Below are 57,399 nucleotides of genomic sequence, written 5' to 3' on the forward strand. Positions count from 1 at the left end.
CAGCGACGAAATCAAAGCCGCGAGGAACGCAAGTTTCTCGCGGTTTTTTTTGTGGCTGACCGACGGGTTCAAAACAATGAGAAAGCGCACACGCGCCCCCAAGACGGATCAAATCCGCGAACGATTTCGATGTCTTGGAGAGGAAGTGGTGAGCCGTATAGGATTCGAACCTATGACCCACTGATTAAAAGTCAGTTGCTCTACCAACTGAGCTAACGGCCCACTTCGCTGTGCGTGAGGGGGCTTCTAAGAACAACGGCGGGGGGGGTCAAGCCATAAACGCACAAAAAATTACAGTGACTGGAATTAGTTGGCGCGCGGCTTTATATGCCCCCAGCGCGAGTCTAGGATGGGACGATGATCCAGTTTGAGAAAATGCACGGTTTGGGCAATGATTTCGTTGTCATAGACGCTCGGGAGCGGCCAGATGGGCTGTCTGAGGCCTTGGTGAAAGCCATCGCGCATCGCCATATGGGTGTCGGCTTTGACCAGCTCGCAGTGATCGAAAAGGGGTCCGAGGACGCGCATCTGGTGTTTTATAACGCGGACGGCTCGACCTCGGCGGCCTGCGGCAACGCGACTCGCTGTATTGCCCGCAAGTTGATGACGGAATCGGGGCGAGACGCGCTGACGCTTACCACCGAACGCGGCACGCTTTACGCCAAAGACGCAGGCGACGGGCTGACCTCCATCAACATGGGCCATCCGCAACTGCACTGGCATGAGGTTCCGCTCGCTCAAGAGATGGACACGCTGGAACTCCCGATTGACGGAGGCCCGACGGCCACGGGTATGGGCAATCCGCATTGCACCTTCTTTGTGGAGGACGCCGAGGCGGTTGATCTGGAAAAACTCGGATCTGGGTTCGAGCACCACCCGCTCTATCCTGAACGCACCAATGTTCAATTCGCGTCTGTGATCGGAGAGAACCACCTCCGCATGCGCGTCTGGGAGCGAGGCGTGGGCGTGACGCTCGCGTCGGGCAGCTCGTCCTGCGCAACCGCAGTGGCTGCCGCGCGTCGCGGACTGACAGGGCGTCAGGTTCAGATAGACCTTGACGGCGGCACCATCTGGATCGACTGGCGCGAGGATGGCGTTTGGATGACCGGGCCGACGATGACCGTCTTCCAAGGAGCTTTCACGGATGATTTCCTAGAGGCCTCCAAGTGAGCACGCCTCCCAAGTTCACGACGCTCGGCTGCCGGCTCAACGCCTATGAAACCGAAGCGATGAAAGAGCTCAGCCAAGAGGCTGGGATCAGCAATGCTGTGATCGTGAACACATGCGCCGTGACCGCCGAGGCCGTCCGCAAAGCGCGGCAGGAAATCCGCAAGCTTCGGCGTGAAAACCCTGTGGCGACATTGATCGTCACGGGCTGTGCTGCGCAAACCGAACCCGAGACCTTCGCTAAAATGGGCGAGGTCGACCGTGTCATCGGCAACACCGAGAAAATGCAGTCCGAGACCTGGAAAAACATGGCGGCAGATTTCGTGGGTGAGACGGAAAAGGTCCAGGTCGACGATATCATGTCCATCACGGAAACCGCGGGCCATCTGATCGACGGTTTCGGCACCCGTAGCCGCGCCTATGTGCAGGTTCAAAACGGCTGTGACCACCGTTGCACCTTCTGCATCATTCCCTACGGTCGCGGCAATTCCCGTTCTGTGCCTGCAGGCGTTGTGGTTGATCAGATCAAACGCCTTGTTGACAAAGGCTTTAACGAAGTCGTTCTGACTGGCGTCGATCTCACCTCATGGGGCGCAGACCTTCCCGCCCAGCCAAAACTCGGCGATCTGGTCATGCGGATCTTAAAGCTGGTCCCCGATCTGCCACGCCTAAGGATTTCCTCAGTCGACTCAATCGAGGTGGACGAGAACCTCATGGCCGCCATCGCCACCGAGCCGCGCCTGATGCCGCATCTGCATCTGTCGCTGCAGCACGGAGACGACCTGATCCTCAAACGCATGGCTCGCCGGCACCTGCGCGACGACGCGATCCGCTTTTGCGAGGACGCCAAGAAGCTGCGCCCGGATATGACCTTCGGTGCGGATATTATCGCAGGCTTTCCAACCGAGACGGACGCGCATTTCGAGAACTCTCTGAAGCTTGTGGAGGACTGCGATCTAACGTGGCTTCACGTCTTTCCCTATTCCAAACGCGAAGGCACCCCGGCGGCCAAGATCCCTAGTCAGGTGTCTGGCCCAACGATCAAAGCCCGCGCCGCCCAATTGCGCGCGGCAGGCGACGCCCAAGTCGCGAAACATCTGGCGGCTCAGATCGGCAAAACCCACAGCATCCTCATGGAAAACCCGCATATGGGGCGCACCGAGCAATTCACTGAAGTGCACTTCGCAACGCCCCAAGTTGAGGGCAGCATCGTCAAAGCCACCATCACCGGTCAGGCGGCAAATCAGCTGACTGTGTGACGCGGCGCGCGCGCCTCTTGCAAGACTGCAATGAGGCCTGCCACAACGATCACTACCATGCCAAGGAACGCCAGCGTTCCGGGCACAACAGCAAAGACCACCGCATCTATGCCGAGCGCAAAGATCAGGCCAAAATAATCAAACGGCGCAAGTGTCGAGACTTTGGTCCGTTTCACCGCTTCGACCGATAGAATATGGCCAAATGCTCCCAAAAGCCCTGCGCAGACCAACAGAAATAACGACGTCGAGGTCAGGCCGTTCCACCCAAATGGCCATGTGACAAGGCCCATTGCCATAGACGCAAGGGCAAAACTCAGGGAAATCGACGCTGCGCTCTCATGAGAGGACATACGCTTAACGTGAATGCGCACCATCGCCCATGTCAGCGCAAATCCCAATCCCGCGCCCATGCCAATCAGGCTGCCGCGCGAAAAGTCGGGACGTTCCAACTCGGCCCAAAGCATCAGCCCAATACCAAGCAGACCCAACATGGCGGCAACCACGAGCCAGCGGGTCATGCGCTCGCCTAACAACCATGCGGCCAATGGCAAAGATATCAGCGGGGCGAGATATCCGAGCGCCGATGCATTCGCGACCGGCAAATAAGCCAGAGACGTAAAGGAGAAGGCCATAGCGAGACCTCCGAGCAGGCCACGGATCGCATGGTTGCCGAGGTGTTTAGGCGCCAGACTCTGCGCGCCTCCAAACCGCAGGGCAAAGGTCACAATCACAATGGTCGCAACGCCCGAGCGCCAGGCCATGATTTGCCCGACCGGCAAGGTCTTTGCCAGTTGGTGAATGATCGCTGACATGGCGGTGATGAGCGCAATAGCGGCCAATCGCAGAAGAATACCCTGCATAAAGAGAGTGCCTTAAATTTGGGAGAGCACTATAGTCTCAGTTCCAACGCAGCCTATCTGGATCGCTATGACAACGCAAACTGACCTGCCCATCCTCTATAGTTTCCGCCGCTGCCCCTATGCCATGCGCGCGCGGCTGGCGATTGCGTCGTCGAAAACGCCCGTTGAACTGCGCGAAATCCTTCTGCGCGACAAAGCGCAGGCGTTTTTGGAAGCCAGCCCCTCAGCAACGGTGCCGTGCCTGAAGACTGAGGATCAGGTTCTGGATGAATCGCTCGACGTCATGCTCTGGGCGCTTGAGCAGTCTGATCCAGAGGGATGGCTTGAAATGCCACCTGAAGGTCGTGATCTCATTGCCGAGGCAGATGGCCCATTTAAGGCAGCACTTGATCGCACCAAATACCACACGCGCTATGGTTCTGACCCCGAAGAAGAACGCGCCAAAGCGAGTGTGTTTTTGAAGAAACTCGACACCCAAATCGGCGCCAAAGCGTTTCTGTTCAAAGATACCCCAAGCCTTGCGGATATGGCGATCCTGCCTTTCGTGCGCCAGTTCGCCTTTGTGGACAAAGCCAGGTTTGACGCAGAGCCCTTGGGCAACCTGAAACGCTGGCTGGAAAGCTTTTTGGTTTCAGATCTCTTCACGCATATTATGCCGAAATACCCCGTCTGGTCGCCTCAGGATGCGCCGACTATATTCCCTTCGCGCGACATCTTGTTGCAAATAGAGAATCCGCGTCGCAACCTGACCACAGATTGATTTAACAAGGACCTCAGAATGAAACTTATTGGCTCGCCGACCTCTCCTTTTGTGCGCAAATGTTTGGTTGCTTTGAAAGAGCTTGGCCTTGATGAGCAAATCGAGGTTCTTTCAGTTGCAACAACACCGCTCGCTTCAGCACCCGAAGTCCTTGCGGCCAATCCCTTAGGCAAAATCCCAGCGCTCATCAGTGATGAAGGCCCGGCGATCTATGACAGTCGCGTCATCACGCAATTCCTCAACGCGCATGCCGAGGGCGACCTTTATCCCGAAACTGCGAAATGGGAACTCCTCACGCTCGAAGCGACTGCCGATGCGATTATGGAGGCTGCGGTTCTGATGGCCTATGAAGCTCGTGTCCGCCAAGACGGCGAACGCAGCGAAGCATGGGTCGAGGCCCAATGGGGCAAAGCCACACGCGCTTTGGATGCGGTGCAGGCGCGCTGGATGAGCCACCTTAGTGGCCCGCTCAATATCACACAGATCGGGATCGCTTGTGCGCTGGGCTATATCGACTTCCGCCACGATGCGCGCCAGTGGCGCGACGGGCGCGAGACCTTGGCGGATTGGTTCGCCACCTTTAGCCAGCGCGAGTCTTTTCAGACAACCACGCCTTCCTGATTTTATCTTGCCAAAAATACTCTGGACGCAGCCCATAAAAAAGGCGGTGTGCACAGCACGCCGCCTTTCGCAGTTTCAGACCAAGGGTCCGGACCATTAATACCGGTAAGTGATACCGATGTTCAGCGCATTGGTTATCAGGTTGGTTTCCAAGGTGCCGCCCGTGTCCAGATCAAAGGAATTGCTGGAATAGGTAAACTGGTACTCCGCATAGGCATCCCAGCGTTCATTCAATTCCATAGACACACCGGCTCCAATCCGCGCCGCCGGCCCGGTTACTTGATAGCCATATGTGCGCGCCAGACCTGTTGGCTGTGCATCCACATGCGGAATCGCCAAACCGAGACCTCCAGTCACAAATGGAGACAATCGCCCATCCCACCAGCGACCATCCCAACGGCGGCTGATGTTTGCTGTCAGGATATTGTGGCCGTCGGTAAATTCCAGACGGTTCAGACCAAGCGCGGTGAGATCTGCATCAGACATATAGGCCTTGGCATGGGTCATTTCGACACCAAAACCCCAACCGCTATCGCGCCAGTACATAGCTTTGACACCATAGTATGGCGGCGTTTCAAAGCTTTTGCCTTCCCAGGTGATCAGGCGATTCACATTCGTGGTGCCACCACCGTTGTTGAACGAGCCTGTTAGCCGGCTATGCGGGGAGGTCTGCGCTCCAAGGTAAAAGCTGAGTTCGATATCCGCGGAGGCGGGGCCTGCGAGAATCACGGCCACGGCCGCCAAAACGTTGCGCAATTTTTTCATGTGACTGCCCTCAATGCCCAAAATGAAGATTTTCTTGACTACATAGGAACAAATTCTAGCGCCCTCAAGCGCGACAGATCAACGCTCTAGCCCACTTATGGCGAATGTGCGCTGGACGCACCACAAACGCTTCGCTAATAAGCACCGAAGGAGAAGCTGCAGGAGACTGCGGCTGAGTCCCATATTGGCCGAATTCGGCCGCGAAAATTGGAGTAAACCACGTGTCCCACGTAGATGATCACGAAGGCACCCGGAGGGATTTCCTCTATTATGCGACCGCAGGCGCAGGTGCAGTGACCGCAGGCGCGGCCGTTTGGCCCCTCGTCAATCAGATGAACCCCTCCGCAGACGTCAAGGCTCTGGCCTCGATTCGCGTAGACACCTCTGGCATCGAGCCGGGCACGCAGTTGACTGTGAAATGGCTTGGTAAGCCGGTCTTTATTCGTCGTCGTACGCAAGAAGAGATCGATGAGGCGCGCGCTGTGCCTTTGGCGGACCTGAGCATCGATGCCGAGTCCCGCAACGACAACAAACCAGGCACCGACGCTGCGGATGAGAACCGTGCGATGGATGAAAACGGTGAATGGTTGGTCATGATGGGTGTTTGTACACACCTTGGCTGTGTGCCTCTGGGCGATGGCGCAGGTGACTTTGGTGGCTGGTTCTGCCCATGCCACGGCTCTCACTACGACACATCCGGCCGTATCCGCAAAGGTCCGGCCCCCGAAAACCTTCCTGTTCCTGTTGCCCGTTTCGAGGGCAGCGAACTGGTCCTCGGCTAAGGAGCGCGAAGAATGTCTGGTATTCCTCACGATCATTACGAGCCAAAGTCTAACGGCGAAAAGTGGCTGCACAGCCGCCTGCCAGTTGTTGGTCTGCTCTATGACACCCTGATGATCCCAACCCCAAAGAACCTGAACTGGTGGTGGATCTGGGGCATCGTTCTGGCGTTCTGCCTGGCGCTGCAAATCGTCACCGGTATTGTTCTGGTGATGCACTACACCCCGCATGTAGATCTGGCGTTTGCTTCCGTAGAGCACATCATGCGCAACGTGAATGGCGGCCATATGATCCGTTACATGCACATGAACGGCGCGTCGCTGTTCTTCCTTGCTGTCTATATCCATATGTTCCGCGGTCTCTTCTATGGTTCCTATAAGGCGCCTCGCGAAGTCACCTGGATCATCGGCATGATCATCTATCTTCTGATGATGGCGACTGGTTTCATGGGCTACGTTCTGCCTTGGGGTCAGATGTCCTTCTGGGGCGCGACCGTGATCACCGGCCTGTTCGGTGCGGTTCCTTTCGTTGGCGATGCGCTGCAGACCTTCCTTCTGGGCGGCCCTGCCGTTGATAACGCGACCCTGAACCGTTTCTTCTCGCTGCACTATCTGCTGCCGTTTGTGATTGCAGGCCTCGTGATCGTGCACATCTGGGCCTTCCACACCACCGGCAACAACAACCCAACCGGTGTTGAAGTGCGTCGCGGTTCCAAAGAAGAAGCGGCGAAAGACACGCTGCCATTCTGGCCATACTTCGTGATCAAAGATCTCTTTGGTCTGGCAGTTGTTCTGGTGATCTTCTTCGCGGTTGTTGGCTTTATGCCGAACTACCTCGGCCACCCAGACAACTACATCGAAGCCAACCCTCTGGCGACACCAGCTCACATCGTTCCTGAATGGTACTTCCTGCCGTTCTACGCGATCCTGCGGGCCTTCACTGGCGACGTCTGGGTTGTGATGTTCGCAAGCTGGATCACCGGCGGCATCATCGATGCTAAGTTCTTTGGTGTTCTGGCGATGTTTGGTGCGATCGCGATCATGGCGCTGGCACCTTGGCTGGACACATCCCGTGTGCGCTCTGGTCAGTATCGCCCGATGTTCAAATGGTGGTATCGCCTTCTGCTTCTGGACTTCGTTGTCCTGATGTGGGCCGGCGCGATGCCAGCAGAGCCTCCATACTCCACCATCTCGCTGATCGGCGCGACCTACTGGTTCGCATACTTCCTGGTCATCCTGCCTTTGCTGGGTGTGATCGAGAAGCCTCTGCCTCAGCCAGAGACCATCGAAGACGACTTCAATGCCCATTACGGCAAACCAGCAGAACCTGCTGAATAAGAGGAAACGGGATAATGTTTAAGAAACTCGCGATCTCCGCAGTTGCCGCCCTGACCTTGACTTCGGGTGCTGCTATGGCCGCCGGTGGCGCTGGTCACGTGCACGACGTTGACTTCTCTTACGAAGGTCCTTTCGGGACCTTCGATCAGAACCAGCTTCAACGTGGTCTGAAAGTCTACACCGAAGTGTGCGCTGCCTGCCACGGCCTGCAGTATGTGCCTCTGCGTACATTGGCAGACGAGGGTGGTCCTCACTTCTCTGAAGCTGAGGTACGTCAGTATGCAGCAGATAACTTCGAAGTCTTTGACGCCGAGCTGGATGACTTCCGCGCGGCCAAGCCTGCGGACTTCTTCCCAGGATCCAACCTTGAGAACGCACCTGACCTGAGCCTCATGGCAAAGGCACGTGCTGGTTTCCACGGCCCTTACGGCTCTGGTATCAACCAGTTCTTCAAAGGCATGGGCGGCGGTGAGTACATCTACTCCATTCTGGATGGCTACACCGGCAAAGAGAAAACTCAGGCTGGCACCACCTTCTACGAAAACACCGCCTTCCCAGGTGGCTGGATCGCCATGGCGCCTCCACTGGAAGACGGTCTGGTCGACTTTGACGACGGTCACGACAATTCGCTGCACCACATGGCAGAAGATGTCTCTGCCTTCCTGATGTGGACCGCAGAGCCTAAGATGATGGCACGTAAAGAAGCAGGCTTTATCGGGGTGTTCATCCTCGCGATTCTGTCTGTTCTGCTTTACCTGACCAACAAGAAGATCTGGGCGCCGCACAAGGGCAAAAAGACTTCTGCCTAAGGTTCAGGTGAGACGAATTTGAAAGGCCCCGCTTCTGGCGGGGCTTTTTGTTTTGGGGATGTGTCTTGGGGCTCTGCCCGTTCGGCCCTCAAAAGCTTCTCAAGCTTTGGCAAGACGGGCCTCACCCCGGGGTACTTCAGGCAAGAGAAAATGGGGTTTCCCAAGTGACCTGCTTGCAGCCTACAAAGCGGCCCAATCGGTCCAGTTCGGCGTGGAGTTTGTTTTGGCGCGCCGTAGGCCATTTGACGCCTGGCTCTGGCCAGAAGTTGAAGACGGTCAGTTCTGATTTCGCGCGGGTGGCTTTGACCTCGATGCGCCCGACAAAGCGGTCACCTTCGAGGATTGGATAGACGTAATAACCCCATTTGCGTTTCGCGGCGGGAACAAACATTTCGATGCGGTAGTCAAAGCCAAAGAGGCGATCCAGGCGCGCACGGTCTCGGGTCACCGGATCAAAGGGGTTCACGATCCGAAGGCGTGATGATGGCGCGGTAAGATTCGCGAGGCGGGCCTCGATGTCTGGGGCGCCATAGGCCTGGGTGATCGTCTTGTCCGCGTTCTCGATTTCGACGGGGATGAGATTGGCTTTACATAGCCAGTCTTTGGTTTCAACCGAGGTGCTGGCATCCCAGAAACGCTGGATCTCTCCGGCAGTGCCGACGGCGATATGGTCAATCGCTTCGTTCAAGAGCCAGTCGAGCTCCGCGTCCTCGGACATCTCGCGCGTGCGCAGCTCTTCGGGAAAGACCCGTTCCGGCAGGTTGTAGAACTTGGTGAAATCCTTGCGGAAACAGGTCGCGAGCTCTCCGGTGAGCCACATGTAATCCAACGCGCGTTTGTGCGGGGGGCGTGCCCACATTTCCTTGGGGCGGTCGTTCTTAGTGTCAAAGGCGTGGGTAGATAGGGCGCCTTCTTCCGTGATGCGGGCTTTGATGTCGCGCATCAGATCGGTGCCCGCGACTTCGGTGTACCAATGGTTAGCTTTCTTCTCCATCCGCCGGAATTGGCGTCGCCAAGCGGGTAGGGCCTTCATTGGAATAACTGAGGCGTCATGAGTGAAATGCTCAAAGATCAGCCGGTCCTTGGCCAACAACGGATTAAGCATTTTCTCGCGGTAGTTCTGGTTTCGAGACCACAGGATATGATGATGCGCGCGGCTGACGGTTTGGATGGTGTCCAACTGCACGAAGCCGAGTTGCTCGATCATTCGATAGACATCGAGCGGGCCCGTAGGCGTGTCTGACAACCCCTGAGAGGCCAGCCAAAGCCAACGCGCTTGTTTGTTAGTTATCCGTGAAGCTGCCTGCATGATGCCTCCTGTCTGGGCATCAAACATGAGGCTCTAAACTCAGTCCAGCCCGATGATGTGCTGCTCGCCACGCTTGCGCGCCAGAACCATCTGTTTCTGACGTTCGCGAAAGCGCTCTTTGTCGCGTTCACTGGTTTCATCAATACAGTGATGACAGCTGACGCCCTGTTCATAGGCCGGGTTCGTGACATCTTCTGGCAGGATCGGGCGGCGGCAGGCGTGGCACAGCAAATGCGGGCCTTCTTTCAGCCCGTGGCCGACCGAGACGCGTCCGTCAAAGACGAAACACTCGCCTTCCCAGGTGCTTTCCTCTTGGGGCACTTCTTCGAGGTATTTCAGGATGCCGCCCTTGAGGTGATAGACGTCCTCGACACCTTGACCCAACAGATAGTTCGTCGATTTCTCGCAACGAATGCCGCCGGTGCAGAACATGGCGATGCGCTTGTTGTGAAACCGGTCTTTGTTCTCTTCCCACCAGGCGGGAAACTCGCGGAATGTCGCAGTCTCAGGATCCACCGCACCCTCGAAGGTCCCGATGGCGACCTCATAGTCATTGCGCGTATCAATGGTGACCACATCAGGCGACTTGATCAGCTCGTTCCAATCCTGAGGGTCCACGTAGTTTCCCACATGGGCCGTCGGATCGACATTGGGCTGGCCCAGCGTCACGATCTCTTTCTTCAGCTTCACCTTCATACGTGGAAAAGGCTTTTCGCTGGCAGTGCTTTCTTTCCATTCGAAGTTCGCGCAACCCGGCAGGGACTGAATATGCGCGATCACCGCGTCGATGCCTTTGCGCGGTCCGGCAATCGTGCCGTTGATGCCTTCATGTGCCAAGAGCAGCGTGCCCGTGATCTCATTTGCGAGACACAGGTCCAGCAAAGGCTGACGCAAAGCCTGGTGATCCTCAAAAGAGGTAAAGTGATAGAGCGCGCATACGGTATACATGCGCCGCGGCATACGCCTTGAGGCCTGTAACTTCAAGGACTAGGTTGTCGCACAAAGACCAACCGGAGGGTGGGATGCGTAACGCACTGATCGTGATTGATGTTCAAAATGATTTCTGCCCGGGTGGGGCTTTGGCTGTGCCAGAGGGCGATCAGATCGTCGCGGGAATTAATGCGTTGATGCCAGAGTTTGATGCGGTGATACTGACGCAAGACTGGCACCCATCGGGGCATAGCTCTTTTGCCAGCAGTCACGCAGGGAAGGGCCCTTATGAGACAGTAGAGATGCCTTATGGCACGCAGGTGCTTTGGCCTGATCATTGCGTGCAAGGGTCCGGCGGGGCGGACTTTCATAAAGACCTCGATACAACCCGAGCGGATATGATCATCCGTAAGGGCTATAACCCAGCCATCGACAGCTATTCCGCGTTTTTCGAAAATGACCAGACCACGCCCACGGGGCTTGAAGGATATCTCAAGACGCGCGGGATTTCGGATGTGACGATGGTGGGGCTGGCGACGGATTTCTGTGTGAATTTCTCGGCACTTGATGCCGCGAAACTTGGGCTTAAGGTTTCCGTGCGTATGGACCTCTGCCGGGCGATTGATCTGGATGGATCGCTCGCGGCCGCAACCGCTGCGATGAAAGACACAGGCGTTACGCTGATCTAACCCCGCTTGCCAGAGGCGGCCGCGCGCTGCAAACTCCTCCCAAAGCATTTCCCGGAGACCCCTATGGTCGACATAGCCACCCGCGTCTGGACCCATAAGTGGAAGATTGACCCGATTGTGAGGTCCCTGATCGACACGGATTTTTACAAGCTCTTGATGTGCCAGAGCGTGTTTCGCAATCGGCCTGACACGCAGGTGCAGTTTTCTCTGATCAACCGAACGACCTCGGTGCCCTTGGCAGATCTCATCGACGAAGGCGAGCTGCGCGAGCAACTCGATCACGTGCGCTCTCTGTCGCTTAGTCGCGGTGAAAGCACCTGGCTAAGGGGCAATACGTTTTACGGCAAACGCCAGATGTTCCGACCTGACTTTATGGAGTGGTTCGAAAACCTGCGCCTGCCGGCCTATCATCTGGAGCGGGTCGGGGATCAATATGAGCTGACCTTTGAAGGCACGTGGCCCGAGGTGATGCTCTGGGAGATCCCCGCGCTGTCGATCCTGATGGAGTTGCGGGGCAGGGCGCTGCTGCACTCGATGAAGAAGTTTGAGATTCAGGTGCTTTATGCCCGCGCCATGACCAAACTCTGGGAAAAGATCGAGGTGCTGCAGAAGGTCGACAACCTGCGGATCGCGGATTTTGGCACCCGGCGGCGTCACAGCCACCTCTGGCAGGATTGGGCGGTGCAAGCCATGTGCGAGGGATTGGGGGAAAAGTTCGTCGGCACGTCAAACTGCCTGATCGCCAAGCGCCATGATCTTGAGGCCATCGGCACCAATGCGCATGAATTGCCGATGGTCTATGCGGCTTTGGCCGAAGACGATGCGGAACTCGCGCAGGCGCCCTATCAGGTTCTGGCTGATTGGCACGAAGAGCATGACGGGAACTTGCGGATCATCCTGCCTGACACCTACGGCACCGAGGGCTTCTTGGCCAAAGCTCCGGATTGGCTTGCAGGCTGGACAGGTATTCGCATTGACAGCGGAGACCCCGCAGGCGCCGCTGAGATCGCCATCAAATGGTGGAAGGACCGCGGTGAGGATCCGTCTCAAAAGCTGGTGATTTTCTCGGACGGTTTGGACGTGGAAAAAATCGCAGAGCTGCAGACGCAGTTCCAAGACCGCGTGCGCGTGTCCTTTGGCTGGGGCACATTGCTGACCAATGATTTCCGCGGGCTGACGCCGGGCGATCAGCTCGCACCGTTTTCCTTGGTCTGCAAAGCGGTTGCCGCCAATGGTCGCCCGACGGTGAAACTTTCGGACAACCCGAACAAAGCAATGGGCCCGGCGGATCAGGTCGAACGCTACAAGCGCGTGTTTGGCGTCGGCGTGCAGGAACGCAGCGAAGTTCTGGTCTAATCTTTCTCAGGATCACCGCGCAGGCGATGGGGCGAGGTGCCAAACCGCGCGCGGAACAAGCGCGAGAAATGGCTGGCGGTATTGAACCCGCAGGCGACGCCCACAGCCGTCACGGTCATATTGGTCTGCAACAATAGCTGCTGCGCCCGCTGCAGCCGCAGGTCGGTGTAGTATTTCTTGGGTGTCGCACTCAGATACCGGCGGAACAGGCGTTCCAGCTGGCGTGTCGAGATATTCACAGTCTTGGCCAGATCCGACGGGCGTAAAGGCTCTTCAAGATTGGTTTCCATCAACGCCAGAATTTCAGAGAGCTTCGGATGGCGGAAGCCCACGCGGTCTGCGGCCTGAATACGGGCGGAATGTTGGATGACGCGAATGCTGGTGTAATTCAAAAACCCAGCGACCAGATTAGCCAGCTTTTCAGATCTCAGTTGCGAGATATGGAACAGCATCAGATCAATCGCCGAGGTGCCGCCCGATGAACAATAGGGCGACGCGCTTGAGGTGAAGGTGTACTCGGTCAAATCGACCTCGGGGAATTCTTCCATGAAGGCTTGGCGCTTTTCCCAATGAATGGTCGCGCGCTTGCCGTCCAAAAGGCCCGCCTTGGCCAGTACATATGCGCCGGTATAAAGCGCGCAAAGCGTTGCGCCGATCCTTTCCGCTTTGCGCAGAAATCCCGAGACCGCGGAAAGGTTCTGACGCTCTACATCGTCTCCGGTCACAAGCACGACAAAGTCTTCGCGTTGCGGTTCATCCAAGGGGCCATCGATGGGAAAACTGCCGCCCAGCGCATCCGTCACGGGCGTGCCGTCTTCGCTGAGCACACGGATCTCGAAAGGCGCGCCTTCGCCGTGCTTATTAGCAAGCTGCAGCACCACTAATGCATGCGTAAAGGACAGCGCGGAATATCCGGGCATCAAAATGAAAGTGAAACGAGGTGTTTTTGTCCCTGCCGTCATGTCGTTCTTTTTGGGTGGCGCCCCTGAACAGGACGCTGCCGAGTTGGTTTGACTGTTGGGATTACCCTAACGTGAGCTTTTGCAATTCCAAATGGTTAATTCAAAACAGCTGCGGGCCGCATGTGGCCGGTCGACCAGCCGTTGGCGTTCTTGATGTCCCAATTGATATAGCGCTGGGCATGCGGATGCGCCGGATCAAGCGCACCAAGTTTCACGAGGATCGCCGCGATGGCGCATTCTGCGGCGCGGGTGGAGCCATCGGTGATCTTGAGCGCGACACCCAGTTTTTGTTCTGGCAGGATTGCGATGAAAAAGGCCTCGGCCCCGGTTTTGACCGCGATCTTGTTGCCTGCAGCATTGATCAGCCGTTCACAGGCGCGCCCCTCAGCGGAAATCAGAACCGGGTATTTCGCCATCGCGCGGTGAATGCGATAGGCAGCGCGGTTGCGCGCGTCCCCTTCGGGATTGGCCCCAGCAAAGAAGCCCATAGCCCTTGCCATCCCCACAAGGCTCACCGCGTGGTTGGGCGCGGAGCAGCCGTCGATACCAAAGCCGGGGCTGGTCTCGCCCGTGACCTCCTCAAACGCACTCAGGCAGGCTTGCTGCACAGGGTGTTCGATCTCGATATATTCCGAATGCCCGCCAAGGTGTTTGTTCAACGTCAGAAAGCCTGCGTGTTTGCCCGAGCAGTTGTTGTGAAGCTGGCAAGGTGTCTCACCCGCGAGCAACATCGCGCGACGGCTTTCCTTGTGGCTGGGTTCATGGCTGCCACACCGCAGGTCGGCTTCGCTCAGGCCAAGGTCAGACAGCCAGGACGCCACGCTTTCTGTGTGGATCGGTTGCGCCCCATGCGACGCGCAGGACAGCGCGATTTGCGCCTCGGTCAGTCCAAATGCATCCGCCGCACCGCTTTCCACCAATGGCAAAGCCTGCAGCATTTTTGCAGAGCTGCGCGGCAGTACGATCTTATGGGGATCTCCCCAGGCATGAACGATTTCGCCCTGTGCATTGCAGACAACCGCATCCCCGTAATGGATGCTCTCTAGAATTGGGCCGCGTGTGATGTCGACCAAAGGCACGAATTGGGTCATGGTAACCTTCAATTTATGGCAAATTACCGCCAACGGGGCTTTATCCAGACGGTACAATCAGAGTAGTGTAGCTGCATCGAGAAGAAAATGCCTGCGCTGATAAAAGAAACAAGTGGCGGTGGGCGCGGTTGAGGATAAGCCAAGGCTTGGAGGCTGGCGATATGGGATTTGCAAAGATGCGCGGAGTGATTGGTGGGGCGTTTTTGGGCGCAGCATGTGTGTTTGGCATGCAGGCGGCGGCTCAGGAAAGTACGAACCAAGTGGCAGCCAAGACCGACTGGAGCGTGTTTGAGGATGTGAACCCAAAGGAATGCTGGGCTGTTTCTACCTTTAAAGAAAGCGTGAACACCCGCGACGGCGCGGTGGTTGCTGTGCGCCGCACGCAAACCCTGTTGATGGTATTCTACCGTCCAGAGGCGGGCGTGCGCGGGCAGGTGGGCTTTACCGGCGGCTATCCGTTTAAATCTGGCTCGACGGTTAATCTGAAAATCGACAACGACAGCTTTGATCTTTTCACCGAAGGCGAATGGGCATGGCCCTCTACTGCCGACGAAGACGCCAAGATCGTGGCCGCCATGAAGCGTGGCAAACAGGCGGTTCTGGTCGGTGTCTCGGGTCGCGGGACGCGCACCCAAGACACATTCTCTTTGTTGGGCTTCACCGCGGCTGTAGACGACGCGGGCAAGCGTTGTAGCTAAAGCTCAGGTCGTGGCCTGTACTTCATAGTGGGTCATGACCATGGTGCTTTCGTCGAGCACCTCAACCAATCCCATAAGTTCTGGAAATTTGGCCGGGTTGAAATTTTCAGCGGCCTTTTTGGCATGCGCCATGCTTTGCCATTCCACCAGATCGAGGAACTCTCCGTCCTCAGTCACAGCAATCTTGCGCGACAGAAAGCCGGGTTGGGCTGTGGCGAAGGACTGGCTGTCGTGCCACGCCGCGACGGCGGCTTCGACAGTGACACCGGGTTTCGTGCGATAGCGGACGGTTTCAAGAACGGGCATGGGGCTCTCCTGTGTATGTTGCAGTCCTGAGCCTCTCATAGCGTCCCGTCAACCAATGACAGCTGCGCAAAGCGTTGCATTTCGCTATAGTTCGTGTATCTGACGCCTCTGATTTCCCGGAGACCAAGCCATGTCCGCCAGCGCACCGATCACGCAGGATGTTATGACCATTCCTCGCAAGACCCCCGAAGGGGGCAAGATCAACCTCGTCGGGTTGACGCGGGATCAGCTGCGCGCGGTGTTGATTGAGCACGGCACAAAGGAAAAGCAGGCCAAAATGCGCGTGGGGCAGATCTGGCAATGGATCTACCAGTGGGGCGTGCGGGATTTCCACGAAATGACCAATCTGGCGAAATCCTATCGGGCCGAGCTGGATGCGAAATTCGTGATCGAGATCCCAGAGGTCGTGAGCAAACAGGTCTCAACCGATGGGACACGGAAATATCTGGTGCGGATCGCGGGCGGCCATGAGGTCGAGGTGGTCTATATCCCTGAGGATGATCGCGGCACTTTGTGTATTTCGTCTCAGGTTGGCTGCACGCTGACCTGCTCCTTCTGTCACACGGGCACGCAGAAACTCGTGCGCAACCTGACGGCGGGAGAGATCGTCGGCCAGGTCATGATGGCGCGCGATGATCTAGAGGAATGGCCTGTGCCGGGCGCACCTAAGGACGAAACGCGCTTGCTGTCCAATATCGTGCTGATGGGTATGGGCGAGCCGCTCTATAATTTCGAGAACGTGCGCGACGCGATGAAGATTGCGATGGACCCAGAAGGGATTTCCCTCAGCCGCCGTCGTATTACGCTCTCGACCTCTGGAGTGGTGCCCGAGATCGCGCGGACTGCTGAAGAGATCGGTTGTCTCTTGGCGATTTCTTTCCACGCAACCACCGATGACGTGCGCGATGTCTTAGTGCCGATCAACAAGCGTTGGAATATCGAAGAGCTGCTGGGCGCGCTGGCGGCCTATCCTAAGGTGTCAAATTCCGAGCGGATCACCTTTGAATATGTGATGCTCGATGGGGTGAATGACACGGATGAGGACGCGCATCGTCTTATCGATCATATCAAACGCCACAATATTCCGGCCAAGATCAATCTGATCCCGTTCAACGAATGGCCCGGCGCGCCCTATAAGCGGTCGTCGAATAACCGGATCCGAGCTTTTGCAAATATCGTCTATCAAGCTGGCTACGCGAGCCCGATCCGCAAGACGCGCGGTGATGACATCATGGCGGCCTGTGGTCAGTTGAAATCAGCGACCGAACGCGCGCGTAAATCTCGTAAGCAGATCGAGGCGGAAGCAGGCCTTAAGTAGCGCATCGCTCTGTTCCAAGCGCTCTTTGCACCAAAGAGAACGCGTCAGCGCCCGATGCGGGTTCACGGAAACTTAACCAAGAGTCGCTTTGCTGTGGCTATGGGAAAAGTCTCTGTCATGTTCAAATTGGATCAAACGGTGCTGGACGCGCTTGAGGCAGAGGCGCGTTCGGATCGCTCGACCATCGCCGACATCTTGCGCGACGCAATCCGGCGTGACCTGCGCCGACGAACCAAGGGCAAGTCCGCGCCGACCTATGACCCCAATGTGGTCGCAGCTATGCAGCGCCTGTTGTCGCGGGACTTTGCAATGGCCTCTGGCTGGCAGGACCTGCAGGATCGCATCCACGAAAAAGGCTATGCTTTGCGGGCCTCAGGCGGCGGGCTCGCTGTCTTTGATCCCACAACGCAGAAACGCATGGCCAAAGCCTCGCATTTCGGCACCTCGGCCCATATGCTCGCTCGCCGCTTTGGCGAGGAGTACCCCGAGATTATCGTCCCGGGATAGCGTCACGCTTGCCAGTCGCGCCCCAGTTTTCAATCGCCTCAACGGCCTCTTGCGCGGTTTCGACAAATTGGAAGAGCTCCAGATCATCCGCCGAGATCGTACCCGCATCCGACAGGGCCTCCCAATTGATGATCTTTTCCCAGAAGGCGCGGCCAAAGAGCAAGAACGGCACGCGTTCCATGCGGCCTGTCTGAATAAGGGTCAGAGCCTCAAACAGCTCGTCCATCGTGCCAAACCCGCCCGGAAACACCGTGATCGCCCGCGCGCGCATCAGGAAATGCATCTTGCGGATCGCGAAGTAGTGGAAGTTGAAACAGAGCTCGGGCGTCACATACTCATTCGGCGCTTGCTCATGCGGCAGCACGATGTTCAAGCCAATCGACTTGCCACCCGCATCCACCGCACCGCGGTTGCCTGCTTCCATCACGCCAGGCCCGCCGCCGGTGACAATCACGTTCTCATGCCCGCCGGTTTCCATGGACTTCAAGGTCATCAGCCGCGCGAATTCACGCGCCTCGTCATAGAACTCTGACAGATCCGCCAAAGTCTGCGTGCGCGCCTGATCTTTCTTGGAGGGCTCAGGAATGCGCGCGCCGCCAAACAGAACAATCGTGCTTTCGATCCCCTGTTCGTCCTGAAGCATTTCAGGTTTCAACAGTTCCAGCTGCAATCGAACCGGCCTTAGCGCGTCCTGACACAGGAAATCGTCATCCGCGAAGGCCAGACGATAGGCTGGATGCCGCGTCTGGGGCGTATCGGGCACGTGTTTGGCCGAGCTGCGGTCCGTATGGGCATCACGAAACGGGGTGCGGGGATCTGTGGTCATGAAAGGGTCCTGCAACAAAATACTCTTCTTTGTGGTCAAGCTAGCCGTTGGCCGCATCTGTGACCAGCCACAACCGCGCGATGTCGCAATTCCTGCGATAAACGCCCGATTCTGCGGGTGACGCCGCCTTTGGCTTTCGCTATCAAGGCGCAACTTTATTTGATCGGAGCGACTCTCATGTCCAATGCACAGCTCGAAACTGCCATCGAAGCCGCCTGGGAGGCGCGCGACACCATCACGCCCGCAACCACAGGCGAGACCCGTGAAGCCATCGAAGACACCCTGAACGCGCTGGACGGTGGTCAGCTGCGCGTCGCAGAAAAGCTGGATGATGGCAGCTGGCACGTGAACCAATGGGCCAAGAAAGCAGTTCTTCTGGGCTTCCGCATCAAAGACATGGAAGAGCAATCTGGCGGCCCTCAAGGCTCTGGCTGGTGGGACAAGGTCGACAGCAAGTTCAAAGGCTGGGGCGAGAACCAATGGTCTGCAGCGGGCTTCCGCGCGGTGCCGAACGCTGTTGTACGCAAATCTGCCTTTATCGCGCCTGGCGTGGTTCTGATGCCGTCTTTCGTGAACCTGGGTGCTTATGTGGATGAGGGCACCATGGTCGACACTTGGGCCACCGTTGGTTCTTGCGCGCAGATCGGGAAGAACGTGCACCTCTCTGGCGGCGTTGGCATCGGTGGTGTTCTGGAGCCCATGCAGGCCGGTCCAACCATCATTGAAGACAACTGCTTTATCGGCGCGCGCTCTGAGGTGGTCGAAGGTTGTATCGTCCGCGAAGGTTCTGTTCTGGGCATGGGCGTCTTTATCGGTCAGTCCACCAAGATCGTGGATCGTGAAACCGGCGAAGTCATGTATGGCGAAGTGCCGCCTTATTCGGTGGTCGTTGCGGGTTCCATGCCATCCAAGAATGGCATCAACCTATACTGCGCGGTGATCGTGAAGCGCGTGGACGAAAAGACTCGGTCCAAGACTGGCATCAACGAGCTTCTGCGCGACTAAGCGCTGCGCAAATCGTCAATCGGATAGGACGCGCCCCAGACCTCGGGCGCGTCTTTTTTCATTTTCGAGACCTCGCAGTGGGTAAGGTAGCTGAGCGCCGCGTCTCGATTGCCATTGTGTTTGCTGAGAGCCTTGTGCCAGAGCCTGAGGGTCGATTTCGCAGACCACGGCAGATCAGCGCTCGCCAGCCATTTGCGCAACTCGCAAGGCAAACGGTCAAACTCTGCCATAGGCTGGGCAGAGCGCCGGTTTTTTCGAAGGCTGGTGCGGAGGTTCTTGGTCATCAAACTCTGTCGTTCTACGGAGAGTGGTATATGTAATGTCATAACATACAAGCGCAAGCCCGTTTCCGGGTCGCTTGACATTTGCGCGCACCGCGCACAAAGCAGACCCATGGATAAGCCACGTAAAAAACCCTCTCGTCAGCAGGCGTTCACGCTTTTGGTTCAGGTCGGTCGCAAGGATGGCGACGGGCTGCCGGAGGGAGCGACTGGAGGCGCCTTGATGATCTATGCCTCCGGCGTGGATGAGGCTGAGGCGGTGCGTGAAACCGTTGCGATCCTCAAGCAAGCCGATCTGGCTCCTTTGGATGTGACCGGCTATGGCACATTGGCCGAGCGCGAGGCGCAGGGGCATGAGATCCACGATGACGAGCGTGCGTTGATGCAGCGCGCTTTGGATGAAAATTCTGTGGTGGTGGCCCAGATGACGCCGTTCTTTAATGGCGAAGAAAGCACTTCGGACGAGGTCGAGCACTAGGGGCGCTGCCCCTCGGGTGCAGGATCTGACAATCCTTCCCCCTCACCCCGGGATATTTTTGGCAAGAGAAAGTGCGAACGGTCTGTTTGCCCTTTTGGTCAAAGCGCGTTACCCAATGGCCAAAGCACATGAGGTCTCGCATGACACAGATTGATCCAGCCCAGCTTACAGCAGATCTTATCCGCTGCCCGTCAGTGACACCCGAAGAGGGCGGGGCCTTGGTTTTGCTCGGAGATATGCTGACCCAGGCGGGTTTCGATGTATCGCGTGCCGACCGTGGTGAGGTGAGCAATCTGGTGGCGCGTTGGGGTGCCAAAGGGCACGCAAAGACCTTTGGGTTCAACGGCCATACAGATGTGGTGCCTGTGGGGGATGAGGCCGCTTGGACGGTCGATCCTTTTGGCGCCGAAATCAAAGACGGCATCATGTACGGGCGTGGCGCGACGGATATGAAGTCCGGTGTCGCGGCCTTTGTGGCGGCTGCAATTGATCTGGTGCAAGACACGCCGCCGGATGGTGCGATTCTCATCACAGTGACAGGCGACGAAGAAGGCCCTGCCTTGCATGGGACAACAGCTATTCTGGATCATATGGCTGAGGCGGGCGAGAAGATGTCCGTCTGTCTTGTCGGGGAGCCAACCTGCCCTGAGACCATGGGCGATATGATCAAAATCGGCCGTCGCGGCTCGATGACGGCATGGTTCACTTTCCATGGCAAGCAGGGGCATTCCGCCTATCCGCATCGCGCGCGCAATCCGCTGCCCGCGATGGCAAAATTGATGGATCTGATGGCCTCGCACCAACTGGATGAAGGGACCGAGCATTTTGACGCCTCCACAGTGACCGTCGTGACCATGGACACCGGCAATGAGGCTACCAATGTGATACCGGCGGAATGTTCGTCGGCCGTCAACATTCGCTTTAACGACGCGCACACTGGGGAAAGCCTGACCAATTGGATGCAAGAGCTTGTGCAGCAGGTGACCGATGAAACCGGTATTCTGATCGAAATGGCGGTCAAGGTTTCTGGTGAGAGCTTTATTACCCCTCCGGGCGAATTATCGGAGCTGGTCAGCAAAGCTGTCGAAGCTGAAACGGGCATTGTGCCCGAGCTTTCGACAACAGGCGGCACGTCGGATGCGCGTTTTATCAAGGCGCATTGCCCCGTGGTCGAGTTTGGCCTGGTGGGCAAAACAATGCACCAGGTCGACGAAAACGTGCCCGTTGCGCAAATTCATCAGCTCAAATCCATCTATAGCCGGATCCTCAAGGATTATTTTGCGTGAGTTTGCTGATCGAGCGCAGCACGGATCTAAAGACCTGCTTGGCCTTGCGCCACGAGGTCTTTGTGATCGAGCAGAATGTGTCCTTGGAAGAAGAGCAAGACGGGCTCGACCCCGAGGCCGTGCATTTTCTAGCCAGCATTGATGGAGCGCCCGTTGGCACCCTTCGGATTTTGATCAAAGGCGATACGGGTAAAATCGGGCGTATCTGTGTGGTGCAATCTGCACGGGGTACGGGCTGTGGCGCAAGTCTCGTGCGCTCGGCTTTGGCCTATCTGAGTACTGTGCCGGATGTCACGTGCGCCATGCTTGGGTCTCAAGAGCATGCCATTGGATTTTATGAACGTCTGGGCTTTGTCGCCTTTGGGCCAACCTATATGGACGCAGGCATTCCACATCGCGATATGGAGAGACTGATATGACGCCGACACTCGTTGTCATGGTCAAAGAACCGCATCCCGGACGCGTCAAAACCCGTTTGGGTCGCGATATTGGGCTGACATCCTCTGCCTGGTGGTTCCGCCATCAGGTCGCGGGTTTGTTGCGACGGATCGAGGATCCGCGTTGGCAAACCGTCCTGGCGGTTGCGCCCGATGTGGAAGGGTTGAAAAGCCGTGTCTGGCCCGAACATTTACCGCGGGTACCGCAAGGATCTGGCAATCTGGGCGATCGCATGGCACGCGTATTTCGCACCATGCCGAATGGGCCTGTTTGCATCATCGGCGCGGATATTCCGGGCATCACACGCGCGCGGGTGGGCGAGGCCTTTAAGGCGCTGGGCAATCATGATGCGGTTTTTGGACCTGCTCCTGACGGTGGTTATTGGCTCGTCGGCATGAAACGCCAGCGTCCTGTACCACCGTGTCTATTTGAAGGCGTGCGCTGGTCGACGGACACGGCCTTGGCGGACAGTGCCACCACCATGAAAGGCCTGTCGATTGCTCATGTGGCAACGCTGCGGGACGTGGACACCTTGGCCGATCTCAAGTCACTTTCTCGGTGACGCCCCAATCCTGCCGTGATAGGCGGCAGATATGCAGATGCCGACAAAAGAAGAGGTCCTTGAGTGGATCTCTGACAATCCGACCCTCACCAGCAAACGTGACATCGCCAAAGCCTTTGGCATCAAAGGCGCTGCGCGGATCGACCTGAAACGTCTGTTGCGAGAGCTTGAGGCCGAGGGCCATCTGCAAAAGCGCAATAAAACCTATCGCGATCCCGACAAACTGCCGCCTGTGAGCGTGCTGCAGGTTTCCGAAGTCGACAGCGACGGTGATCTCTTTGCCCGCCCGATGGAATGGCAGGGCGAGGGGGCAGAGCCGCGCATTCTGATGATGCTGAAACCCAGCGATCCAGCGTTGGGGCCGGGGGATCGCCTGCTGGCGCGGCTAACTGAGGTTTCGGGCGAAGATCACGCCTATGAAGGCCGCCTCATTCGGCGCATCGGTACGAACCCGAGGCGGGTTTTGGGCGTCTTCCGCAAAACGTCAGAAGGCGGACGGATCCTGCCTATCGACAAGGGCGACGACAAACAGTGGCAAGTGCCCGAGGGCGCTGTGAATGGCGCCAAAGATGGTGAATTGGTTGAGGCCGAACAAGCCGGACCCAAATCCCGTATGGGCTTGCCCCGCGCGCGGATCGTGAACCGGCTCGGAGATCCCACTGCACCCAAAGCGGTGTCGCTGATTGCGATCCATCAACATGGCATTCCCGATGACTTCCCGGATGAGGTCATTGCCGAGGCGGATGCGGCTAAGCCCGCAGGCCTCGGAGATCGCACGGACTTGCGCGAGATGCCTCTGGTCACCATCGACCCCGCAGATGCGCGCGATCACGACGATGCCTGCTGGGCTGAAGCCGATGATGATCCCAAAAACCCGGGCGGTCACATCGTCTGGGTCGCGATTGCCGATGTGGCGCATTATGTGACGCCCGGATCAGCACTGGACCGAGAGGCCAAGAAGCGCGGCAACTCCAGCTATTTTCCGGATCGCGTTGTGCCCATGTTGCCGGATCGTCTGTCGGGGGATCTCTGCTCGCTGCACGAAGGCGTGCCACGTGCCTGTATGGCGGTGCGGATGAAACTCGACGCCAAGGGCCACAAGATCTCGCATCGGTTCATGCGAGCCATGATGAAATCCGTGGCCTCGCTGAATTACGAAGAGGTGCAGGCCGCGCAAGAGGGCAATCCGAACGAACGCTGTGCCGCCTTGATGGGTGACGTGATTACGCCGCTCTATGCGGCCTATGAAGCGACCAAAATCGCGCGTGCTGAACGTCAACCTCTCGAGTTGGATCTGCCGGAGCGCAAGGTCGTACTAACGGACGACGGCGAGGTCGCGTCGATCAATTTCCGAGATCGACTAGATGCCCACCGCCTGATCGAGGAATTCATGATCCTCGCCAATGTTGCGGCCGCCGAGACCCTGATCGCGAAAGGCGCACCGCAGCTGTTCCGTGTTCACGAAGAGCCTGCGCCTGAGAAACTCGACAGTCTGCGCGAGGTGGCGCGGGCCTCTGGGTTCAACTTGGCCAAAGGACAGGTGCTGAAGACGGCGCACCTTAATCGGCTATTGAACGAGGCTGCTGGCTCTGATGAGGCCGAACTCATCAATATGTCGACGCTGCGCTCCATGACGCAGGCTTATTATTCGCCACAGAACTTCGGGCATTTTGGCCTGTCGCTGCAGTCCTATGCACATTTCACTTCGCCCATTCGCCGCTATGCCGACCTGATTGTGCACCGTGCTCTGGTTGGGTCGCATGGATGGGGCGAGGATGGTTTGTCGCCACAAGACATTGAAAATCTGGAAAAGACCGCGAGTCATATTTCTGAGACCGAACGCCGCTCGATGCTGGCGGAGCGCGATACGACGGATCGTTACCTCGCAGCCTATCTGAGCGAGCGGTTGGGCAATGAATTCACCGGCAAGATTGCGGGTATTGCCAAGTTTGGGGTCTTTGTTCGGCTGGATGAAACTGGCGCTGATGGCCTTGTCCCGATGCGAGAACTTGGCCGCGAATATTTCAATTTCGACAAAGGCAGCAATACGCTGGTGGGCTCGGACACTGGGCAGGTCATTCACCTTGGCCAGCGAGTCGTGGTGCGACTGGCGGAGGCTGCCCCTGTGACCGGTGGTGTGGTGCTCGACTTGTTGGAAATCGACGGCAAGAAACCAAGCCAAGGTTCCAAGCGCGGGCGAGGGCGACCTGTGAAGCGCAAAGCCTCGTCTCACAAGAAACGAGCCGCCAAGACAGCACGTAAGGTGTCTCGGAAGCGCCGCAGCTAGGGGCTTTGCCCCCTTGGCCTTTGGCCAATTCCCCCAGAGTATTTGGGCAAGATGAAACCACGCCCTTTCATCTTGCTAAAAATACTCAATCCAAAGGTTTGGATTAAGCGCACCGCGCGAGGCTCTTGCCAAAAACTGTCAGGGTGGCGCAGTATCAACGCCCTATGTCCCGTACCACGCGCCTCTTTCAATTGATGCAAGCCTTGCGTAGCCTGCCCAGCCCCGCCACCGCACAGGGGTTGGCGGATGAGATGGGTGTCTCGATCCGGACCATCTATCGCGATATCGACAGTCTGCGCGGGCTTGGCGCCGTGATCGACGGCGAGGCGGGTTTTGGCTATACGCTAATAGAAGACGCAGCGTTGCCGCCGCTAGGGTTTGAACCCGAAGAGCTGGAAGCCTTGGTTCTGGGATTGAGAGAGGTCATGGTTGTCGGAGACCCGGCGCTGGCTCAAGCCGCAAATGCCGCTTTGGCAAAGTTGAAAGCACGCCTGCCATCGGCTCAGGCCAATCGCCTGCAGCATGCGGTTTTGACGGCGCAGCGTTGGGAACGCCCACCTGAGCCGGGAATCGACGCCAGCGTTCTTCGCAAGGCTGTTTGGGATGAACGGCGCATTCATTTCTCTTATAGCGATGCCGAAGGCGCAAAAACTCGCCGAGAGGTGGATCCGCTGAGTATCGTCTACATGCAAATGAGTTCTTGCCTTTTTGCATGGTGCCATTTGCGCAAAGATTACAGGGTGTTTCGCCTGGATCGCATGCAGGATCTCGAAGTCTTGGACGCATCTTTCCGTCCAAACCGGGTACGTATGTTGCGGGAATACATGGAAATTCTGCGGCAACAGGATGCCGAGCATTAGGTCCAACCGATAGAATTCTTTCTACTTTCGCATATTCGGGGTAGTCTGGCTGCAATAAGTCTCAGGTGAAACTGAATGAGGCGAGCAATGCGTAAGTTGTTTTTTGGTTTGGCGGGATTGGCCGCGTTTATGGGGAATCCGGCTTTGGCCGAGGCACCCACCAGCTCACTGCGCCCCGTGGCGCGTGTGGACATCTCAGAAGTCAAACTCGCTTCGGCCTCATTCTTGCCAAGCTCCAAACGACCCGTGGTTCGTCCAGGCCTCCAACGCATTTCGGCTGGTGACACAAAACAGATCAGCGAAGTGCGGTTTCAGGGGTGGATCAAACGTTTCAAGAATCGTGCCAAGCGGAACGGGATTTCGCAAGCGACTTTGGATCGTGCCTTCAAAGGCGTGACGTATAACGCCTATGTCATCGATAAGGACCGCAATCAGAACGAGTTCACCAAGACCGTTTGGGAATATCTGGACAGCGCCGCCTCTGAAACGCGGATCAAGAACGGCAAAGCGGCTCTGCGGGATCATCGCCAAAAGCTGGATGCGATTGAACGCAAATATGGCGTCGAGAAAGAAGTCGTTGTCGCGGTTTGGGGCCTTGAAAGCGCCTACGGGACATTCAAAGGTGATATCCCCGTGATCGAAGCGCTTGCGACTCTGGCCTTTGATGGCCGCCGAGGTAAATTTTTTGAAGCGCAGCTTTTGGCCGCTTTGGAGATCCTTCAGGATGGCCACACCAGCCCCGCCAACATGAAAGGCAGCTGGGCCGGCGCGATGGGGCATACCCAGTTTATCCCGACGTCCTTTCAGTCCTTTGCCGTTGATTTTACCGGAGACGGTCGCCGCGATATCTGGTCAGATGACCCTTCTGATGCTTTGGCGTCGACGGCAGCCTATTTGAGACGCTCGGGCTGGACCAAAGGCCAGCCTTGGGGTGTAGAGGTCAAGCTGCCGACGTCGTTTGACTACAAGCTTGCCAATCGCAAAATCACCAAAGCGCCAAGCGAATGGGCGCGTTTGGGGGTTGTCGGGCTGGACGGAAAGCCCGTGCGCAATTTCGGAGAGGCCGCTGTTCTTCTACCCGGAGGACATCAAGGCGTGGCTCTTTTGGTCTTTGACAATTTCGCAGCCATTGAGAAATACAACACCGCGGATGCCTATGTGATTGGCGTCGGTCACCTCAGCGATCGCATCACTGGCGGGGGGGCGTTTAAATCTGGCTGGCCTTATGGCGACCGAGCCCTGACCTTTGATGAGCGCAAAGAGCTGCAACGTCGGTTAAATCAACGCGGACACGGAGACCTGAAAGTCGATGGCCTGATCGGTCCCATTACGATTGACGCGGTGCGGTCCTATCAGCTCGGGCGGGGATTTGTGCCAGACGGCTATGCGTCGTTCAATCTGTTGAAGGGCATGCGCTAAGGTTTCACCCGCGCTCATCCCTTCAACGCAGCGACTTCGGCCTCGTAGCCCGCTGCATAGTCCGGCGTGCCTTGTTCGACTTTCCAGGCGCAATAGGCAGCCATTCGGTAGTGATAGGCGGGCGCGAGTGATCGATAGCGCGCTTCATGCTGCGGTATACAGGCGAGAAACCCATCCAGTTCCTCTGCGCTCAAGGCCGAGCCACGATAGAGCCCCTGCATCGCCGGAGACACAAAGATCGCCATGTCCTCGCAAGGGTCTCCAACGCCGGGGCATTGCCAGTCGATCAAATGCAGGCCTGCTTCATTCGTGATCAAATTCCCGGGCACCATGTCGCAATGAAGCAAAACGGTTTCATCTGTCGGGGGCACATCCAAAAGGGGCCGTAATTCAGAGAGCTCGATGTGTTGGTGACACCGGCTGAGGATGTGATCCGCATGCTCCAGGATCTCGGCACTCCCGTTTGGGATCCGCCTGAGCCCAGAAGGCACGGGCTGCGCATGAAGTTTCCGCATCATGTCGGCGACTTCAGCGACGTTCTCACGCCAAGGATCCCCCGGAATTGCGTGATAAAGCGTACAATATCCCTCGGGTGCATCGAACTCGGTGACCAATTCCGGTGCGATCCCAAGACCTGCGAGATGCCGCAGCATCAAACTTTCGGCCTGGGCATCGTTGGGAAAAAGCGGATTGCCGCTTGCCGCGCGATAGAGCTTCAGAACCAGACACTGATCTTCACCAGCCACTTGCCATGTCGTGTTGGTTCGACCTCCGAACAGCACCGACCAATGTCCATCCACAGTCCAAGGCTCAACTTCCGACACAATGTGCCGAAGCTGTGCAGAAGGAAGTGGGGCGGTTTGGATCACTCTATTGCTCTCTTGGCTGGAATTGGAACGAGCTAGACCTTTGGGAAACCCTAAAGCATCGTGATGTGCTTTTGAAATTCCGCCAAGGCGCGGGTCCAGACAGGCCCGCTCAAATCACCCACAGTTTGCAAGGTTGGCAGTAGCTGTGCGGCATAGTCCTCAGAACTTTCAAGAGGCAAAAGCGATGGCAGATTGTCGATGGCCATAACGTCCAGGACAGGTGCTTGCGCGACGCGCAAAACCGGTGCGCTCCAAGAGGTGGCTCGGTCGTAGATCGGTATTGGATTGAAAGCACTGTCAGGATCGCAGGCCACATCTCCAATGACGCTCAGTTGCCTCTGGGCTGTCAAAGCATCATGCGGTACGAAAACCGGCGTCCCCTCTCGGGCGAAGATCGAATTTACAAAAATATCATGCGCCAGAATTTCGGGGAATGGGCCGCCGTGGGCGGTCTCTTCAATGTCCCAGGGCGTGACATTACACCCGAGCGCCGCAAGCAGATCACTGGCCCCACTGCCAACACGCCCTTTGGCACCAATCACGATTGAGTTGGGCCGCGTATCACCGATATCTGCCAATCGCGCGTTCAGGTCTGCCAGCAAGGTATCTTTGTTTTCATAGGCCGAAACTGGCCCGCAAATATCGCCGGTCTGTTGGCTTATCCATGCCATCACGCTGACAGCTGCGCCAGCATAGCCAGCCCAATAGCCAAAGGCTGCCACGCGCCGCCCTGTCTCATCTACAAGGCTTTCCAGATCGAAGAGTGTGCCACCGCCTGCCCTAAACCGCTCCAGTAGAATGCGACCCGAGGCCTGACCCTTATAGGCATGGCCAAAAAGAATATGTTTATGGGTCAAGGGTGTACCGTCCTCAGGCAACTCCTTGAGGCCAAAGATCACAGCATCAGATGGGGCCGACGGCCAAGAGGCAAAATCGGCCACGTCACAGCCTGCTTGCATATAGGGCTCCAATGGAATGACCCGCGTCGGGCTCTCTTCGACGGTGACGTGCATGCCGCGTGCGATCAGGGATTTCGCACCCTCAGGGGTAAGCCCGACCCTTTTTTCGTTGTCCCGTTGCTCTGCCCTCAGCCAGATATGCGCCATGACAGACTCTCCTATTCGCAATGCCCAGATCGCACTCTAACTCCAAGGTCGCTACTGTACAGAGCCGCCGTCTTCATCTTGCCAAAAATACTCAAACACCCGGTTTCGGCAGGAGCCGCAATTTCGGCTCTTTCTAAGGGGGCGGCCCCGTGGCAAAAGACATGAGGACGGCAAGGAGACGCGACATGGGTGAACAGGCGAAATTCGGCAAAGGATGTCATCTGCATCTGATCGACGGCTCGGCCTTTATCTTTCGCGCCTATCACGCGCTTCCGCCTTTGACGCGGAAATCAGATGGCCTGCCGATTGGCGCAGTGGCCGGCTTCTGCAACATGCTGCATCGCTATGTTGAGGGCAACACTGGGCCGGATGCCCCAACCCATGTGGCCGTGATCTTTGACCACTCCGGCAAGAGCTTCCGCAATGACCTCTATGATCAATATAAAGCCAACCGTCCGCCCGCGCCTGAGGATCTGCGTCCTCAGTTCCCGCTGACCCGCGACGCCACGCGTGCCTTCAACATCGCCTGCAAAGAGATCGAAGGCTTTGAGGCCGACGACATCATCGCGACTCTCGCCTGTCAGGCACGCGATGCGGGCGGGCGCTGTACCATCATCAGCAGCGACAAAGACCTCATGCAGCTTGTCGGCGATGGGGTCGAAATGCTCGACGCGATGAAGAACAAACGCATCGACAGCGACGGCGTGGTCGAGAAATTCGGAGTTGGCCCGGACCGTGTCGTGGATGTACAGGCCCTGGCCGGTGACAGCGTCGACAACGTGCCCGGCGCGCCCGGAATTGGCGTGAAAACCGCAGCCCTTCTGATCAATGAATACGGCGATCTCACCAGCCTCTTGGATCGTGCCGAAGAAATCAAACAGCCCAAACGTCGTCAGACCCTGATCGACAATCGGGCCCAGATCGAACTGTCGCGCCAGCTCGTGCAACTTGATTGCGAGATGGAGCTGGATTTCAGTCTGGAAAGCCTTGAAGTACAGGATCCAGACCCAGAAACTCTGATGCATTTCCTCGCTGACATGGAGTTCCGCACCCTAACCAAGCGCATTGCCGAACAGCTGGGCGTCGAGGCTCCAGTCATCGCCGAAGCCGCGCCTGCGAAAACGGAAGCGGCAGCGCCGGATGAGCTGCCGTTTGATGTCGAGAGCTATACCTGCGTGTCCGATGCTGCCGCCTTGAACGAATGGGTCGCCAAAGCCCACAAGCGGGGCTGGATCGCGGTGGATACCGAAACCACTGGCCTTAACGAAATGCAGGTGGATCTGGTTGGGATCTCGCTCTGTGTCGAGGTGGGTGAGGCCTGCTACATCCCGCTCACCCACAAAAAAGGCGCGAGCGATGATCTCTTTGGCAGCGATGATCTGGCCGAGGGGCAGATGGGTCTGAACGAGGCGCTCGATATCCTGAAGCCGATGTTAGAGGACCCGGCGATCATCAAGATCTTCCAGAACGCCAAATACGATTGCAAGATCTTCAAACGCTATGGCGTCTCGGTTGCACCGGTCGATGACACGATGCTGATGTCTTACGCGATGAATGCAGGCGAGCATAACCACGGGATGGATGTGCTGAGCGAACGCTACCTCAGCCACAATCCGATTTCGATCAAGACGCTTTTGGGCACAGGGAAATCCGCGATCACCTTTGACAAGGTGCCGCTTGAGGACGCTGTGAAATATGCGGCAGAGGACGCCGACATCACTCTGCGCCTTTGGCAGAAATTCAAGCCGCAACTGCATCAAAAACAAGTCACGACGGTTTACGAAACCCTCGAACGCCCATTGGTTTCGGTGCTGTCTGAAATGGAGATGCACGGCGTGCTTGTCGACCGGGATACCCTCAGCCGCATGTCCAATTCCTTCGCTCAAAAAATGGCGGGATTTGAGGCCGAGCTGCATGAGATGGCGGGCAAACCGTTCAACGTACAAAGCCCCGCGCAAGTCGGGCAGATCCTCTTTGAAGACATGGCGCTTGAGGGCGGCAAGAAAACCAAAACCGGTCAATGGTCCACCCCAGCCGATGTGCTCGAAGACCTCGCGGCCACGCATGATTTCCCCGCGCGTGTTTTGGACTATCGCCAGCTACAAAAGCTGAAATCCACCTACACGGACGCGTTGCAGGATCATATCGACCCGGATACGGGCCGCGTGCACACGTCTTACTCTCAGATCGGCGCGAACACGGGCCGCTTCTCGTCCAACGATCCGAACCTGCAAAACATCCCCGTGCGCACCGAGGAAGGCCGCCGCATCCGCGAAGCGTTCGTGGCCGCAGAGGGCAATAAGCTGATCAGCCTAGACTACAGCCAGATCGAACTGCGCATCCTCGCGCATATTGCGGGTATCGATACCCTGAAACAGGCCTTCCGCGATGGTCATGACATCCACGCAATGACCGCCTCCGAGATGTTTGACGTGCCGCTGGATCAGATGACCCCTGACGTGCGCCGTCAGGCCAAGGCGATCAACTTTGGCGTCATCTACGGGATCTCGGCCTTTGGTCTGGCGCGCAATCTGCGGATCCCGCGGGGTGAGGCACAGGACTTTATCAACCGTTATTTCGAACGCTTCCCGGGCATCCGCACCTATATGGACGACACCAAGGCCTTCGCGAAAGAGAACCTCTATGTGCAAACGCTCTTTGGGCGCAAAATCCATATGCCGCAGATCAATGCCAAGGGTCCGCATGCCGGATTTGCACAACGCGCGGCCATCAACGCGCCGATCCAAGGGACGGCGGCGGATATCATTCGCCGCGCCATGGTGCGCATGCCTGAGGCGATCAAAGATTTGCCGGCCAAGATGCTTTTACAGGTCCACGATGAATTGATTTTTGAGGTGTCCGAGGACGCGGTGGATGAGACGATCAAGGTCGCGCGTGACATCATGCAGGGCGCAGCAGAACCAGCGATCAAACTCGATGTGCCGTTGGTCGTAGACGCCGGCATCGGCGACAACTGGGCCGAAGCACATTAGAACATCCCGATTTCTTTAAAAGAAATCGACGTCGGATCCTTTCAAAGGATCCGCGGCCTGAAAACGACTCCTGGTCGAAAATGGAACAGACGGCCTCGCGAATTAGAACGACACTCGGCGCGTTGCGATTTGGGAGATTCGCATGGCCGTTGCACATCATCACTATGAATTGAGCCCCGCACTGATGCTGCGCGGGAACGCCTTGGGGCTGTCCTCGATGCTGATCTGGTCGATGGCATTTCCGGCCGCTGACCTCCTACTCAAATCCTGGGACCCAATGGCGCTGACCCTGTTTCGTTTCGTGCTTTCGGTCCTTTTTCTGATCCCGATTTGGATCATGATCGAGGGCTGGCAAAAGGTGCGTAGCGCCCCGTGGCTGCGCGGCATTCTGATCGGAGGCCCGACCTTTGGCATCGCGCCATATCTGCTGCTGGTGTCCCAAGATCTGACCTCTGCGATTACGGCGGCCATTCTGGCCTCGACCCTGCCGATTGTAAGCACATTGCTCGAAGTGATTACCGGAGAACGCAAGTTGCGCATCACTTTCGTTCTGGGCCTGGCGCTTTCTGTTGTTGGTGCGATCGTGGCCACCGGGCAGATTGAAGCGGTCTCGCTGGGGTGGGGCGCATTGGCAATGCTGGGATCTGTGGTCCTTTTTGCGGTTGGGAGTTATCTGGCGGTTCGCAATTTCCCCGAAGTTACGCCGCTTGGCCATGCAGTCTTGCCCCTAGTGGGCGGGCTGATTGTGACGGCTGCGATTTATATTGGCATGATTGCCTATGGTCTCGATGTGATCCCACGACATCAGATCGGCTCGACCGAGATCGTCTGGCTTGTGATTTACGCCCTCGCAGGCCTCGCGATTTCACAGCTGTTGTGGGTGGCGGCTGTCGGCCAGATCGGCGTCGCGCTTGCCTCGTTCCATATCAATGCGACACCGTTCTATGTCATGATCCTGATGCTGTTTCTCGGGGCCTCCTGGGATTGGCCAGCCGCAATCGGAGCCTCGATTGTGATCCTTGGTGTGGTCGTGGCCCAATTGCGCCGCCGCGGGCGCGTGGTTCAGTCCTGACTAAGGTGCTCTGCAGGCATCATGGGAAAAAAGGCGCCCATTGACGTGATCCCAAACATCACCGTCGCGTCGACCTTCTGTTCGTGGCCCAAGTCTATCAAACGGTAGAATGTCTTGCGGTCCAGGCGCGCTTCAAGACCTGCGCGCACCATGACATAGACGGATGGCTCCTGCGTTACCGGATCGCTAGTGAAGCGGATCGGATGGCCTTCGTCCGCTAATACCACGTCTCCGACATGGGTTGTGAAACGCAGAGACTGCGTTCTGCCGTCCTCGGACGCATCGATGTCTAGGGCGACAAACGGGGCATCCTCAACGGTGATCCCGACTTTCTCAACAGGGGTCACCAGAAAGTAATCCGCGCCCTCCTTCTTCAGAATCGAAGAGAACATCCGGACCATTTCCGGCCGATTGATCGGACGGCCTTCGTGGATCCAAGTTCCGTCCCGTTTGATCTGCATATCAAGATCGCCGCAAAACGGCGGGTTCCACAGATGCACCGGTGGCAAGTCTTTGCCGTTTGCAGCCTTTTGCGCCTGCTCCAGCCCGCCTTTAGACAGATTTACACTCATTTGTGACGTCATTCTTTTTGCCATTTGCGCTGCGCGCGATACACTTTCAGGTAGATAACTGTTTTTCAGGAGACTTGTCATGTCCGACCCCAAGGAAATGCTGCGCGACATCGAGGCGCTGGGCGAAAGGCTCGGGCAGGCGAAATCCATCATCTCGCGGCGTTTCATCGGACAAGAGAAGGTCGTTGATCTCGCCCTGGCCTCTTTGCTTTGTGGCGGCCATGCCTTGCTGATCGGCTTGCCGGGCTTGGGTAAAACACGATTGGTGGACACGCTGTCCACCGTGATGGGGCTGAATGGCAATCGCGTGCAGTTCACGCCGGATTTGATGCCCGCGGATATTCTGGGGTCCGAAGTGCTTGAGACCGGCAAGGACGGCTCCAAAGCGTTTAAATTCGTGCCGGGTCCGATCTTTTGCCAGCTTTTGATGGCGGATGAGATCAACCGCGCAAGTCCCAGGACGCAATCGGCGTTGTTGCAGGCGATGCAGGAGCGCAAAGTGACGGTCGCGGGCGAAGATCGCGCCCTGGACGCGCCCTTCCACGTGCTCGCGACGCAAAACCCGATTGAACAAGAGGGCACCTATCCGCTGCCAGAAGCACAGCTTGACCGCTTCCTCGTACAGATCGACGTGCCTTATCCCGACCGAGACACCGAACGCGATATCCTTTTGGCGACCACAGGGGCCGAAGAGGCTGAGGCCGAGGCGGTATTTTCGGGTGAAGAATTGATCGCCGCACAGACCCTCTTGCGGCAGATGCCGGTGGGTGAAAGCGTGATGGAGTTGATCCTTGATGTGGTGCGCGCCTGCCGTCCGGACGATGACAGCAGCAGCGCCCATATCCGCGATGTTGTGGCCTGGGGGCCGGGGCCTCGGGCGGCGCAGGCCTTTATGATGATGGCACGGGCCTGGGCCTTGTTGGATGGTCGCCTTGCGCCGTCGGCAGAGGACGTGATGGCCCTCGCAGGGCCGGTTCTGAAACACCGCATGGCGCTAACCTTCGCGGCCCGCGCGCGCGGTGAAGACATCACCAATGTGATCCAAAGCGTGGTTGAAACCGCAGACCGGAAAGAGGCGGCTGCGTGAGTTCACAGCCCCAGCTCAGACGGCGCGCCGAAGCTGCGGCTGCCAAACTGCCGCCGCTCTTGGCGCGGGCAGAGCATCTGGCGAATACCGTTTTGCTGGGGGACCATGGGCGGCGGCGTTCTGGATCAGGAGATGATTTCTGGCAGTATCGCCCACTGCAGGACGGCGACAGTTTTCGCATGATCGACTGGCGGCGCTCGGCCAAATCTGATGCGCAGTTTGTGCGGCAAAAGGAATGGCAGATTGCCCAATCGGTGAGCCTGTGGGTCGATGGGTCGGCCTCTATGTCCTATACATCAAGCAAAGATCTTGCGCCGAAATCGGACCGGGCTCAGGTCTTGGCTCTGGCCCTGTCGATCCTGCTGATCCGTGCCGGAGAACGTGTGGGGCTGGCGGGAACAGATCTGCCACCCCGTCGAGGGGATGGTCAGATCTGGCGCCTCTGTGAGGCGCTTTTGGCGCAGGGCGAGGGCGACTATGGCACGCCCGAAGCGCGCGCGATGATCCCACGGACGCGCGCTTTGTTTGTGTCGGATTTCATGGGGGACATCGCGGCTGTGCAGCAAGCGCTCGCCAAAGCCGCAGATCGCGGTGTGCGGGGCGTTTTGCTGCAAATTCTGGACCCGACCGAAGAAGCATTTCCTTTTCAAGGGCGCGCCATCTTTGAAAGCATGGGCGCGACGTTGGAACACGAAACGAGAAAGGCGAACGACCTGCGCGACCGGTATCTTGAGCGCCTTTCCGAACGGCGTGAAACTCTCGAACACCTCGCCAAAGTCACGGGTTGGCAATTCGCGACGCATCTGACCGACGCCCCCGTGCAGCAAGCGCTGTTGTGGCTCTATCGCGCCATGGAAGGGGAACGCTGATGTTCGGTCTGCCGCTCGCCTTCACCACGCCCTGGCTTTTGTCCGCCTTTGTCGCGCTGCCGGTTCTGTGGATTTTGTTGCGGGCCGTGCCCCCGGCACCGATCCGGCGGCGGTTTCCAGGCGTGGCCTTGCTGTTGGGACTACAAGACGACGAAAGCGTTATGGATCGCACGCCGTGGTGGCTCTTGCTGCTGCGCATGCTTTTGATTGCGGCGCTGATCCTTGGTTTGGCGGGCCCTGTTTTGAACCCCGAAGAGCGGTCAGACAGCGATGCGCCCTTGTTGGTTGTGCTGGACGGCGGCTGGGCCTCTGGCCCCGCTTGGGCAGAGCAGAGTGAGCTTTTGGAAAGCACGCTCAGGGAGGCTGACCGATCTGGACGAGACGCCGCTTTGCTGCGCCTCACAGATCCCCAAGCTGTGGGATTTTTGCCAGCCGGAGCCTTGGTGCGGCGCATTCCTGACGCCGCGCCCCTCGCTTGGCTGCCCGATGACGCAGACGTTCAGGCCGTCTTGGCAGAGATTGAAGGCCGTGCCTTTGATAGTGTTTGGTTCTCGGATGGGCTGGAGTTTGAGGGCCGTGACCGGCTGCGCACGGCCTTGCAGGCGGCAGGGCAGTTGCGAGTAGTCCAAAGCTCTGAACCTGTCTTGGCGATTCAGTCGGTTGGCTTTGATGACGGCATTCTGACGGCAACCGTGCGCCGGTCTGCGCCTGTGGCCTCTGTTGAGCGTCAGATAGAGGTGAAAGGTCTGGATCCCAACGGAGTCGACCGTACTCTGGCTCGCGCGGCTCTGCGATTTGATGGCGCGGATCTACAGACGGATGTAAGTTTTTCCCTGCCGTCGGAATTGCGCGGACGGATCACGCAATTTGCAATCGAAGGGCTGCGGTCTGCAGGTGCGGTTTACTTGACGGATGATGCGCTAAAGCGGCGCGAGGTTGCGATCATCTCGACCCGCGACGACCGTGAGGGTTTGGAATTGCTCTCGCCCAGCCACTATCTGCGGCAGGCCTTGGTCGAGACAACCGAGCTGATTGAGGCCGCAATTCCTGTTGTTATCCCCGCCAATCCAGACGTCATAATTCTGGCCGATATTGCGACGCTTGCGCCTGCCGAGGAAGAGGCTCTGATCGAATGGACGCAAGAGGGCGGCTTGCTGCTGCGGTTTGCAGGGCCTCAGATGGCGGCCAGCGATCTGAGCCGGTCTGAGGAGCACCCGCTGATGCCCGTGCGCTTGCGTGCAGGCGGACGCAGTGTTGGTGGCGCCATGAGCTGGGGCGAGCCAAAAACCCTCGCGCCCTTTACCGAAGACAGCCCGTTCTTTGGCCTGCCTTTGCCAGAGGATGTACGCGTCACAGCGCAAGTGGTTGCGCAACCCGATCCCAGCCTTGCGGATCGCGTATTGGCAGAACTCTCGGACGGTACACCTTTGGTGACGCGCAAAGCGGTTGGGCAAGGTCAGGTGGTGCTGTTTCACGTCTCGGCCAATGCAGAGTGGTCGGGGCTGCCACTGTCGGGTCTCTTTGTGCAGATGCTTGATCGACTGGCGGTCCTGTCGGCCAAAAGCGGCAGTGCGGCGGATGTGATGGACGGCACGATCTGGCAGCCGTTGCAGGTGATGGATGGGCTTGGGCGTCTGTCTGACGCCAAGACCTTGTCAGGGATTGCCGGAGAGGTGATTTCGCAAGAGGCCCTTGGGCCGGATGTGCTGCCCGGTCTTTATCAAAATGGCGAAGAGGTCTTTGCACGCAATGTCTTTGCGGCTGGTGACGGCCTTAAGGCATTCGAATGGCCTGCCTCTGTCACAATCGAAGGGCTTGAACAGGATGTGACCCGCGATCTAACCTCGTGGTTCCTGATGGCCGCTTTGGCGTTATTGGCGATTGATACGGTCTTGTCTCTGATGTTGTCTGGCCGTTTGTCCGGCCTGCGCGCGGCCCCCTCGGCGCTCGCTGCGCTGGCGCTTCTTGGTGCGACATCGACGGACCTTGGGGCTCAAGAGGCTCCGCGCCTCACGGATGAGATTGCGTTGGGCTATGTGGTGACCGGAGATCAGCGCATCGACGACATGTCATACGCGGGACTTTATGGGCTTAGCAACGTCTTGTTCAGCCGCACATCCATCGAGCCTGTTCCGCCCGAAGCGGTCGATCTGGAAACATCAGAGCTTGCTTTCTTTCCATTCCTATATTGGCCGATCAGCCCCGATCAGCCCCTGCCATCGGGCGAGGCCTATGCCAAGTTGAACCAGTATCTGCGATCCGGCGGCATGATCCTCTTTGACACCCGCGACGCCGACGTCGCGCGGCTTGGATCCGGCAGCCCGAACGGGCGCAAATTGCAGGCCTTGGCGCAGCCTTTGGACATTCCTCAGCTAGAGGTCGTGCCCAAGGACCATGTCCTGACGCGCACTTTCTATCTTTTGCAGGATTTTCCGGGTCGCTACGCCAGCCGCGAAGTCTGGGTCGAAGCGGCCCCGGCAGATGCCGCGCAAGTCGAGGGCATGCCGTTTCGCAACTTGAACGATGGTGTGACACCGGTGGTGATCGGCGGCAATGATTGGGCCTCGGCCTGGGCGACAAATGAGTTTGGCGTCTTTCTCAACCCCGTCGGGCGTGGCCTGCAAGGCGAGCGACAGCGCGAGATTGCCTACCGCTTCGGAGTAAACCTCATCATGCATGTGCTGACTGGTAACTATAAGTCCGATCAGGTCCACGTGCCTGCTCTGCTGGATCGGTTGGGCCAATGAGCAATTCCGTCCTGTTTGAGCCGCTGATTTCCTGGCAAATCCTCTATATCTTGGCCGCGATCTTAGCGCTGACGACGGGCTTTGCCGCATGGCGGGGTCTTTCGGGCTGGTTGCTACGTGGGCTGGGCGCATTGGTGATATTGGTGGCTTTGTCCGGTCCGGTTCTGCACCGCGAGGACCGGGCGCCTTTGTCTGATGTCGTTCTACTCGTGGAAGATGCCACGGCGAGCCAGTCGCTAGGAGATCGTGGGGGGCAAACCGCAGAGGCTTTGGCGGTGTTAGAACAGCGGCTTGCAGCACGTCGCAACACGGAAATTCGAAGGATCAAACTGGGTGACGGCGACGGTGATGCTGGCACAGAACTGATGGGCGCGATCTCTCAGGCGCTTGCAAAAGAGCCCGCCGGCCGCGTTGCGGGCATCATCGCAGTGTCAGACGGGGTTGTTCATGACATGGACGCCGCACCGACCTTGCCAGCGCCCCTACATGTTTTTCAAACCGGAGAGGCATCGGACTGGGATCGCCGCATCATTGTTCGAAACGCGCCAGCCTTTGGCATTTTGGGAGAGCCGATCACTCTGACCTTGCGCGTAGAGGATAGCGGCGCGGCGCCAGTTGCAGACTTTGCGCCACTGCAGATCTCGGTTGACGGCGCGCCTCCCTTGGATTTCACCATTCCGATCGGCGAAGACATCGACGTGCCTTTGACCCTAGCGCATGGCGGGCGCAATGTGATCCAATTCACGGTACCGAGTGCCGAGAATGAACTGACGGATCGTAACAATACCGCATTGATCCAGATGAACGGCGTGCGGGACCGGCTGCGTGTTCTGTTGGTCAGCGGGGAGCCTCATCCCGGCGGGCGTACCTGGCGCAATCTGTTGAAATCAGACAGCTCGGTTGATCTGGTGCATTTCACGATCCTGAGACCTCCTTCAAAACAGGATGGCGTGCCTGTGGACGAACTGTCCCTGATCGCCTTTCCGACCAGAGAGTTGTTCCTGCAAAAAATCGAAGATTTCGATCTTATCATCTTTGATCGCTATAAGCGGCGCGGGATCTTGCCCTCGGCCTATTTGGACAATGTCGTGCGCTATGTGGAAGAGGGCGGTGCGGTTCTTGTGGCAGCGGGGCCGGATTTTGCCTCTGCAGACAGTATTTATCGCTCGCCTTTGGCGCGGATTTTACCCGCAGGACCGACAGCGCTGGTGGTCGAAGAGCCCTATGTGCCGCTTATCAGCGACGTTGGCGCGCGCCATCCGGTGACGGCGGGATTGCCCAATGCGGGCGGCTGGGGTGAATGGTTGCGCCTCGTCGATGTTGCACCAGAAAGCGGGCATGTCGTGATGACAGGCGCCGGAGACCGCCCCCTGTTGGTTTTGGACCGCAAGGGAGAGGGGCGTATCGCGCTTTTGGCGTCGGATCAGGCGTGGCTCTGGGCGCGTGGGTATGACGGCGGCGGGCCTCAGCTCGAACTTTTGCGGCGCTTGGCGCATTGGATGATGGGCGAGCCCGAGCTTGAAGAGGAATCCCTGTCTGCGCAGGCCAATGGCCAGAGCATGCGTATTATAAGGCGGTCGCTGCAGGACACTGTCGGCGAGGTCGAGGTGATCACCCCCTCGGGCGAAACAAAGTTGTTGGCGCTGACGGAACAAGAACCCGGACGGTTTGAAGCGCGTTTTGAAGGCTCTGAAATCGGCCTCTATCGCTTGCGCAACGGAGATCAGGAGGCTGTCATCGGGCTTGGACCTGCGGCCCCCCGCGAGTTTGCTCAGGTGATCGCGACCTCTGCCATTGTGCAACCCGCTGTGGATCAGCTACGCGGTGGCGTGCATCGGTTGGAAGACGGCGTCCCGGGTATTCGCAATGTGCGTCTGGGTCGTCCGGCGAGTGGTCGAAACTGGATCGGGCTCGTGCCGCGCGAGGCCTATGAGGTGCAAAGCGTTGCGCGCATGTCTTTGATGCCCGCCTGGCTGGTTTTGTTGATCATTACGGCCTTGGTTGTCGGTGGCTGGCTGCGTGAAGGCCGTAGTTGAATTCTGACGACGTGCCGGAAACTTTGAAAGTTTCGGACGCCGATTTCTTTCAAAGAAATCGATTGCTCGCACACCAAGGGAAATAACGGTTCAAACCATCGGCGTGACAGGGTAAGACCCTGATTATTCCAAGCTGAGGAGCCTATCCAATGACTGCCCCCAAACCCGTTGTTCTCTGCATTCTGGATGGCTGGGGCCTCAGCGACAGCAAAGAGGGCAATGCCCCTCTATTGGCCAACACGCCCACGATGGACGCGATGATGGCAAGCTGCCCGTCCGCGACCTTGATTACCCATGGGCCTGATGTGGGCCTGCCGAGCGGTCAGATGGGCAACTCCGAAGTCGGGCATACGAATATCGGCGCAGGTCGCGTTGTCGCGATGGATCTGGGTCAAATCGATCTTGCGATTGAGGATGGCTCATTCTTTGAAAACCAAGCGATCCTTGATTTTGCAGCCCAGCTGAAAGCCACCGGCGGCACGGCACATCTCTTGGGCCTGATCTCTGACGGAGGCGTTCACGGCCACATCACCCATATCCTCGCCGCGATCAAAGCACTGACGGATCAAGGCGTGCCCGTCGTGCTGCACGCGATTGCCGACGGCCGCGACGTGGCTCCGCAATCGATAGAAAGTTACCTCTCTGCGCTAGATGGCGGTCTGCCCGAAGTCGCGCGGATTGGCACACTCACGGGCCGCTATTTTGCAATGGATCGCGACAATCGTTGGGAACGCGTGTCCAAAGCCTATGACGCCATGATCCACGGCCAGGGCCTCTCGGCGGCCACGATCGAAACCGCCATCAGCGAAGCCTATGGCCGCGACGAAAGCGACGAATTTATCCAGGCCACAGTTTTGGGTGACTATGCTGGCGCAAAAGACGGCGACGGCATTTTCTGTCTGAACTTCCGCGCCGACCGTGCCCGCGAAATCCTAGCGGCGATGGGCAAGCCCGGGTTTGCCGATTTCGACGTTGGCGCGCGACCCAACCTTACCATGTTGGGCATGGTCGACTACTCCGACGACCACAAAACCTATATGACCTCGGCCTATCCTAAGAAAGAGATCGTCAACACGCTCGGTGAATGGGTCGCAAAACAGGGCAAAACCCAATTCCGCTTGGCAGAAACCGAGAAATACCCGCATGTGACCTTCTTTCTGAATGGCGGCGAAGAAACCCCGTCTGAGGGCGAAGATCGTTATATGCCAAAGTCGCCCAAAGTCGCGACCTATGACTTGCAACCCGAAATGTCTTCGGCCGAAGTGACCGAGAAGTTCGTAGGTGCAATCGAAGCAGGCTACGACCTGATCGTCACCAACTACGCAAACCCAGATATGGTCGGCCATACCGGAGACCTGAAGGCTGCAATGGCCGCATGTACCGCTGTCGACACAGGCCTGAAAGCGGTCCAAGAGGCGCTCATCAAAGCAGGCGGCACCATGATCGTGACCGCAGATCACGGCAATTGCGAAGTCATGATCGACCCTGTCTCCAAAGGCCCGCACACCGCGCATACCACCAACCTCGTGCCTGTCATTCTGGTCAATGGCCCCGAAGGCGCGACGCTGAAAGCCGGACGCCTCGCCGACCTCGCGCCAAGCCTGCTTGACCTGATGGGCCTGCCTCAGCCTGAGGAAATGACCGGAGAGAGCCTTATTCAGCGATGAAACTGACCGCGCTTCTTCTTTCGCTGTCTCTCACAGCCTCTGCGGCCATTGCCCAAAGCGATGCGGCCAGCGAGGCACGTGACGCAGCGCGGGATCTGGAAGAAGCGGCCGTGGCTTTGCAACAGGCAGAAAGCTCTCGCAACCGGATCAAAGCGCTTACGCAGGTCGTGCAATCCTATGAGGATGGCTTGGCCGCTCTCCGCGAGGGCCTGCGCCGCGCGGTGATCCGTCAACAGCGCCTCGAGGCACAATTGGTGCAGCAAGAGGCTGAAATCGCGCGTTTGATCGGCGTTCTGCAGACGCTGGGCAACAACAACAGCCCGACGCTCTTTCTGCACCCGCAAGGCCCGACAGGTACTGCTCGCGCCGGTATGATGCTGGCTGATGTGATGCCCGCGCTCAATGCCGAGGCCGCAGAACTACGTGACGCCCTGCAAGAAGTCCGTATCCTGCGCGAGTTGCAGCTTGGTGCCGCCGACACCCTCCAATCAGGCCTCGACGGCGCGCAAGCCGCCCGTACTGCTCTGTCCAAAGCCATTTCGGATCGCACCGACCCGCCAAAACGTTTCGTCGAGGACCCGGTGCAAACCGCTCTCCTCATCGCTGCCACCGAAACCCTCGAAGGTTTCGCCAGCGGCCTCACGGATATGTCGCCCGAACCCGAAGGCCTCGCGCCGCTGCCAGACATCTCCCACCGCCGCGGCAAGCTAGACCTGCCCCTTGAGGCCGAGATTCTGCTGTACCCCGACGAGACAGACGCCAGCGGCGTCACCCGCCCCGGCATTACGCTGGCCACCCGCGCAAATACGCTGGTCTCAAGCCCTGTTGCTGCCACCATCCGCTATCGCGGTCCGCTTCTGGATTTAGACAATGTCATGGTGCTGGAACCCCAACCCGGCCTGCTTTTTGTCTTCGCGGGCCTTGGTGCCGTTTTTGGCGAGGTCGGCGAAGTCATCCCCACCGGCGCACCGCTTGGGTTGATGGGCGGAAATGATCCGAAAATCGATGCCATTCTGTCACAGTCTGGTGAGGGCTCTGGTCAGGACCGCACAGAAACGCTCTATATAGAAGTCAGAGATGGCAAGACCCCTGTTGATCCCTCAGAGTGGTTCAACATCAACAAGGATAGATGAGTATGAGAAGATTCGTCGTGGCCGCGCTGGGCGGTACTTTGGCCGGAATTCTGGCGACGACCCAGATTGCTGGCCCTCTGCTAGCCCAAGACAGCGCGGATAACGCAAGTGTATACGAACAGCTGGACCTTTTCGGCGATATCTTTGAACGCATCCGCAGCCAATATGTCGAAGAAGTCGACGAAGGCGATCTGATTGAGGCGGCCATCAATGGCATGCTGACGTCGCTGGATCCGCACTCCAGCTATCTGTCGCCAGATGACGCGGCCCAGATGCGTCTGCAAACCCGTGGTGAATTTGGTGGCCTTGGTATCGAAGTCACGCAGGAAGAGGGCTTTGTAAAAGTCGTGTCTCCGATTGATGGAACACCTGCTTCTGAGGCTGGCATCGAAGCCGGCGACTTCATTACCCATGTGGATGGCGAAAGCGTTTTGGGCCTGACTCTGGACGAAGCCGTCGACATGATGCGCGGCCCCGTTGGCTCTGAAATCATTATCACCATCGCGCGTGAAGGCGAGACCGAACCGTTTGATGTCTCCATCATCCGCGACACGATCAAACTGACGGCTGTACGCTCGCGCACCGAGGGCGACAGCATCGTACTGCGTGTCACCACCTTTAACGATCAAACCACGCCGAACCTGGAAGAAGGTATCGCCGAACAGATCGACGCGGCGGGCGGCATCGACAATATCAACGGCCTCGTGCTGGACCTGCGCAACAACCCGGGTGGCCTTTTGACCCAAGCGATCCGTGTTTCGGATGCGTTCTTGGAAAAGGGCGAAATCGTCTCGACCCGTGGCCGCTTTGTCGAAGATGGCGAGCGTTTCAACGCAACGCCGGGCGATCTGATGCAAGGCAAGCCGATTGTGGTTCTGATCAACGGTGGCTCTGCCTCGGCCTCTGAAATCGTCGCGGGCGCGCTTAAAGACCATCGTCGCGCGATTGTCGTTGGCACCAAGAGCTTTGGCAAAGGCTCGGTGCAAACCGTCATGCCTCTGCGCGGCGAGGGCGCGATGCGTCTGACCACAGCACGCTATTACACGCCGTCAGGCCGCTCGATTCAGGCGCTGGGCGTGTCGCCAGATATCATCGTGGAACAGCCACGCCGCCAGCCTCAGACCGAGGAAGAGGAAGAGCGTCGTACACGTTCCGAGGCGGATCTACGCGGCAGCCTTGGCAATGACAGCCTCAGCGAAGACGAGATCCGTCAGATCGAAGAGGACCGCGCCTTGGCCGAGGCCACGGCTCAGCTGCGCGAGGATGATTATCAGCTCGCCTATGCAATCGACATCCTGAAGGGTCTCAGCGCGCTGGGACCGCAGGAATAAGCCTAAAAACACAAGTCAAACGCCCTGCATCACGCGGGGCGTTTTTCTTTGCGCCTTGCTCCCGTTTCGCCCATGGGTTTTAAAGCCACCAAGACACAGGAGCCCCGCATGACCCCCGAAGAGATCGCCAAACTCCCCTATCGCCAGAATGTCGGCGTGATGCTGGTCAACGCGGCGGGCGAGGCCTTTGTGGGTCAACGTTTGGACAGTGAAGTTGCGGCCTGGCAGATGCCCCAAGGTGGGATCGACAAGGGTGAAGAACCCGCCGAAGCTGCCCTGCGCGAGCTTGAGGAAGAAACGGGTGTCTCGCCAGATCTGGTCACATTGTTGGCTGAGTCCAAAGGCTGGATCGCCTATGATCTGCCCCATGACATCGTGCCAAAAATCTGGAAGGGCCGCTTCAAAGGCCAGGAACAGAAATGGTTTCTTTATCGCTTCCACGGCACGGACGATCAGATCAATATCGAGGTCGATCATCAGGAATTCTCTGAATGGCGATGGCTGCCGGTGGATCAACTGGTTGCCAATATCGTGCCGTTTAAACGCGAAGTTTACGAGCAGGTCGTCGCGGAATTTACGCCCTACCTCTGACTTCATCTTGCAAAAAATACTCAGAATCCGACGGCGCTAATTTTTCGACTCCAAAAAGAACAAAGTAAGAACATATAATAGGGCATGCCGGTCGAACTCTGCGCCATGTCCAATTTTACTTTCCTCACCGGGGCTTCTCACCCCGAGGAGTACATGCGCCGTGCGCTCGAGGTCGGTCTAAGCGCCATCGCCATCGCCGATGATAATTCCGTGGCCGGCATCGTGCGCGCCTATACCGAGGCCAAAGATATCGCGCGGCGGGTGAAAGAACGGCAGCGCTTTGACGATGAACATGGGCTCATTGGGCCCCCCAAACCCTTAGACCTTCCCGATCCGCAGTCCTTCCCGATCTACGATGTCCCGCGCCTCATCCCCGCCGCGCGGCTGCTGTTTGAGGACGCGGGCCCCGTGGTGGCCCTGCCGATCAATCGCACAGGCTGGGGCAGTCTGTGTCGAATCCTCTCTCTCGGACGGCTTCGGGCCGAAAAGGGCAGCTGCATTCTCAGGCTTGAGGACCTTACGAGTCATCACGACGGCCTCCACCTGATCCTGCAACCTGCGCCAGATGCCCATCATCAGCCCCGCGGCGCGTCCACTTGGGAGCAGCAAGCCAAACGCCTGACGCGCCGCTTTGCAGGGCGTATCGATGTGATGCTCAGCCCCCGCTATGACGGGCAGGACGCGCCGCGGTTCGCGGCCATCGCGGAGCGGGCCGTGCATATGGGCTTGCCGACAGTGGCGTCTTGCACCCCGCGCATGCACCACGGGCGTCGTCGCAAGCTGGCGGATGTGCTGGCGGCGGTGCGCTCGGGGTGCAAGGTCGAAGCCCTGGGACGTGAGGCCTTAGCCCATTCAGAACACCGTCTGCGCAGCGCGCGTGATATGGCGCGGATCTTTCGCGATCACCCCGAGGCCATCGCTCGGGCGGACACGCTCGCGGGCTCGCTCACCTTCTCGCTGGGCGAGCTGCGCTATGAATACCCCTCAGAAGTCGCGCAGGGGGAAAGTGCGACAGAGCGCCTGAAACGGCTCGCCTATGAGGGTCTGAAATGGCGCTATAAATATGGCGCGCCTGAAAGGGTGCGCGGCATGCTGGAACATGAGCTCGCCCTGATCGCCAAGCTTAACTACGAGCCCTATTTCCTGACCGTCCGCGACATTGTCCATTTCGCCCGCTCCCGCGATATCCTCTGTCAGGGGCGGGGGTCTGCGGCCAACTCGGTGGTTTGTTACTGCCTCGGCATCACCTCGGTCAGCCCCGAAATCGGCACGATGGTGTTTGAGCGCTTTGTCTCCGAGGCCCGCGACGAGCCGCCCGATATCGACGTCGATTTCGAACATGAACGGCGCGAAGAGGTCATCCAGTGGATCTATGAACGCTATGGCCGTCATCGTGCGGGGCTTTGCGCCACCGTGGTCCATTACCGCGGTAAACGCGCCATCCGAGAGGTCGGCCGTGCCATGGGGCTGACCGAGGACACGATTTCTGCGCTGAGTTCGCAGCTCTGGGGCTTTTTCTCGGCCAATGGGCTGGAAGAGCACCGCATGCGCGAGATCGGGCTTGATCCAAATGACAAGCGACTCGTCCAAACCATGGCGCTGGTCTATGAAGTCATCGGCTTTCCGCGCCATCTGTCCCAACATGTCGGTGGGTTCATCGTCACTGAGGGGCGTCTGGACGAACTCGTCCCGATTGAAAACGCCACGATGGAGGACCGTACGGTCATCTGTTGGGACAAAGATGATATCGAAAGCCTTGGCATCCTCAAGGTCGACGTCCTCAGCCTTGGGATGCTGACTTGTATCCGCAAAGCCTTTGATCTGATGACGCGGCATCATGGCCAGACCTACACGCTCTCAAGCCTGCCGCAGGAGGATCCTAAGGTTTATGACATGCTCTGCGCGGCGGATTCCATCGGCGTGTTTCAGGTGGAAAGCCGCGCCCAGATGAATTTTCTGCCGCGCATGCGCCCGCGGCATTTCTATGATCTGGTGATCGAGGTCGCGATCATCCGTCCGGGCCCCATTCAGGGCGATATGGTGCATCCCTATATCCGGCGTCGGAATGGCGAAGAGAAGGTCGAGTTCCCCTCAGATGAGCTGGGCGAAGTGCTGGGCAAAACGCTTGGCGTGCCGCTGTTTCAGGAACAGGCGATGCAGATCGCCATCATCGGTGCGGGGTTTTCCCCGGAAGAGGCAGATCGTCTGAGGCGCTCCCTCGCGACCTTCAAGAAACACGGCAATGTCAGCGAGTTTCGCACGCGGTTCATGCGCGGCATGAAAAAGAACGGCTATGACGAAGAGTTTGCTGCGCGCTGTTTCTCCCAGATCGAGGGCTTTGGATCCTATGGTTTCCCCGAAAGCCATGCGGCCAGCTTTGCCTTGTTGGTCTACGCCTCCGCCTGGATCAAATGCCACCATCCCGGGATCTTTGCCTGTGCGCTGCTCAATTCCCAGCCCATGGGGTTCTATGCTCCCGCCCAGATCGTGCGAGATGCGCGCGAGCATGGGGTCACGGTCAGGCCTGTCGATATCAACGAAAGCTTTTGGGACAACGTCATGGAGCCTGACGGGCAGGGCGGTCTGGCGCTGCGTCTTGGGTTTCGTCAGATCAAAGGCATTCGCGAAGAAGACGCCGCCTGGATCACCGCCGCGCGCGGCAATGGTTATCTGAGTGTCGAAGAGGTCTGGCGGCGGGCAGGGATAGGCCCTGCGGTCATCACTCGGCTGGCTGAGGCGGATGTTTTCTCAGGGCTTGGTTTCGTGCGCCGCGAGGCCCTGTGGGAGGCCAAGGCGATCCGGTCTGACAAGCCTCTGCCGCTGTTTGAGGCGGATATGGACGGCGAGGCGATCTTTGAAGCGCCTGCAAGCCTGCCTGAAATGACCTTGGGCGAGCAGGTGGTGGAGGATTACGTTGCCATGCGGCTGAGCCTAAAGGCCCATCCAGTTGCGCTGTTGCGGGACCAACTGACGCCAGTGAAGGGGGCTCCGGCAGAATGAGTATTTGGGGCAAGATGAAGGTTGATTGCCCCAGTCCGGCCCCCATATGGGGAATCCGATGGACAGCCCAAAGCTGCAGATGTAAGCAAACCCGACCATGGCTAAGAAACCTAAATCAGATCCCAACTACAAAGTGATCGCCGAGAACCGGCGGGCGCGGTTTGACTATGCCATTGAGGATGACATCGAATGCGGCGTCGTGCTGATGGGGTCAGAGGTTAAAAGCCTGCGCAACGGCGGCTCTAACATTGCCGAGAGCTATGCCGAGGTGAAAGACGGTGAGCTTTGGCTCGTGAACTCTTATATCGCGCCCTATGATCGGGCGATGTTTGCGCATCTGGAACGGCGTCGCCGCAAGCTCTTGGTGAGCAAACGCGAACTTGCGCGCCTTTGGAATGAGACCCAGCGCAAAGGCATGACCATTGTGCCGCTTGTTATGTATTTCAATCACAAGGGCTATGTGAAGCTGAAGGTCGGCATCGCCAAAGGTAAAAAGCTGCACGACAAACGCGCCACAGAGGCGAAGCGCGATTGGGGCCGTCAGAAACAGCGTCTGTTGCGGCACGGTGACTAATCTCGGACGGGGTTAGATCCAAAATCCATCCAGCAATCCTGACGTCGCGTAAGCGCGTCCAGAGTTGAGCAACACAAAGATAGAAATTTACGCATATGAGGCGCCAGAAATGAAAATCCCCACGCTGCGCGGGGCAGCATGGGGGTACTCGTAACTCCCTGGCACTCGTATTTCGGTCCGCATCAGAGGCGGAATTCCTGAGATTCTGGGGCGCTTTTTGCCATATAATTCATATGATTAAGCGCGCACGCAACGGCATAAAAACAATCTTACCGCGTCTTACCCACCAATTTTAGCCTTTAATCAGTAACTTGGAAACAGGTTTCTTGAGACTTCTTGTGCAGTTGAAAAGCTATTGTACAGATTAATACGCTGGAACTATCTGAAAAACAAAGCGCGCAAAAGCACTTAGGCGGACTTCGACGACGATAAGCAATCTCATTGTTCACAATCATCGAACCCGCGACCAATTAATTGTGTCGAGAACGTCCTGTGCTGAGGCGCACGTAAAGGTTGTATTTGCGTATGACCCTCACCCGGTGATTCTAATTTGCACGCGCTGAACGGGGAAATTTGAGGAGTTCCCTTGCGACTCTATCCCTCTGGTAGTAGGCAAAGCCAGATTTCCTCAAAAGGTGCAGCATGGCACAGGATGATCCAAAAACGATTGTCTCGACGGCTTGGTTGAATGCCAATCTCAAGGACCCAGATCTTCGTATTCTGGATGCCTCTTGGTATTTGCCGACCGAGTCTCGGGATCCGAAAACGGAATTTGACGCAAGCCATATTCCAGGCGCGCGGTTCTTTGACATCGAAGATATCTCTGACCACCGTTCAAACTTGCCCCATATGGTGCCACCAGTGGAAAAGTTTCTGTCGCGCATTCGCGAATTGGGCGTAGGCGATGGGCACCAGATCGTTGTCTATGACGGCGCGGGGCTGTTTTCCGCCGCGCGTGTATGGTGGCTGTTCAAGTTGATGGGCCACGACAATATCGCCGTGCTTGACGGAGGCTTGCCAAAATGGACCGCCGAGGGACGGCCTGTCTCCAACGAGCCTCCGGTGATCCGAGATCGCCATATGTTTGCGCGTCCGCGTTATGAGATGGTTAAGGATGTGACCGAGGTTAGCCGGGCCTCTAAGTTGATGGACTATGTGATCATCGATGCCCGCGCCGCTGATCGGTTTAAAGGCGAGGCCGCCGAGCCCCGACCAGGCATGCGGGCGGGTCATATCCCGAACTCGCGCAATGTGCCGTTCAGCACCCTGTTGAACGCTGATAAAACCATGAAAGACCCCGAGGTTTTGAAAGAAATCTTCGAAGCAGCCGGGGTTGATCTGGCAAAACCCGCAATCACCTCTTGCGGCTCTGGTGTGACAGCCGCGGTGCTCTGTCTTGCCATGGAGCGCTTTGGTAAGACTGATCATTCCCTTTACGATGGATCTTGGACTGAATGGGGCGCCTTCCCCACAGTTCCTATTGCGACTGGAGACGCATAATGCTGAGCAACCTCAAAGCACAACCGGCAGACAAAATCCTGACCCTGATGGCGGCCTATCGCGAAGATCCGCGTCCTGCCAAAGTGGATCTGGGCGTTGGCGTCTACAAAAACGCAGAGGGCGTGACGCCTGTTATGCGGGCTGTGAAAGAAGCAGAGCGCCGTCTGGTGGAGACACAGGAAAGCAAGAGCTATGTGGCTCTGGCAGGCGACCCTGCCTATGCGGATGCGATGATCGGCCTGATTCTGGGCGAGAGCGTCGCGCGCGACTCCATCGCAGCGGTGGCCACTCCGGGTGGCACGGGTGCCGTGCGTCAGGCGTTTGAACTGATCAAGATCGCAAATCCTGCCGCTAAAGTGCACGTGTCCAACCCAACCTGGCCAAACCACGTGTCGATCCTGAAGTATGTGGGCATCGAGGCGGTTCCCTACCGCTACTTTGACACGGAAACACGCGGTGTTGATTTCGAGGGCATGCTTGAGGATCTCGGCAAGGCTGCAGAGGGCGATGTCGTTCTGCTGCATGGCTGCTGCCACAACCCTACCGGCGCGAATCTGAACCTGACGCAGTGGCAGAAGGTTGTGGATCTAATCAACGAGAAAAAACTGCTGGCGATGGTCGATATCGCCTATCAGGGTTTTGGCGACGGTCTGGAAGAAGACGCGCAGGCTGTGCGCCTTGTGGCCTCCTCGGTCGCGAATGTTCTGATCGCGGGCAGCTGTTCCAAGAACTTCGGCATTTATCGTGAACGTACCGGCATTCTGATGGCGATCTCGGCTGACGCTGAAACGCCGATTGTGCAACAGAACCTAAACTTCCTGAACCGCCAGAACTATTCCTTCCCACCGGATCACGGTGCGCGTGTTGTGACCACTATTCTGACGGATCCAGAGCTGCGTGCCGATTGGGCTGCCGAACTCGAAGAGGTGCGCCTCTCGATGCTGGGGCTGCGGGAGCAACTGGCCGAGGAGCTGCGGGAGCGTTCCGGTTCTGATCGCTTTGGCTTTATCGCCCAGCACCGTGGAATGTTCAGTCAAATCGGCACAACACCAGAGCTGGTGGAAAAAATGCGCGTGGACAGCGCGATCTATATGGTCAGCGACAGCCGCATGAATATCGCGGGACTGAACGACAAATCCGTGCCTGTTCTGGCGAAGGCGATCGTCGACGCAGGCGTCTAAACGCTTTGACAAAGTCTTGAGAAGGCGCTCGCGTGCGGGCGCTTTTTCTTTTTTAGAAATATTTTTCAAATATGCGACGGAAAGCACCGCGCCCCGCGTATCACCTTCATACAGCAAAGAGAACGAGACCCGACCTCGAGCAGAAAGCGGGCCGTGTTCAACCTGTCCCCGAGACACGGCCTTCCCCCGTGTCACCCGGCCGCTCCCCAAAAGTTGGCCACTTCCCTTGGTGACACATCGCCCGGGCCCTGTGCCCGGGCGCGTTTCGTGATACTAGCAGCGTTATGCAGACTCTGGCCCATATTTCATTGGTGGTTCGCGACTATGACGAGGCGATTGCCTTCTACGTAGACGTTCTGGGGTTCGAATTGGTGGAAGACAGCTGTCAACCCGAGCAAGACAAACGTTGGGTTGTGGTGCGGCCAAACGGAGGGGGCGCTTCGATATTGCTTGCGCGAGCGACCAGTCCCGAGCAGGCTAAGTTTATCGGAAATCAGGCCGGAGGGCGTGTGTTTCTGTTTCTTCAGACCGATGATTTTTGGCGTGATTACAATGTTCTAGTATCAAAAGGTGTGGAGTTCACGCGCGCGCCAAAGACCGCGGAATACGGTATAGTCGCTGTCTTCAAAGATCTCTATGGAACGCTCTGGGACCTTGTTCAGTTCACCGATGGGCATCCTTGACGACCACAATTTTCCAGGGCCTCGACCCCACAAATGGCACTTAAGTGCTTTCAGATGTTCACAAATTGCTTGTCAAAATGGCAGATCATTCATACTACCTAGGATGTAGGTTGCGAGTAGCAAACCCGTTTAGCGAGTGAAATATAATAACATAATCCTATCCTGAGGTTTAAAACATGACACTCCCCAGAGCAATCGGGCTCGCGACAGCATTATTTGTGCTGCCGTCCTTCAGCTTTGCGAGCGACTCTTCATCGAATGCTGCATCCCCTGACACCGTCTTTATCTTCAACTCACTTCTCTTTCTGATCGGCGGTTTCCTCGTCTTTTGGATGGCCGCTGGTTTTGCCATGCTCGAAGCGGGACTTGTGCGCAGCAAGAACGTGGCCATGCAGCTGACGAAAAACATGTCACTCTTCGCGGTTGCAGCCACGCTTTATTATCTATTTGGCTACAACTTGATGTATCCGCTGGGCCAATGGTTCATCGATGGTTTCGTCTCTGCGGCTGTCGGCTTGGCCATTCTTGAGCCGGTCGCCGTCACGCGCGAGCTGGCGGATGACTATTCATACGCGGCCACCGGGTCTGACTTCTTCTTCCAGCTCATGTTCTGCGCCACCACTGCCTCTATCGTGTCTGGTGCCTTGGCTGAACGGATCAAACTTTGGCCTTTCCTTGCGTTTACCGTTGTCCTGACCGGATTGATCTATCCGCTCCAGGCCTCGTGGAAATGGGGTGGCGGTTTCCTCGATCAGGCAGGTTTCCTGGACTTCGCGGGCTCTACTGTTGTGCACTCTGTGGGCGGATGGGCCGCTCTGACCGGAGCTCTGATCCTGGGCCCACGTATTGGCAAATACAATGGCGACAAGGTGATGGAGCTGCCGTGGTCTGACCTCAGTCTTGCGGCGCTTGGGACGTTTATCCTGTGGCTCGGCTGGTTCGGGTTTAACGGCGCGTCGCAGCTTGCGATGGGGACTGTTGGTGATATCTCTGATATCTCACGCATCTTTGCCAATACCAACGCGGCGGCGGCCGGGGGTGTTCTCGCGACGTTGATCCTCTCTCAGATCCTGCATGACAAACCAAGCCTCATGGTCGTTCTCAATGGCGCCCTCGGAGGCCTCGTGGCGATCACCGCAGAGCCTCTGACCCCAACTCTGGGCGCAGCAACTCTGATCGGTGCTGTTGGCGGCGTGATCGTAGTCTTCGCAGTTCCAATGCTGGACCGCATGAAGATCGACGACGTTGTTGGCGCGATCCCAGTGCATTTGGCCTGCGGGATCTGGGGCACTTTGGCGGTGGTCTTTACCAATCCAGACGCAAGCATTCTTGCGCAGCTTTACGGCATCGGCGCAATCGGTCTGTTCACTGTGCTTACGTCGGCCTTGGTGTGGTGGCTTTTGTCTCTGACCATGGGGCTGCGCGTCGGTATCGAAACCGAGATCGCAGGTCTTGATATCGCCGAACTGAGCAGCGAGGCCTTTCCCGAGCATCTGCGGCAGGCAAGCAACAGCCCTAAGCAGTCCACAGAGACACCGGCTGAAGCCTGAACAATTCAGGCAGGCAATAAAAAAGCCCGGAGCGATCTGCTCCGGGCTTTCTTTGTTTATGAGGTCTAAGGCTTAGCCTTTGGAGAACTCAGGATATGCTTCCATACCCAGCTCTGCCATATCCAGACCAGTGATCTCGGCTTCTTCGTCCACACGCAGACCCATGATCGCGTTCAGGATGAACCAGACCACACCGGAGGCTACGACGGTGAAGATACCGACAACCACGATGGCGTAGATCTGAGTGCCCAGGGACGCGTCAGAGTTGGTGAAGACAACTGCGATGGTGCCCCAGATACCTGCGATCAGGTGAACAGGGATCGCGCCAACAACGTCGTCGATCTTCATGCGGTCCAGCATTGGAACTGCGAAGACTACGATCACGCCGCCAACAGCACCGATCAGAGTTGCTGCGCCCAGAGTTGGGGTCAGAGGCTCTGCAGTGATGGACACGAGGCCCGCCAGCGCGCCGTTCAGAACCATGGTCAGGTCAGGCTTCTTGTACATGATCTGAGTCAGGATCAGAGCTGCGATTGCGCCACCTGCTGCTGCAGTGTTGGTGTTTGCAAAGATGCGGGATACGTCTGCAACGTCGCCAACAGTGCCCATCGCCAGCTGAGAGCCGCCGTTGAAGCCGAACCAACCCAGCCACAGGATGAATGTACCCAGAGTCGCGAGCGTCAGGTTAGAACCTGGCATAGGAACGGTTTTACCGTCTTTGTACTTGCCGATACGTGGGCCCAGGATCAGAGCGCCTGTCAGAGCGGCCCAGCCACCTACAGAGTGCACAACGGTGGAACCCGCGAAGTCCAGGAAGCCAGCCGCGTCAAGGAACCCGCCGCCCCATTTCCAGGAGGCTTGCAGTGGGTAGATGACGGCAGTCAGAACGATCGTGAAGATCAGGAATGGCCACAGTTTGATACGCTCGGCGAGAGTACCGGACACGATGGACGCGGTGGTCGCACAGAACATCAGCTGGAAGAAGAAGTCAGAACCAGTGGATGCATAACCATAGTCGTCTGCACCGTCACGGCCAACGCCAACAGCTTCCAGAACACCTACGCCCCAGACGCCGGACAGAACGCCGTCAACGGACCATGTGCCCAGTGGGTACATCAGGTTGTAGCCGATGAGGTAGTAGAAGATCGCCGCCAGCGAGAACAGGGAGATGTTCTTGATCAGCTGCATGGTAACGTTCTTGCCGCGTACGAGGCCCGCTTCGAGCATCGCAAAGCCTGCTGCCATCCAGAAGACCAGGAAGCCGCCGACGAGGAACAGCAGAGAGTTCAGAATAAAGATCGTGTCGCTGGAAGCGTCGACGCCAGGAACTGCGTCCTGTGCCAGGCCCAGCGATGGCAGAGCGACCAATGCGGAGGCCAAGCCAAGTTTGCTTGCGAGTTTCATGATAGGATATTCCCCTTTTGATCGCGCTCTTACAGCGCGTCTTCGTTGGTTTCGCCGGTCCGCACACGCACAGCCTGCGCCACGTCCAGAACAAAGATCTTGCCGTCACCGATTTTGCCGGTGCGCGCAGTGTTGGAGATGGTTTCAACCACCTGATCAACCATGGAAGCTGCGACGACGAGCTCCAGTTTGACCTTCGGTACAAAATTAACGGTGTATTCTGCACCGCGGTAAATTTCAGTGTGACCGGACTGAGCGCCAAAGCCCTTGATCTCGGTTACCATGAGACCGCGCACGCCGATCTCGGTCAGCGCCTCGCGGACCTCCTCGAGCTTGAACGGTTTAATCGTTGCAATAATCAGTTTCACCCTGATCCCCTTTCCTGTGGCTTGGCAGCGCGCGTCGCTGACAAGTCAGTACCGCCGCAGAAAAACCCGCCCCAAGGGGGGAATCGAAGGGAAACAGGGCGTCAACTGCCCAAAAATGGAGCGTTTTTGCACAATTTTTGCACTTTTAAGGCGCGTCGCACAAAAAATAGGCAAAATTTAAAGCGATCTTCCGCTTACTCGCTGCTCTACATTTTCGAATTCATTAGTTAAAATATGCCCAATTAAGACTGTCGAGCAGACTGATCCATGCGTGATTCCAAGAAAAAGAGGTCGCCCCTCGTGGCTGACAATCGCTATGGCGCCAAGCGCTCTGGCAGGGGAAAGCCTGCGGGCAAAGCGCCTGCGAAATCCGCAAAACCCGCAAGCAAAGCAAAACGCGGGACAACCCGACGCAAGCCGACGCCCAAGAAGCGGAGCCTTTTGGGGCGGCTCTGGGCGTGGTTCTGGGGGTTGGTCTGGACAATCACATGGCGCGTCGCGATGGTGGTTGCGACCATCATCGGTCTGGCGGTCGGCTATCAATATGTGCTCTTGCCGGATTTGGACGCCTTATTGGATGGGCGCGCACAGGGGTCTGTGACTTTGATGGACCGTAATGGCGATGTTTTTGCATGGCGCGGGGATCAGTTTGGCGGAGTCGTCACGGCAAGCTCCGTCTCTCCGCATCTCAAGAACGCAGTCGTCGCGACCGAGGACAAACGGTTCTACAACCATTTCGGCGTCAGCCCGCGTGGTGTGGCCTCTGCCGTCCGTATCAACCTGCGTGAAGGGCGGGGGCCATTGCAGGGCCACGGCGGCTCGACCATTACGCAGCAGACAGCCAAGCTGCTTTGTCTGGGTGTCGAGTTCGACAAAGACCAGTGGAAGAGCGAAGCGGCCTATGTCGCCGATTGCCGCCGCACGTCGATGACCCGCAAAATCACCGAAGCGATCTACGCTTTGGCGATGGAGGTGAAATATTCCAAGGACGAGATTCTCTCGATCTATCTGAACCGTGCTTATATGGGCGGCGGGGCTTATGGGGTTGAGGCTGCGGGGCAGGTCTATTTCGGCAAGAATGCAGCCGAGCTTAGCCCAGCAGAAAGCGCGATGATTGCCGGGCTTTTGACGGCACCGACACGATTGGCTCCGACCAATAATCTTGAACGCAGTCAGGATCGCGCTGCGACAATTCTGCGTTTGATGAATGAGCAGGGCTACCTAAGCAACGAACAGACTCTCTTTTGGCAAGAAAACCCCGCGACGCTGTCAGAGGCCGCTCAGGCCAAAGCGGGCGGGTATTTCGCGGATTGGATCATGCGGCCGGAAAACCTTCCGGATTTCCTAGGCCAGAAAACCACCGAGGACGTGATTATCCAGACCACACTGGATCAGCGCATCCAGACGGCCGCCGAAGAGGGGCTGCAATGGGTCTTTGAAAACAACGTGCGCAAAGGCTCTGAGGCGCAGGCCGCTGTGGTGGTCATGTCTGCTGATGGGGCCGTGCGTGCTATGATCGGCGGGCGTCAGACCAAAGTCAGCGGGGCGTTTAATCGCGCGGTGCAGGCGAAACGTCAGACCGGGTCGGCGTTCAAGCCATTTGTCTATGGGACCGCGCTGGATCTGGGTTACAGTCACAACGATCTGGTCGAGGATGCGCCGCTTTGCATGAACATCCCCGGCTCTGGCGAGTGGTGCCCGCGCAACTATACCAACGAATACTATGGCGATGTGACGCTGGAATGGGCCTTGGCCAATTCGCTCAATATCCCGGCGGTTAAGATCTCGGAGTCGGTCGGTCGCGACAACGTGCGCAAAGTGGCGGCGGACTTTGGCATTGAAAGTGATCTTGCCGATGGTCCGGCACTGGCATTGGGGGCCTCAGAGAGTTCCCTGCTTGAAATGACTGGGGCCTACGCAGGTATTTTGAACGGTGGCTCGTCGGTAACGCCTTATGGGCTGGTTGAATTGCGCCTGCAGGGCGAAGACGAGCCTATGATGGGCACCGCTGGAGGTATTGGCGAGCGGGTCATCACAGAGGGTGCCGCGCGCGAGTTGATTTATATGATGAGTAAAGTCGTCTCTGAGGGCAGTGGTACC

General features: G+C 57.7%; 51 protein-coding genes and 1 tRNA gene (1 of these 52 running past the window's edge). 37 read left to right on the forward strand and 15 right to left on the reverse strand.

What is annotated here, in order from left to right:
- Window positions 1-146: 146 nt before the first annotated feature.
- Window positions 147-222 (reverse strand) — tRNA-Lys (locus HZ995_RS07935).
- A gap of 135 nt (window positions 223-357) precedes the next feature.
- Here HZ995_RS07935 and dapF point away from each other — a divergent pair.
- Both dapF and mtaB read left to right on the forward strand, forming a co-directional pair.
- Window positions 358-1,170 carry a diaminopimelate epimerase gene (gene dapF, locus HZ995_RS07940; protein ID WP_209355144.1) on the forward strand — a complete coding sequence of 271 codons (813 nt, stop codon included), beginning with the start codon at window positions 358-360 and terminating at the stop codon, window positions 1,168-1,170.
- Window positions 1,167-2,426, forward strand: coding sequence for a tRNA (N(6)-L-threonylcarbamoyladenosine(37)-C(2))-methylthiotransferase MtaB (gene mtaB / locus HZ995_RS07945; RefSeq protein WP_209355145.1), 1,260 nt, complete (start codon window positions 1,167-1,169; stop codon window positions 2,424-2,426). The genes dapF and mtaB overlap by 4 nt, the downstream gene beginning before the upstream one ends.
- Here mtaB and HZ995_RS07950 read toward each other — a convergent pair.
- Entirely contained in the window at window positions 2,411-3,286 is an 876-nt protein-coding gene (locus tag HZ995_RS07950) for a DMT family transporter (protein WP_209355146.1), read from the reverse strand. The genes mtaB and HZ995_RS07950 overlap by 16 nt on opposite strands.
- A 67-nt stretch (window positions 3,287-3,353) precedes the next feature.
- On the opposite strand from HZ995_RS07950, the gene HZ995_RS07955 reads away from it, so the two are divergent.
- Together HZ995_RS07955 and HZ995_RS07960 are read left to right on the forward strand one after the other, a co-directional pair.
- Window positions 3,354-4,046 (forward strand): glutathione S-transferase, encoded by a 693-nt coding sequence (locus HZ995_RS07955; RefSeq protein WP_209355147.1) that lies wholly within the window; start codon window positions 3,354-3,356, stop codon window positions 4,044-4,046.
- A gap of 18 nt (window positions 4,047-4,064) precedes the next feature.
- Window positions 4,065-4,667, forward strand: coding sequence for a glutathione S-transferase (locus HZ995_RS07960; protein ID WP_209355148.1), 603 nt, complete (start codon window positions 4,065-4,067; stop codon window positions 4,665-4,667).
- 96 nt (window positions 4,668-4,763) lie between these two features.
- On the opposite strand, the gene HZ995_RS07965 is transcribed toward HZ995_RS07960, so the two are convergent.
- On the reverse strand, window positions 4,764-5,432 hold the full coding sequence (locus HZ995_RS07965; protein WP_209355149.1) for an outer membrane beta-barrel protein: 669 nt from the start codon (window positions 5,430-5,432) through the stop codon (window positions 4,764-4,766).
- Window positions 5,433-5,653: 221 nt separating this feature from the next.
- On the opposite strand from HZ995_RS07965, the gene petA reads away from it, so the two are divergent.
- The 3 genes from petA to HZ995_RS07980 are packed head-to-tail and all read left to right on the forward strand — an operon-like array spanning window position 5,654 to window position 8,358.
- Entirely contained in the window at window positions 5,654-6,214 is a 561-nt protein-coding gene (petA, locus tag HZ995_RS07970; protein WP_209355150.1) for a ubiquinol-cytochrome c reductase iron-sulfur subunit, read from the forward strand.
- Window positions 6,215-6,226: 12 nt separating this feature from the next.
- Entirely contained in the window at window positions 6,227-7,549 is a 1,323-nt protein-coding gene (gene petB, locus HZ995_RS07975) for a cytochrome b (protein WP_209355151.1), read from the forward strand.
- 14 nt (window positions 7,550-7,563) lie between these two features.
- A complete protein-coding gene (locus HZ995_RS07980; RefSeq protein ID WP_209355152.1) occupies window positions 7,564-8,358 on the forward strand; it encodes a cytochrome c1 in 795 nt (264 codons plus the stop codon).
- A 136-nt stretch (window positions 8,359-8,494) separates the two neighbouring features.
- Here the strand turns inward: HZ995_RS07980 and HZ995_RS07985 are convergent, their stop codons facing one another.
- Both HZ995_RS07985 and HZ995_RS07990 read right to left on the reverse strand, forming a co-directional pair.
- Window positions 8,495-9,667: a winged helix-turn-helix domain-containing protein gene (locus HZ995_RS07985; protein WP_209355153.1), complete on the reverse strand. Its 1,173-nt coding sequence runs from the start codon at window positions 9,665-9,667 to the stop codon at window positions 8,495-8,497.
- A 39-nt stretch (window positions 9,668-9,706) separates the two neighbouring features.
- Complete coding sequence (locus HZ995_RS07990; RefSeq protein ID WP_209355154.1) at window positions 9,707-10,615, reverse strand: rhodanese-related sulfurtransferase; 909 nt, start codon at window positions 10,613-10,615, stop codon at window positions 9,707-9,709.
- Between the two features lie 74 nt (window positions 10,616-10,689).
- On the opposite strand from HZ995_RS07990, the gene pncA reads away from it, so the two are divergent.
- Window positions 10,690-11,286 (forward strand): bifunctional nicotinamidase/pyrazinamidase, encoded by a 597-nt coding sequence (gene pncA, locus HZ995_RS07995; protein ID WP_209355155.1) that lies wholly within the window; start codon window positions 10,690-10,692, stop codon window positions 11,284-11,286.
- A gap of 63 nt (window positions 11,287-11,349) precedes the next feature.
- Window positions 11,350-12,642 carry a nicotinate phosphoribosyltransferase gene (pncB, locus tag HZ995_RS08000; RefSeq protein ID WP_209355156.1) on the forward strand — a complete coding sequence of 431 codons (1,293 nt, stop codon included), beginning with the start codon at window positions 11,350-11,352 and terminating at the stop codon, window positions 12,640-12,642.
- Here pncB and HZ995_RS08005 read toward each other — a convergent pair.
- Together HZ995_RS08005 and HZ995_RS08010 are read right to left on the reverse strand one after the other, a co-directional pair.
- Window positions 12,639-13,604 (reverse strand): GlxA family transcriptional regulator, encoded by a 966-nt coding sequence (locus HZ995_RS08005; RefSeq protein WP_209355157.1) that lies wholly within the window; start codon window positions 13,602-13,604, stop codon window positions 12,639-12,641. The two genes, pncB and HZ995_RS08005, sit on opposite strands and share 4 nt — an antisense overlap.
- A gap of 95 nt (window positions 13,605-13,699) precedes the next feature.
- Window positions 13,700-14,695: an asparaginase gene (locus HZ995_RS08010; RefSeq protein WP_209355158.1), complete on the reverse strand. Its 996-nt coding sequence runs from the start codon at window positions 14,693-14,695 to the stop codon at window positions 13,700-13,702.
- A gap of 227 nt (window positions 14,696-14,922) precedes the next feature.
- On the opposite strand from HZ995_RS08010, the gene HZ995_RS08015 reads away from it, so the two are divergent.
- Window positions 14,923-15,393 carry an invasion associated locus B family protein gene (locus HZ995_RS08015; protein WP_245168803.1) on the forward strand — a complete coding sequence of 157 codons (471 nt, stop codon included), beginning with the start codon at window positions 14,923-14,925 and terminating at the stop codon, window positions 15,391-15,393.
- 3 nt (window positions 15,394-15,396) lie between these two features.
- Here HZ995_RS08015 and HZ995_RS08020 read toward each other — a convergent pair whose 3' ends face one another.
- Window positions 15,397-15,699, reverse strand: a complete 303-nt coding sequence (locus HZ995_RS08020; RefSeq protein ID WP_209355159.1) for an antibiotic biosynthesis monooxygenase family protein — start codon at window positions 15,697-15,699, stop codon at window positions 15,397-15,399.
- Window positions 15,700-15,829: 130 nt separating this feature from the next.
- On the opposite strand from HZ995_RS08020, the gene rlmN reads away from it, so the two are divergent.
- A complete protein-coding gene (gene rlmN / locus HZ995_RS08025) occupies window positions 15,830-17,017 on the forward strand; it encodes a 23S rRNA (adenine(2503)-C(2))-methyltransferase RlmN (RefSeq protein ID WP_209355160.1) in 1,188 nt (395 codons plus the stop codon).
- 117 nt (window positions 17,018-17,134) lie between these two features.
- Window positions 17,135-17,524, forward strand: coding sequence for a hypothetical protein (locus tag HZ995_RS08030; RefSeq protein WP_209355161.1), 390 nt, complete (start codon window positions 17,135-17,137; stop codon window positions 17,522-17,524).
- Here HZ995_RS08030 and HZ995_RS08035 read toward each other — a convergent pair.
- Window positions 17,508-18,350 carry a TIGR00730 family Rossman fold protein gene (locus HZ995_RS08035; RefSeq protein WP_209355162.1) on the reverse strand — a complete coding sequence of 281 codons (843 nt, stop codon included), beginning with the start codon at window positions 18,348-18,350 and terminating at the stop codon, window positions 17,508-17,510. The two genes, HZ995_RS08030 and HZ995_RS08035, sit on opposite strands and share 17 nt — an antisense overlap.
- Window positions 18,351-18,527: 177 nt before the next feature.
- Here HZ995_RS08035 and dapD point away from each other — a divergent pair, with 177 nt between their 5' ends.
- Window positions 18,528-19,355 (forward strand): 2,3,4,5-tetrahydropyridine-2,6-dicarboxylate N-succinyltransferase, encoded by an 828-nt coding sequence (gene dapD, locus HZ995_RS08040; RefSeq protein ID WP_209355163.1) that lies wholly within the window; start codon window positions 18,528-18,530, stop codon window positions 19,353-19,355.
- On the opposite strand, the gene HZ995_RS08045 is transcribed toward dapD, so the two are convergent.
- Window positions 19,352-19,639 carry a DUF6525 family protein gene (locus tag HZ995_RS08045; RefSeq protein WP_209355164.1) on the reverse strand — a complete coding sequence of 96 codons (288 nt, stop codon included), beginning with the start codon at window positions 19,637-19,639 and terminating at the stop codon, window positions 19,352-19,354. The two genes, dapD and HZ995_RS08045, sit on opposite strands and share 4 nt — an antisense overlap.
- Before the next feature lie 109 nt (window positions 19,640-19,748).
- On the opposite strand from HZ995_RS08045, the gene HZ995_RS08050 reads away from it, so the two are divergent.
- The 7 genes from HZ995_RS08050 to HZ995_RS08080 all read left to right on the forward strand — a co-directional run bounded on the left by HZ995_RS08050 (window position 19,749) and on the right by HZ995_RS08080 (window position 26,966).
- Window positions 19,749-20,114 (forward strand): hypothetical protein, encoded by a 366-nt coding sequence (locus tag HZ995_RS08050; RefSeq protein WP_209355165.1) that lies wholly within the window; start codon window positions 19,749-19,751, stop codon window positions 20,112-20,114.
- Between the two features lie 140 nt (window positions 20,115-20,254).
- A complete protein-coding gene (dapE, locus tag HZ995_RS08055; RefSeq protein ID WP_209355166.1) occupies window positions 20,255-21,400 on the forward strand; it encodes a succinyl-diaminopimelate desuccinylase in 1,146 nt (381 codons plus the stop codon).
- A gap of 2 nt (window positions 21,401-21,402) precedes the next feature.
- Window positions 21,403-21,819, forward strand: coding sequence for a GNAT family N-acetyltransferase (locus tag HZ995_RS08060; RefSeq protein WP_209358210.1), 417 nt, complete (start codon window positions 21,403-21,405; stop codon window positions 21,817-21,819).
- Complete coding sequence (locus tag HZ995_RS08065) at window positions 21,816-22,400, forward strand: TIGR04282 family arsenosugar biosynthesis glycosyltransferase (RefSeq protein WP_209355167.1); 585 nt, start codon at window positions 21,816-21,818, stop codon at window positions 22,398-22,400. Before HZ995_RS08060 ends, HZ995_RS08065 begins: the two co-directional genes overlap by 4 nt.
- 31 nt (window positions 22,401-22,431) lie before the next feature.
- Window positions 22,432-24,687: a ribonuclease R gene (rnr, locus tag HZ995_RS08070; protein WP_209355168.1), complete on the forward strand. Its 2,256-nt coding sequence runs from the start codon at window positions 22,432-22,434 to the stop codon at window positions 24,685-24,687.
- 164 nt (window positions 24,688-24,851) lie between these two features.
- Entirely contained in the window at window positions 24,852-25,547 is a 696-nt protein-coding gene (locus HZ995_RS08075; protein ID WP_209355169.1) for a helix-turn-helix transcriptional regulator, read from the forward strand.
- Between the two features lie 87 nt (window positions 25,548-25,634).
- The gene (locus tag HZ995_RS08080; RefSeq protein ID WP_245168623.1) at window positions 25,635-26,966 is read left to right on the forward strand and encodes a lytic murein transglycosylase; all 1,332 of its coding nucleotides are present in this window, start codon (window positions 25,635-25,637) and stop codon (window positions 26,964-26,966) included.
- Window positions 26,967-26,980: 14 nt separating this feature from the next.
- On the opposite strand, the gene HZ995_RS08085 is transcribed toward HZ995_RS08080, so the two are convergent.
- Window positions 26,981-27,835, reverse strand: a complete 855-nt coding sequence (locus tag HZ995_RS08085) for a phosphotransferase (RefSeq protein ID WP_209355171.1) — start codon at window positions 27,833-27,835, stop codon at window positions 26,981-26,983.
- A gap of 50 nt (window positions 27,836-27,885) precedes the next feature.
- A complete protein-coding gene (locus HZ995_RS08090) occupies window positions 27,886-28,941 on the reverse strand; it encodes a saccharopine dehydrogenase (RefSeq protein WP_209355172.1) in 1,056 nt (351 codons plus the stop codon).
- A 185-nt stretch (window positions 28,942-29,126) separates the two neighbouring features.
- Here HZ995_RS08090 and polA point away from each other — a divergent pair, with 185 nt between their 5' ends.
- On the forward strand, window positions 29,127-31,934 hold the full coding sequence (polA, locus tag HZ995_RS08095) for a DNA polymerase I (protein ID WP_209355173.1): 2,808 nt from the start codon (window positions 29,127-29,129) through the stop codon (window positions 31,932-31,934).
- Window positions 31,935-32,076: 142 nt separating this feature from the next.
- The gene (locus tag HZ995_RS08100) at window positions 32,077-33,006 is read left to right on the forward strand and encodes a DMT family transporter (RefSeq protein ID WP_209355174.1); all 930 of its coding nucleotides are present in this window, start codon (window positions 32,077-32,079) and stop codon (window positions 33,004-33,006) included.
- Here the strand turns inward: HZ995_RS08100 and HZ995_RS08105 are convergent.
- Window positions 32,997-33,578, reverse strand: a complete 582-nt coding sequence (locus HZ995_RS08105; RefSeq protein ID WP_245168624.1) for a DUF1285 domain-containing protein — start codon at window positions 33,576-33,578, stop codon at window positions 32,997-32,999. The genes HZ995_RS08100 and HZ995_RS08105 overlap by 10 nt on opposite strands.
- A 79-nt stretch (window positions 33,579-33,657) precedes the next feature.
- Between HZ995_RS08105 and HZ995_RS08110 the strand changes: the two genes are divergently transcribed.
- From HZ995_RS08110 to HZ995_RS08175, 14 genes are all read left to right on the forward strand, one after another.
- The gene (locus tag HZ995_RS08110; protein WP_209355176.1) at window positions 33,658-34,665 is read left to right on the forward strand and encodes an AAA family ATPase; all 1,008 of its coding nucleotides are present in this window, start codon (window positions 33,658-33,660) and stop codon (window positions 34,663-34,665) included.
- A complete protein-coding gene (locus tag HZ995_RS08115) occupies window positions 34,662-35,534 on the forward strand; it encodes a DUF58 domain-containing protein (RefSeq protein ID WP_209355177.1) in 873 nt (290 codons plus the stop codon). The genes HZ995_RS08110 and HZ995_RS08115 overlap by 4 nt, the downstream gene beginning before the upstream one ends.
- Complete coding sequence (locus HZ995_RS08120; RefSeq protein ID WP_209355178.1) at window positions 35,534-38,281, forward strand: DUF4159 domain-containing protein; 2,748 nt, start codon at window positions 35,534-35,536, stop codon at window positions 38,279-38,281. The genes HZ995_RS08115 and HZ995_RS08120 overlap by 1 nt, the downstream gene beginning before the upstream one ends.
- Window positions 38,278-40,317, forward strand: coding sequence for a hypothetical protein (locus HZ995_RS08125; RefSeq protein ID WP_209355179.1), 2,040 nt, complete (start codon window positions 38,278-38,280; stop codon window positions 40,315-40,317). Before HZ995_RS08120 ends, HZ995_RS08125 begins: the two co-directional genes overlap by 4 nt.
- A 149-nt stretch (window positions 40,318-40,466) precedes the next feature.
- Window positions 40,467-41,984, forward strand: coding sequence for a 2,3-bisphosphoglycerate-independent phosphoglycerate mutase (gene gpmI / locus HZ995_RS08130; protein WP_209355180.1), 1,518 nt, complete (start codon window positions 40,467-40,469; stop codon window positions 41,982-41,984).
- Window positions 41,981-43,117, forward strand: a complete 1,137-nt coding sequence (locus HZ995_RS08135; RefSeq protein ID WP_209355181.1) for a murein hydrolase activator EnvC family protein — start codon at window positions 41,981-41,983, stop codon at window positions 43,115-43,117. Before gpmI ends, HZ995_RS08135 begins: the two co-directional genes overlap by 4 nt.
- A 2-nt stretch (window positions 43,118-43,119) precedes the next feature.
- Window positions 43,120-44,448: a S41 family peptidase gene (locus HZ995_RS08140; RefSeq protein ID WP_209355182.1), complete on the forward strand. Its 1,329-nt coding sequence runs from the start codon at window positions 43,120-43,122 to the stop codon at window positions 44,446-44,448.
- 108 nt (window positions 44,449-44,556) lie between these two features.
- Complete coding sequence (locus HZ995_RS08145) at window positions 44,557-45,039, forward strand: RNA pyrophosphohydrolase (protein ID WP_209355183.1); 483 nt, start codon at window positions 44,557-44,559, stop codon at window positions 45,037-45,039.
- An 84-nt stretch (window positions 45,040-45,123) separates the two neighbouring features.
- Window positions 45,124-48,039: an error-prone DNA polymerase gene (locus tag HZ995_RS08150; protein WP_209355184.1), complete on the forward strand. Its 2,916-nt coding sequence runs from the start codon at window positions 45,124-45,126 to the stop codon at window positions 48,037-48,039.
- Between the two features lie 97 nt (window positions 48,040-48,136).
- A complete protein-coding gene (gene smpB / locus HZ995_RS08155; protein WP_209355185.1) occupies window positions 48,137-48,613 on the forward strand; it encodes an SsrA-binding protein SmpB in 477 nt (158 codons plus the stop codon).
- A 642-nt stretch (window positions 48,614-49,255) separates the two neighbouring features.
- Window positions 49,256-50,113 (forward strand): 3-mercaptopyruvate sulfurtransferase, encoded by an 858-nt coding sequence (gene sseA, locus HZ995_RS08160; RefSeq protein ID WP_209355186.1) that lies wholly within the window; start codon window positions 49,256-49,258, stop codon window positions 50,111-50,113.
- A complete protein-coding gene (locus HZ995_RS08165) occupies window positions 50,113-51,294 on the forward strand; it encodes an aromatic amino acid transaminase (protein ID WP_209355187.1) in 1,182 nt (393 codons plus the stop codon). The genes sseA and HZ995_RS08165 overlap by 1 nt, the downstream gene beginning before the upstream one ends.
- A 284-nt stretch (window positions 51,295-51,578) precedes the next feature.
- Window positions 51,579-51,977, forward strand: a complete 399-nt coding sequence (locus HZ995_RS08170) for a VOC family protein (RefSeq protein WP_209355188.1) — start codon at window positions 51,579-51,581, stop codon at window positions 51,975-51,977.
- A gap of 176 nt (window positions 51,978-52,153) precedes the next feature.
- Entirely contained in the window at window positions 52,154-53,527 is a 1,374-nt protein-coding gene (locus tag HZ995_RS08175) for an ammonium transporter (protein ID WP_209355189.1), read from the forward strand.
- Window positions 53,528-53,599: 72 nt separating this feature from the next.
- Here HZ995_RS08175 and HZ995_RS08180 read toward each other — a convergent pair whose 3' ends face one another.
- Window positions 53,600-54,931: an ammonium transporter gene (locus HZ995_RS08180; protein ID WP_209355190.1), complete on the reverse strand. Its 1,332-nt coding sequence runs from the start codon at window positions 54,929-54,931 to the stop codon at window positions 53,600-53,602.
- A 29-nt stretch (window positions 54,932-54,960) separates the two neighbouring features.
- The gene (locus HZ995_RS08185) at window positions 54,961-55,299 is read right to left on the reverse strand and encodes a P-II family nitrogen regulator (RefSeq protein WP_209355191.1); all 339 of its coding nucleotides are present in this window, start codon (window positions 55,297-55,299) and stop codon (window positions 54,961-54,963) included.
- A 267-nt stretch (window positions 55,300-55,566) separates the two neighbouring features.
- Between HZ995_RS08185 and HZ995_RS08190 the strand changes: the two genes are divergently transcribed.
- Window positions 55,567-57,399, forward strand: the 5' portion of a protein-coding gene (locus HZ995_RS08190) for a transglycosylase domain-containing protein (protein WP_209355192.1). 333 nt of this gene lie beyond the right edge of the window; 1,833 of the gene's 2,166 nt are visible here — the first part of the coding sequence; it begins with the start codon at window positions 55,567-55,569; the stop codon falls past the right edge of the window.

The organism is Cognatishimia activa (assembly GCF_017798205.1).
Taxonomy (GTDB): Bacteria; Pseudomonadota; Alphaproteobacteria; order Rhodobacterales; family Rhodobacteraceae; genus Cognatishimia; species Cognatishimia activa_A.

What these genes read in the sequence shown, in the direction of transcription:
- rnr (WP_209355168.1), top strand. Translation starts at nt 22,432, where the DNA reads ATGCAGATGCCGACAAAAGAAGAGGTCCTTGAGTGGATCTCTGACAAT.
- pncA (WP_209355155.1), top strand. Translation starts at nt 10,690, where the DNA reads ATGCGTAACGCACTGATCGTGATTGATGTTCAAAATGATTTCTGCCCG.
- HZ995_RS07990 (WP_209355154.1), bottom strand. Translation starts at nt 10,615, where the DNA reads ATGTATACCGTATGCGCGCTCTATCACTTTACCTCTTTTGAGGATCAC.
- HZ995_RS07950 (WP_209355146.1), bottom strand. Translation starts at nt 3,286, where the DNA reads ATGCAGGGTATTCTTCTGCGATTGGCCGCTATTGCGCTCATCACCGCC.
- HZ995_RS08075 (WP_209355169.1), top strand. Translation starts at nt 24,852, where the DNA reads ATGTCCCGTACCACGCGCCTCTTTCAATTGATGCAAGCCTTGCGTAGC.
- HZ995_RS08175 (WP_209355189.1), top strand. Translation starts at nt 52,154, where the DNA reads ATGACACTCCCCAGAGCAATCGGGCTCGCGACAGCATTATTTGTGCTG.
- HZ995_RS08150 (WP_209355184.1), top strand. Translation starts at nt 45,124, where the DNA reads ATGCCGGTCGAACTCTGCGCCATGTCCAATTTTACTTTCCTCACCGGG.
- HZ995_RS07960 (WP_209355148.1), top strand. Translation starts at nt 4,065, where the DNA reads ATGAAACTTATTGGCTCGCCGACCTCTCCTTTTGTGCGCAAATGTTTG.
- HZ995_RS08165 (WP_209355187.1), top strand. Translation starts at nt 50,113, where the DNA reads ATGCTGAGCAACCTCAAAGCACAACCGGCAGACAAAATCCTGACCCTG.
- HZ995_RS08050 (WP_209355165.1), top strand. Translation starts at nt 19,749, where the DNA reads ATGGATAAGCCACGTAAAAAACCCTCTCGTCAGCAGGCGTTCACGCTT.
- petB (WP_209355151.1), top strand. Translation starts at nt 6,227, where the DNA reads ATGTCTGGTATTCCTCACGATCATTACGAGCCAAAGTCTAACGGCGAA.
- sseA (WP_209355186.1), top strand. Translation starts at nt 49,256, where the DNA reads ATGGCACAGGATGATCCAAAAACGATTGTCTCGACGGCTTGGTTGAAT.
- HZ995_RS07980 (WP_209355152.1), top strand. Translation starts at nt 7,564, where the DNA reads ATGTTTAAGAAACTCGCGATCTCCGCAGTTGCCGCCCTGACCTTGACT.
- HZ995_RS08065 (WP_209355167.1), top strand. Translation starts at nt 21,816, where the DNA reads ATGACGCCGACACTCGTTGTCATGGTCAAAGAACCGCATCCCGGACGC.
- HZ995_RS08030 (WP_209355161.1), top strand. Translation starts at nt 17,135, where the DNA reads ATGTTCAAATTGGATCAAACGGTGCTGGACGCGCTTGAGGCAGAGGCG.
- pncB (WP_209355156.1), top strand. Translation starts at nt 11,350, where the DNA reads ATGGTCGACATAGCCACCCGCGTCTGGACCCATAAGTGGAAGATTGAC.
- HZ995_RS07965 (WP_209355149.1), bottom strand. Translation starts at nt 5,432, where the DNA reads ATGAAAAAATTGCGCAACGTTTTGGCGGCCGTGGCCGTGATTCTCGCA.
- HZ995_RS08035 (WP_209355162.1), bottom strand. Translation starts at nt 18,350, where the DNA reads ATGACCACAGATCCCCGCACCCCGTTTCGTGATGCCCATACGGACCGC.
- HZ995_RS08110 (WP_209355176.1), top strand. Translation starts at nt 33,658, where the DNA reads ATGTCCGACCCCAAGGAAATGCTGCGCGACATCGAGGCGCTGGGCGAA.
- HZ995_RS08090 (WP_209355172.1), bottom strand. Translation starts at nt 28,941, where the DNA reads ATGGCGCATATCTGGCTGAGGGCAGAGCAACGGGACAACGAAAAAAGG.
- HZ995_RS07955 (WP_209355147.1), top strand. Translation starts at nt 3,354, where the DNA reads ATGACAACGCAAACTGACCTGCCCATCCTCTATAGTTTCCGCCGCTGC.
- rlmN (WP_209355160.1), top strand. Translation starts at nt 15,830, where the DNA reads ATGTCCGCCAGCGCACCGATCACGCAGGATGTTATGACCATTCCTCGC.
- HZ995_RS08125 (WP_209355179.1), top strand. Translation starts at nt 38,278, where the DNA reads ATGAGCAATTCCGTCCTGTTTGAGCCGCTGATTTCCTGGCAAATCCTC.
- smpB (WP_209355185.1), top strand. Translation starts at nt 48,137, where the DNA reads ATGGCTAAGAAACCTAAATCAGATCCCAACTACAAAGTGATCGCCGAG.
- gpmI (WP_209355180.1), top strand. Translation starts at nt 40,467, where the DNA reads ATGACTGCCCCCAAACCCGTTGTTCTCTGCATTCTGGATGGCTGGGGC.
- dapF (WP_209355144.1), top strand. Translation starts at nt 358, where the DNA reads ATGATCCAGTTTGAGAAAATGCACGGTTTGGGCAATGATTTCGTTGTC.
- HZ995_RS08015 (WP_245168803.1), top strand. Translation starts at nt 14,923, where the DNA reads ATGCAGGCGGCGGCTCAGGAAAGTACGAACCAAGTGGCAGCCAAGACC.
- polA (WP_209355173.1), top strand. Translation starts at nt 29,127, where the DNA reads ATGGGTGAACAGGCGAAATTCGGCAAAGGATGTCATCTGCATCTGATC.
- HZ995_RS08145 (WP_209355183.1), top strand. Translation starts at nt 44,557, where the DNA reads ATGACCCCCGAAGAGATCGCCAAACTCCCCTATCGCCAGAATGTCGGC.
- HZ995_RS08135 (WP_209355181.1), top strand. Translation starts at nt 41,981, where the DNA reads ATGAAACTGACCGCGCTTCTTCTTTCGCTGTCTCTCACAGCCTCTGCG.
- HZ995_RS08020 (WP_209355159.1), bottom strand. Translation starts at nt 15,699, where the DNA reads ATGCCCGTTCTTGAAACCGTCCGCTATCGCACGAAACCCGGTGTCACT.
- HZ995_RS08105 (WP_245168624.1), bottom strand. Translation starts at nt 33,578, where the DNA reads ATGAGTGTAAATCTGTCTAAAGGCGGGCTGGAGCAGGCGCAAAAGGCT.
- HZ995_RS08010 (WP_209355158.1), bottom strand. Translation starts at nt 14,695, where the DNA reads ATGACCCAATTCGTGCCTTTGGTCGACATCACACGCGGCCCAATTCTA.
- HZ995_RS08170 (WP_209355188.1), top strand. Translation starts at nt 51,579, where the DNA reads ATGCAGACTCTGGCCCATATTTCATTGGTGGTTCGCGACTATGACGAG.
- HZ995_RS08045 (WP_209355164.1), bottom strand. Translation starts at nt 19,639, where the DNA reads ATGACCAAGAACCTCCGCACCAGCCTTCGAAAAAACCGGCGCTCTGCC.
- HZ995_RS07985 (WP_209355153.1), bottom strand. Translation starts at nt 9,667, where the DNA reads ATGCAGGCAGCTTCACGGATAACTAACAAACAAGCGCGTTGGCTTTGG.
- HZ995_RS08140 (WP_209355182.1), top strand. Translation starts at nt 43,120, where the DNA reads ATGAGAAGATTCGTCGTGGCCGCGCTGGGCGGTACTTTGGCCGGAATT.
- HZ995_RS08100 (WP_209355174.1), top strand. Translation starts at nt 32,077, where the DNA reads ATGGCCGTTGCACATCATCACTATGAATTGAGCCCCGCACTGATGCTG.
- HZ995_RS08180 (WP_209355190.1), bottom strand. Translation starts at nt 54,931, where the DNA reads ATGAAACTCGCAAGCAAACTTGGCTTGGCCTCCGCATTGGTCGCTCTG.
- dapD (WP_209355163.1), top strand. Translation starts at nt 18,528, where the DNA reads ATGTCCAATGCACAGCTCGAAACTGCCATCGAAGCCGCCTGGGAGGCG.
- HZ995_RS08120 (WP_209355178.1), top strand. Translation starts at nt 35,534, where the DNA reads ATGTTCGGTCTGCCGCTCGCCTTCACCACGCCCTGGCTTTTGTCCGCC.
- dapE (WP_209355166.1), top strand. Translation starts at nt 20,255, where the DNA reads ATGACACAGATTGATCCAGCCCAGCTTACAGCAGATCTTATCCGCTGC.
- HZ995_RS08005 (WP_209355157.1), bottom strand. Translation starts at nt 13,604, where the DNA reads ATGACGGCAGGGACAAAAACACCTCGTTTCACTTTCATTTTGATGCCC.
- HZ995_RS08080 (WP_245168623.1), top strand. Translation starts at nt 25,635, where the DNA reads ATGCGTAAGTTGTTTTTTGGTTTGGCGGGATTGGCCGCGTTTATGGGG.